We start from the raw sequence: 49,939 nt of genomic DNA, 5'->3' as shown, positions 1-49,939 counted from the left end.
AAACGCTTGGATGGACGGCTTTAAGGGATTGGTTATCAGATATGAAGTCCTATCCAGGAACTGGATGGCGATGCACTGGATGGCATTCTGCGTATTTTTCCTCAGAAGAATTAACAAAAAAATAAAAGTTTAAACAACTTCTATGTAAAACAAAACGGAAAATGGTTAATGACCGCAGGAGAAAATGTGCATATTGATAAAGGGGCACAACGGTTTGACCCTGTTAAACAAATGCCGAAGAACTGAGGTTGATTAAAAAATTCAAAATGTCGAACTGCTAAGACTGTGTATGACGTTAAGAATTCAACTTCAATTCACTATTCTGCTTTTGCGGTTAATTGAGATGACCTTTTTCGATTGCCCCAACATTATAAACACCTTAACGTTATATGCTACTTTCGAGATGACGCAAAGACAAAAATATAATGCCTACTTAACATAACCCTAATTATCATACAAAAATAAAGAGTAGACAGGAGGGCTGTAAATCATAAATTTATGGCTTTGAAAAAGCGGTAGTGTTTTAAAAAGTATGATGGAACAAAACAGCAGCGAATGATTGGGGATTTGTTAATTGTGAGATTAACCAAAGAAGTCCAATGTCCCCGCTGCCGGGGGCGTTAAGGTAGTAAAAAACGGGAAGAAAAAGACAGGGTCGCAAAATATACTTTGCCGGGTTTGTGGGCTGCAGTTTCAGGACGAATACCTTTATCAGGGTGCCGACCATAAGAATAAGGACCTGTTAAAGCGGATGTTTTTAAGGGGCAGCGGTGTGCGGGACTGCGCTGTGGCACTGGGCATTAGATATAGGCTGCGTACTAAAGAGCATCTTGACGATGGGCAAAGCTTCTGAAATTAGGCCAAAACATAATTGCTATCATCTTGTACAGATTGATGAACAATGGTCATATGTAGGGAACAAACAAAAGAAGGTCTGGCTGCTGTACGCTATTTGTGAACAAAGCGGCGAGATACTGGCTGCAAATTGGGGCAAAAGGAGCAAAAAAAGTGTAAAAGCTTTGCTGAAAAAACTTCAGGAACGGGAAATCAACTTCTACTGTACCGATCACTGGAAGGCGTTTGCCCAGGTATTGCCAAAGGAAAAACATATCTTCGGCAAAAAATACACAAAGAAAATAGAAGGTATAAACACCTGGTTCAGAACAAGGTTAAGAAGATTGGCAAGAAGGACGGTATGCTTCTCTAAAAAACTTATTTACCATTATTTAATCATGAAAACTGCTATTTATGAACGCAATATTAGGTCATCATACATTTAGAAGCACAACCAAAAAATCAACTGTTTTGGCATTATAACAAGGGACAATGATTTTGTATATCAAACAACAACCCAAACTATAAACTCAGATTTTGTCATAGAGCTGTTGGACAAGTTTTCGTTCTCCATTATAAAACACACGGTAATGGTTTTGGACAATGCCAAAGTCCACCGGTCCAAAAAAGTAAAACAGATGCAAAAAATATGGGCATAAAGAGGGCTGTTTATTTTCTTTTTGCCTCCCTACAGCCCACATTTAAACCTAATAGAAAGGCTATGGAAAGAAATAAAAGCAAGATGGTTAAGGCCTGAAGACTACCTGAATGAACAGCAATTGTTTTATTCTACAAATCTCCTACTGGCTGCAATAGGAAAAAACCTGAAAATTAACTTCTCAAAACAGCAAAATTAATTAAACATATTTTTGACAACATATTTATCAAATTTTGTACCCATACTTAACAGTAAATAAGCCCCCTTTTTCTGCAATTGAGGCTTATACAACTTATATCAATTTATTTGTTCTAAGAGACATATTTAATTGAACATAATTAAAGTATAAAACGGGGAATCAATTACAATGTGGAAAACTGCTTAAAGCTCCGATTACAAATACTCTTGCAGAGTTTTATTTTGATATTTAGATCTTCATCAATCCAATTGATAGTTTTTATCCCATTCTATAATTTTTTTCTCATATAACGCCTGATTAGCGAGGTGTACACAGATGGCAGTCCGTGCTCCCGTGTGCACATTGCTATCAGGCAATTCTTTGGTTTGAATCTTTTTATAAAAATCGTTCAGCGCATACCATGTGCCATCTTTAGTTGGTTCTGGCAATATTGGCGTACCGCCTTGTTTATCCCAGGTGATACGTGTTGCACCGGTTACCCCGTCAACAAGCCCTTTTTCTTTAAGCAACTGTTTTTCGGGATAAAACATACCCTGGTCAGTTAATAAAGAAATAGTACCCTTGGTACCTTTGATTTTAAATAAATAACCATCACGCGCATTGCCGCAGGTAGCACCAAAGTTACCTATCAAACCTTGTTTAGGGTAACGAATCATAACCTGCACGTTATCATAAGTTTCACGGCCATCCTTAAAAACATCTATTCCTCCGGTAGCAAAAAACTCATCAGGATGAGCATCAAACGCCCAGTTAATAAAGTCTACCTGATGAGATAAAAGTTCGGCCATCAGACCGCCGGAATATTCTTTGTACATCCGCCAGTTGATCTGCCTTTCTAATGATGGTTGGGGTACCGGTCTGCGCCAGTTGCCATTACGATCCCAGCGGCAATCAACCTGGCTTATCGTGCCCAGGTAACCTTTGTTTATCATCTCCTTCACCCTGTAATAAAGAGGTGAGTAACGATACTGATGTCCAACCTGCACTACTTGTTTCGGACGGCTTTTAACCAGCTTTACCAAATCGAGTGCCTGCTGTATGTTGTAGGTCATGGTTTTCTCAAGGTAGAGGTGTTTGCCGGCCATCAGTACATCTGTAGCAACAGGATAATGCATATTTAGCGGCACGGCTACTACTACAACATCAATATCCTTTTGATCCAACATTCGGCGATAGTCGGTATATTGCTTATATGCTTCGTCCTTACTTATTTTTTGCGCTTCAGTAAGGCGAAAATCCAGTACATCGCAAACAGCTGTTATTTTAAACTTATCCGGACTTTCATTTAGCACATGCATGATGCCTTTACCGCGATCGCCGCAGCCTATCACACCAATTTTAATGATATTACCGGCAATCTTGCCAAGTACCCGTGTTTGGTCAATAAGCAACCCTCCGGTTATTAGTCCAGTATTTTTTAAAAAAATGCGTCGTTCCATTTGTTATCTGTCTTTATCTGTAACCTTTAAACCCTATAGTAACCGTATCTGCTATTGTACCGCCGAGTTTGCGGTAAATTATATATGCCCCCATATCGGTTCTTTTCTGTAAAAACAGAAGTGTGCGTTTCAGCCCCATGGTAATAAAGCCGTTATCGTAACCATCGGCCGTGATTCCGTTTTGAGCCCAAACCGTCACGCTGATCATTTCATTTTGAGCCGGATATCCCGTTTTTGGGTTTATAATGTGCGATATCTGTTTACCGCCTGCTTCCAGATGCTGGCGGTAATTGCCTGATGTTGTTACTGCGCCATTGCCCGGTTTAATAATTTTACGCAATGGTGAAGGATTAATGTCGTTTCCATCTATTGCTTCAATACCAATTTTAAAGGGTTCACCATCAGGTTTACGACCCTTTATACGTAGTTCACCCCCGATTTCGGCTATGTAATTATAAATGCCATTGCGTTCCAAAAAAGCACCCAGCAGGTCGGCGGCATAACCCTGGGCAATTCCGTTCAGGTCAATTTGCACACCTGGTGCTGTTTTATGCAGGAAATTGCCTTGCAACCAAATTTTATCCGAGCCAATATTTTTTAATATAGCTTTTACCTGCGCGGCATTAGGGAAACTATCACGTTTTTTTTTACCAAAACCCCAAACATCAACTAATGGTTTTACAGTAATATCAACCAGGCCGTAAGTGGCGCGGTTAATCTCTAATGCTTTTTTAACTAGTATGCGGAACGGCTCGTCAATTACTATCCCCCTAGCAGACCGGTTAAATTTGCAGATCAACGACGAAGGCTGATACAACGATACCGAATTATCCAATCGAGCAAGTAGGTTGTCGGTTTGCTTTTGAGTGATGATACTATCGGCGGCATAATAAATAACTTGATAAGTAGTGCCTTGTGAGTAGCCTTCTATTTGGAATCTACGGAGATGTGCTTGACCAAAAGCGCAAATCGTCCCTACCATCCAAAAGTAAACCAACACACTCACAAACCGCATTTATCAGTATTTAAAGACTTTACCATTCACTATCACTTCTTGCTTTGCCTCATCGAATGTTGCTTTACCACCAGTATGCACCGCTGCGTTAGCCATTATGTTAGCTATTGAGTGGTGGTAACCCGCTTCAACCGAAGCGTTAGGTTCTTTACGGCTGCGGATACACTCCAGCCAGTTACGCATGTGGTTTGAGCTGAGCGTGTCCGCACCGGTATTGGCCGAGGCTACCACAGCTTCAGCATTAGGCAGCTTTACCTCGGGCAGCAGGTTAGCATGCAGGTGCATGGCCGATGCAGCTCTTTCGGTGAGGCCACCGTGCGGCGATACTGTGTTGGTAATCAAGTTTAGTTCACCCCCATTGGAATAGTAGATATCTACAGGGTACTCATCGCCATTATGCATACGTGAGGAAAATACAACTTGGAAGCCTTTACTCATATCATCCAGCGGGCCGTAATCAAAAACAGCGGTGGTGGTGTCCCAGTTACGACGCCCATCTTTCCATTGATAAATACCACCATTAGCCGTTACGCTGCGCGGATGCGGCAAGCCCGTAAACCAGTGCACAGTATCAATCTGGTGGCTCATCCATTGTCCCGGCATACCTGATGAGTAAGGCCAGAACAGGCGATATTCCAAGTATATTCTGGGGTTAAACGGCTCGTAAGGGCGGTTTAGTAAAAAGCGTTTCCAATCGGTATCTTCTTCCTTTAATCTGGCTACCAAATCAGGGCGACGCCAGCGGCCGGGCTGGTTCACGTTCCAGCTTAATTCAACTATAGTAATATCACCAAACTTGCCCTGCTTAATAAACTCGGCAGCGGCCTGGTAATTTTGCCCATTGCGACGCTGAGAACCTATTTGCAATATTTGTTTTGACGCTCGAACCGCCTTTAATGCGGCACGGTTGTCTTCCATCGTTTCGGCAAAAGGCTTCTCACGATACACATCTTTTTTATGGCCTACACCCTCAATAGCGTGCGAGGCATGCGCGAAATCAGGCGAACTGATAATTACCGCATCAATATCTTTCAGCGCATAAAGCTCATCATTGTTTTTGCAGGCAGTAATATCGTGTCCGATTTTGCTTTTGATATGCTCAACCCCCAAACCCCGGCGATAGCTCCATAGATCGGAGAGGGCCACCATATCAAAGTTAAGCTCCTTGTAATGATTCAGAAAGCAGGGGAAAAGGGTGTCTTTAAACCGGTCTGAAAAACCGACTACGCCTACACGCACCCTGTCATTAGCGCCAATGATATTGCCATAAATTTTGGCAGACATGCCTAACGTGCCCACATATGTACCTGCCGCGGCAATTGCGGTTTTTTTAATAAAGTCTCTTCTCGAATTTTCCATTACATCCGGTTATTTAAGTTCTTTAATTCTGATGTTTTTGTACGATACTGTATTGCCATGGTCCTGTAGCAGAATGTGCCCCTTATCCGCCTGGCCGAAGTTGTTCCATGTTTTGTATTTGCTAATGGCCACCAGGTCTTTAAATTCCTTCGATCCGCGCTGATATTCCAGCACCTTCACGCCATTTAGCCAATGCTCTACGTGGTTATTCGGATAAACTCTGATCTCGCCAGAGTTCCACTCTCCAATCGGCTTGATAACGGAAGCAGGTTTGTTTGATGGGATTAGATCGTATAGTGAGGCGAGTTTGCGGTCACCGTTCCTGCCTAATTTCGCATCGGGGTGACGTTCATCATCCAGAACCTGATACTCCAGGCCAATGCCCGACTGAACCGTTTTTTCCTGCTCCGTTACAAAATATTTAACACCACTGTTAGCACCTTCGGTCAGCTTAAATTCAAATTTCATGATAAAGGCCGAGTATTCTTTAATGGTGACAATATCTCCGCCTAAACCTTCTTCTTTCCCGTTTGATCCCTGAATAGTGAGTATGCCGCCTTTCATTTCCCAGCCAACAGCCGGGAACTGATCTTTCAAAATCCCGCGCCAGCCTTCGGCTGTTTTTCCATTCCATAACAGTTTAAAGCCGTCAGCCTTTTCCTTTTTCGTTAAGACATTGTTTTGCTGGGCTGAAACACGGACTGCGGTAAATAATAAGCATGCTAAAATGATGAGATATGACTTCATGTTTTTCATAATTAAAGTGTTTTAAATTGAATATGTAATGATTTTCCAAAGGTGTTTTTTAGGTTATGCGCAATTTTATCAGTGGTGTTACTTGTAATACTTCGATCTCCGGATCTTTGTTGATCACAAATATTAGGTATTGTATTGGTTATTTATCAGGTTGAAAATTATAATTTAAATTTTTATAGTATTCCAGGTTCTTATCGGGCTTTTCAAGCCCTTGGGGAATAGGCATATTTGAAAAGGTTGAAAATAAAGCAAAGAGGCGTTCCGCCATATCCTTGCCTCCTTTTCCTGTTCCTTCAGCCGGGCGTTCACTTTTTCAAATCGCTCTTTATCAACATATGGCCGCATCCTGCTCCATGTTTCCGGCATGGCTTTTACCGATTGTGTTCCGGCATAATAATGATAACATAACTCATCCCATAATTTCTGGATTGACTTAGTCTGGTAATTCCAATTTACGTGATGAAGCCATAGTAATAGCTTTTTAGAAAGCTTCAACCCGGCAACGGCGCTTTTAGGAGTGATATAAACGTTCCATTGCTTTCCGTTAATTTCTGATTATTAGTAACTTATTGAATCCCTTTTTAACAGGAAAGCTAAAAGTGTCGCTCAGGTTGATCTTTCTTTCCTAATAATTCACAATAGCGTTGCCAATGTTTACCTTCTGATAAGCTACTTTATCATTAACCCAGATTTTTAAACCATCACTATGCCTAACCTGCAAGGTAACATTTCCATCCTCTATAGATTCAATATTAGTTAAAGCATAAGCAATACCTGCTTTCCCAATCCCATACGTTCTTGAAAAATGGATAAACTTTATTCCATCAAAAGCTTCAAACGCCTTTTGCTGCGTCAATTGATATCTAAAAATAGTAGTACTAACAAGCTTGTTTGCAATCAGTTCAACCGTTTTAACCGGGCTACGTTTAAATTTAACCCGATACCGAGCTGATGCACGACTTACAAAAAAGAAAACAGCGACTAAAAAGCGTACTGACTGATATTGTTTACCCATAAAAGAAGCATTGTTACTTTAAAGCAGTTTGTAAAGCCGACGAGCTTTCAATTTTCAAGTCATTTACCTTATCAAATTTAAAAACAGGAATGTTGTTTTCTTTAGGCACCTTTAAACGGTAAATCTCTATGCCATTAACATCGCTGCAAATAATTGCCGGCGCTCCTCCTTTTTGATAGTAGTAAAAGAAATGTTATCAAGCTGAAGGCCGTTAATATGGCGTGCAAACAGACCATATGCTGGATTTGGTCCTAGAAGAAATGGTTCCGGATAACCTTTTTCCAGTTCAGGGAACGGTTTTAGTCCTTGCTCTTTAGTACCACCACCATTGTACTGAATAGTAATATTTTGCAGTTTAACATTTTCTATAGGATAACCAGGTGTGCCAGTAATCTGAATGCCACTTAAAGAATCAGCGCCTGTAACCGAAACATTGCTAATATAGATATTTCTTACAGTCCCCATTTTAGTGGTTCCTTTGGGTCCGCGATTTCTTTTCCCTAAAGTAACATAGATCGGATAGTGAGAAACATCTATCATCGTTAAATTAGAAACAATAATATTATCCATAATACCGCCGTCCGCCTCTTCCAAAGCCAAGCCATTGCAGTTACGAAAAGTACAATTGGAAACTACACAATTTCTGAACCCTCCATTTGACTCCGTACCAAACTTAATTCGCCCGTTAGACCAGCCTGCTTTCGCAGGTATTCTTTTTCCGTTTAACAAAGTGCCTTCGACGAAACCGGATACCTGACAATTGGTTATAATCAGGTTTTCTGTAATGAAAGGTTTGTTAAGCGCATACGAGCTTTTCGGGCAAATAGCGTCGTCATGGGGAGAATTAACTCGGCAGTTAGATACTATAGTGTTCGCACAACAGTCTATATCAATACCGTCTCTATTGGTATCAATGGTAAGATTATCCATCGTAACCAAATCACAGCCAGTTAAAAGGATAGCAAAATGTCCACCATGAAATATGGTAACATCACGGATCAGAATATTATTTGACAACTTAATAGCAATTGCTTTATCTCCTGTTCCAATAGAGCCTCCAGTTGGGTCTCCCAAATGTTCATTGTCTAAACTGGTTAAACCGCCACCATCTATTTTGCCTCTACCTGTAATAGAAACATTGGTTAGATTTTCACCCCAAATTAGGCTGTTATGAAAATAAGTATGCCCGCCATCTTGGTAAGCGGTATCAGGAAAAGGTTCTGAAGGGTCATATACGTGGCTTTCTGCCTTTGCTCCTAATATTACCGCGCCAGCATCCAGCATCAAATTGATATTACTTTTTAAATGAATACTTCCGCTCAAATAAGTTCCGGCAGGTAAATACACTGTACCGCCTCCCGCTTTGGCACAAGCATCAATTGCTTTGTTTATAGCAGTATTATCCAATTGTTGGCCGTCGCCTTTGGCACCAAATGTTTTTACATTATAAAAAGAATTAGAAGGTTCTTTCGCCTTTTGTGCAAATACAGTTATGGTGAATAGAAAAAAACAAACAAATAAAACGGCTTTGTTAAAAACAGACATTTGCATAAAAAATTTAATTACTTTAAAAAATGCTAATAAGAAGTAAATGCTGCCTTGTTTTTTATAGCATTTACTTCAATTTTACCATCCCGTGTTTTGCGGATATTTTACACCTGTGGAAGTAGCATCGATCTGACTTTGAGGAATTGGCCTAAGCACATGTTTAGCCTGTATGTTTTGGGCGGCATCAGGATTATAAAGTCTAACCCGCTCAAGCAGTTTATTAGTTCTTACCAAGTCAAACCAGCGCATCTGCTCCCCGCAAAGTTCCTTTGCGCGCTCATCCAAAATAAAATCAATAGATAAACTTGAAGCCTGAACATCCATCACTTTGGGATTAGCCGAAGGGTAAGCAGCCCGCTCCCGTACTGCATTGATGTATGGTAATGCATCAGTAACGCGGCCATCCATAAACAACGCTTCTGTAGCTATAAGGTAAGTTTCCGCTAAACGATAAACAATAATTGGTCTGATGGAAGGAAATTGGCGATCTGCACGCTTGGTATCATAATATTTAGTAAGCGACGGAAACAAACTGTTTGAATACTTGCTTGGCGGTATAACTTGGAAGCGTTTGGCTGCAACGTAGGCTGCACTAACTTCATAACCGGGCATCCAGATGGCTGTATCTCCAACCGCATATTTAGGTACACCGCTAACTTTTGGAATAGTAGCAGCATTATTGGATATCCAGACTGTTTTAAAGGTTTTATCATAACGTTTATCATTCACCCGTTCTTGAAACAGAACATCAGTAAGCCAGTGCGTAGGCATCACTCGCGTGAAAGACCGCCCGCCCGCTAAGTCCCTTTGCATTCCTGGCTGAAGATCATATTTTGGAATAAAAAAATGACATAATGCATTGTCGCCATCAACATAACCCGTAGTGCCGTTATAGGCAAGCGTTGAAGTATGTTGTACTGTCCACAATACTTCACTGCTCGCCTCATTTCCCTCAGCGTAGACACTGCCAAAGTCCTGCAATAAAGCAAGGCCGTTCGCTGGAGCTACGTTGTTAATTAAGTCTGTTGCTATAGTATAGGAATTTTTGTAATCCTCTGCTTGCTTTACTACTGATCCGGCTCTCGTAAGATATACTTTAGCCAGCAGATGCATTGCTGCTGCTTTGGTAGCTTTACCAGGTAATACACTGCTTAATTTAGGGCTAGCGGGAAGCACATTGATAGCGTCTTCAAGATCCTGGATAATAAACTTATAAACATCAGCTATGGGCGTACGTGTGGCTGATGTTGCAGGCTCTGACTGGTAGTGATCATTTAAGGTAACATCGCCATAAAGTTGGATTAGCATAAAATAATAGTTAGCCCGTAAAAATTTCGCTTCTGCTGTAGCTTGACTTTGAGCTGCTACCGATAAACCTGAAACTTTCTGAGCATAATCAATAACAGCATTACAAGAATTAATGTATGTATAGCAATAGCGCCATATTGCACTTACCGGTCCACTTGAAGAATTGAAAGAACTGTTGTATCTAAATAAATCGCCATTGCTTCCGGCATCGCTGCCTGCGGTAAACTCATCCGTTCCGCCCACAGTGAGGGTAAAAAAATTCTCCGATCCGTAAATATATCTGTTTCCGCCATAAGCAGCGTCTAATCCAGATTGTAAACCTTGAGGTGTTAAAAAAAACGCAGCTGTTAATTGTGATTTTGGCCGTTCGTCCAGTATTTTTTTACAACCAAAATGAGTCAATACCATCACAAGCAGACTCAGCTTTAATATTGTGTTTCTTTTCATAACTGATGTATTGTTAAAATGTTGCATTTAGACCGAAGTTGATCGTATAAGCTGTAGGTGTATTTAAACCAAGCGAGCCGCTATAGTTATTACTGCTGCCCGTTTCCGGATCAATACCATGATATTTGCTTGAATACTTTGAGAAGATAAATGGATTAACTGCAGATGCAAACACACGCAGTGATTTAGCTCCGATTTTGTTATATATTAATTTTGGAAAGGTATATCCTAAATTAATACTGCGGATTTTTACGAATGAACCATCAAAATAGCTCATAGTTGACCCAAAAGGCACTAAAGTTTGTGCATAATTTGGTTTAGGATAATCATTTGTTGGATTAGTAGGTGTCCAGTAATTAATGTTTATGGAGTTATACCGGCCTTGCAGCGTATTATTATTGCCATTATATAGAGAAGAAGTAATCATGCCGCCTATCCGGGCAAAAACTACGAAACTTAAATCTACTCCTTTAAACTCAAAATGGTTTGTGATACCACCCTGAATTTTTGGTTGATTAGAGCCTATTACTGATCTGTCATTAGCATCAAGCTTGCCATCGCCGTTAATGTCAGCCAATTTTATCTGGCCTATTACCGAACTGGTACCGCTTACAGTTAAACCATATTTTTGCGCCTGAGCAATATCGGCAGGTGTATTTTGCCATATACCAATTTTTGTATAATCAAAAATTGGCCTTACAGGTTGCCCTACAAACAGATCGTTGGCGATATCCTGTGTTATTCCGTTATATAATGAAGTGAGCTTACCCCGGTTTAGAAAAATATTAAAGTTTGTTGACCATCCGAAAGCACCTTTTTTTGGTGCCTGAATGTTAATTGTGTTTAGCGTAAACTCTAAACCATTGTTTTGGGTATTGCCAATGTTTACCAGAAAGGAATTAGGGATACCTGATGTTGGTGGTAGTTGCTGAGGTAATAGTAAGGAGTTTGTTTTCTGCTGATACACCTCAGCTGATCCGCTGATTCGGTCTTTAAAAAACCCGAAATCAATACCAAAATTTAGGGTTGATGTGTATTCCCAGGTTAATTTAGGGTTAGGTACACTTGTGGTATAAACAGCCGTTGTATTTGTGCTCCCATAATTATAAGGAATAGATGAAAGACCACCTAATGTTTGATAAGGATTAACGCTCGTATTGCCTACCTGTCCGTAACTTACTCTGAGCTTTAAATTGGATAAAAAGCTTACGTTATTTAAAAAACTTTCTTGAGAAATATTCCATGCAACTGATGCTGATGGAAATAAATGATACTTATTTCCTGGGGCTAATCTTGATGAACCATCAGACCTTACGGTTGCAGTCAATAAATACTTATTGTCATATCCATAATTTAGCCGTCCCATATATGACAGTATATCCCATTTCTGATAATCTCCATTTCCTGTTAAATTAGCTCCCAGCGATGGATTATAATATTGAATAAAATTGGCTGCAACGTTGCTATAGCTCAGACCGGTTAACTGTGACTGGTATTCCTGCAAACTGTATAAGCCAGTAAATCCAATATTGTGTTTTTTAAAGGTTTTATTATATAGCAAAAGATTTTCAACGGTATAGCTGTAGCTATATCCTGACTGATTGCTAGCAGTTGAGGCAGCTCCTAAATTGTTGGTTGTTGCTCCTTCATAAAAATTTCCATAAGTATCGGCATGAAGTTCAGCACCCGCATTTAACCGGTATCTTAAACCGCCCCAAATCTGTACTTCTCCATATAAGCTGTTAAAGGTATTTATTCTTTTCCTCAGTTCTACAGATGCTCCATCAGCAAGATTTGCAAGCGGATTATACACAAGATTGTCATTGCCAATATAACTTGCCAATACTCCAGTGCTGGTATAAGGACTCCCGAGCGGACTTGGTTGTAAGACCTGCCTGATTTGAGCTGCGTTTTCCCCATTACGGTAGGTAACGGTATTCAAAGAATTTAAACCGATCTTAACATATTTGCCAAGTTGCTGATCGATGGATAGCTTCATCGAATATCTGCTAAAATCCTGTCCCGGGTAAACGCCGCTTTCTTTATAATATCCCCCTGAGAATGCATAACTTGTAGATTCGCTACCTCCTGTGACCCCCAATTGGTGGTTCGTCATCAATCCACTTTTTAAAATAAGTTTTTGCCAATCTGTACTTCTCCCGCTTTGTATCCCTTCTAATTCATCAGGGGCAAAAGAGCCGTCCGTCAAAAATTTTGGATCATCGAGGCCTGTATATTTTCCTGGGTTGGCAATAATCAAAGCCCATTTACGATAGGTAGCAAATTGGTTACCATTCAGCATATCATAATAAGCAATCGGTTTTGAATAGCCAGCATAACCACTGTAAGTTACCACCGGTTTCCCATTTTTGCCGCGCTTGGTGGTAATTAACAATACACCGTTGGCGCCTCTTGAACCATATATAGCGGTGGCGGATGCGTCTTTTAATATTTCCACCGATTGTACATCATCGGTATTAATATCATTAAAGCTTCCGTTAAATGGTATACCGTCAACTATCAATAGAGGTGAGTTTGATGCGTTGACCGACCGTTGGCCACGAATCAATATGTTGGGGGTAGATCCAGGGGAGCTACTGCCTCCAGAGTTTGTAATATCAACACCTGCAGCCTGTCCCTGTAGTGCCTGGGCCAAGTTAGCTGCAGGTGTTTGAGATAAAGCTTCACGATTAACCGAAGTAATAGAACCTGTGATATCAGATTTTTTTTGAGTTCCATATCCTACAACAATCACTTCATTAAGAGCTGAGGGTTTATCAAGAAGTGTTATATCTATTTGAGTACGCTTATTAACAGCTACTTCCTGCGTGGTAAAACCAATAAAGCTGAAAGTTAAGGTGCTGTTACCGTCGGGTAGCTGAATAGAATACTTTCCATCAACATTCGTTACGATACCAGTTGTTGTTCCTTTTACCCGAATGGATACACCTGGCAGAGGTTGTCCTTTTGAATCCTTTACAGTTCCGGTTACGGTAATTGGAGGAATTGCTACTTCTGCCTTTTTTAAAGAAACCGCATTCTGATCCTTTTTCTTGATAACTACCGTATTTCCGTTAATGACGTAAGTTAAAGGCTGGTTCTGAAAACACTTTGTTAAAACATCAGGTAATAATTCATCTGCGACAGACAAATTAACGGGCTTAGCTACTTTGATCATCTCGGAATTATAAATGAAGCTAAACCCGCTTTGCTCACCAATCTTTGTTAATACTTCTTTTAGCGGTGCATTCTTAACATTTAAATTAATTCTCTGTGCATAGCTTGCTGCACTTACTTGTAAAAAGGCAGCAAACCACAAGACAACAGTTAATTTCATTACTATTAGAAGTTTAGGTAACACGCGGGAGTAAGACCCGCAAATTCTTGAAGTAAAAATTTTATACATTTGGTTGTTAGGTTAAATAATAGGTTGATGAAGACAATTGATCTTAATTTATCCTGATACCAGCTTCCCATAGCTGTTAATCATCAGGGGCATTGCGAATGCTCCTGGTGATTTTTAGGATAAGCTTTCGTATAATTATTGTATTACAGTTACCCTCCTTCCTTCTACTTTAAAATGGATGGTGCCTGTTAGTTCCAAATTTTTCAGTAACTCGTTAATGTCTTTGTATTTAGAAATTTTCCCCCCGTAATATTTATTTACTGATCCTTGATATACCACGTCAACGTCATACCACCTGGCTGCCTGTTTCATAATCGTATGTATATCGGTATTATCAAATAAAAAGTATCCATTTTTCCAGGCTATAACTTGTTCTATATCTGCTTTTTCTACTTTAATGGTAGTTTGGTTATTTAAGGAAGTTCCCTGCTCGCCTGGTTTAAGTATAGCAATAGTCTCGGCCCTAACTAACCGAACGGAACCTTCCAGTAAGGTAGTAGTAACGGCAGCGTCATCAGCATAAGCGCTTACATTAAAATGAGTTCCCAGAACTTGCACATTCGTTCCGTTTGCATTCAGAATAAAGGGCTTTTTTTTATTTTTGGCTACCTCAAAATATGCTTCCCCCGTTAATTCCACCTTCCGATAACTTCCGGTAAAAGTAACCGGGAAACGAAGGGAAGATGCTGCGTTTAACCAAACTTTTGTGCCATCTGATAAAACAACCTGATACTGGCCACCACGTGGCGTGGCAATCGTATTATCTCCGGTATCATTGATGCTTCTTTTATCGCTATTAAATTTATATTCAAGCATCCCATCTTTTGCCTGGCTGATCTGAATGCCATTTTGTGTAATAAGCTTTCCGTTTTTAGCACCTGTGAGCGTAATTGTTGAACCATTAGATAGAGTTAAAATCGCTTTATTTTCATCGGAATGAATGCTTTGATGTTCCACTCGGGCAACAAATGACGAAGACGAAACTTTATCCAATTTTCGATTGAAAAAAATCAGGCTCGCGGATAGGGCAATCAGTAAAACCACCGCTATTTTTAGAACATTAAAATTTCCCAATTTATTTTTTTCAGGTTTTAGGGCTGTATTTCTACTTTCATTTAAGCGTTGCCAAACACGCGCCTGCACTTCCTGCTTATTAACCTTTTCGTCTTCCCAGCCGGTATGGATAAAGGTTACCTCATCCTGATAATTATTCAGCAACTCAATTTCTTCAGAGGTACAAAGCCCTGACAGGTTTTTTTCTTACAGGGATAGATACTCTTCTCTGCTGATCATGAATAAAATTATAATTGGTTGTAATTGTTAAGTGTAGAAATTTGCACGGCACACACATACTCTTAAAAAATATTTTAGAAATAATTCAATTATGAATTCCAAAAGCTTTTTATAATTTTATCACACCAATTGTATGCTTATAGTTCCTGACGATGATGTTGATTTATGGAACGCCATCTGTAGAGATGACGAAGCTGCTTTTACTGCCCTTTTTAACCGGTACTGGGAATTATTGTATAATACATCTTTCCGTTGTCTCAAAGACCATGAGGTAAGTGAAGAAATTGTGCACGATATTTTTTTAAGTATCTGGAACAGGCGAAAGGATTTAAAAATAACCTCTTTTAAAAATTTTCTCCTGAAATCAGTACGCTATCAAATATATAATCGGGCAAGAGCTAACAAGTCGCCAATTACTTTTGCAGATCAAAGCGTATACGAAAATTATGTTTTCGAAGAAAATAATGGTGAAACCCGTATCAGGGAATCAGAGCTTGATCAGGAGCTCGACAAATACCTTAATCAGTTGCCTTATCGTTGTAAAGAGATATTTAAAATGAGTAGAATAAAAAACCTTTCGAATCAGGAAATAGCACTGCAATTAGGAATATCAAAAAGGAGCGTTGAAAATCAAATTACACTGGCGTTAAAGTATTTAAGAGTATATTTTAAATATATCGTTTCTACTATATTATTGTTTATGTTAACATAATAGGCAGTGTAAGCTGAACTGTGGCAGCGTTGGTGTTCAATTATTTTGTAGGTGAAGTTTGATCCTGTCTTCAAACATAATAAAAAGTTGTGATAAAGTCATGCTCCAATTGTGCAGTGGCATCGTCCATTTCTCGGAGATGTTTTGCACCACCAGATAGACGAGTTTTAGTAAAGCGTTGTCCGAGGTGAAAGCACCCTTTGTTTTGGTTACTTTTCTGACCTGCCGGTGGAACCCTTCAACGGAATTGGTGGTATAAATCACCCTTCTAATATGGGCATCGAACCTGAAAAAAGCAGACAGGTTCTCCCAGTTGTTGTACCAGGAGGCAATCGAGACGGGGTATTTCTTGCCCCATTTCCCGTCCAGTGCCATCAGGTTTTCATGGCCCTGTTCTTTAGAAATGGCCTGGTAAACGGGTTTCAGGTCGGCCATAAAAGTTTTCTTGTCCTTGTCGGCAATGTAGCGCAAACTGTTCCGGACCTGGTGCACTACACAGGCCTGCACCTCGGTTTTCGGGAAAATGGCGGCGATGGCTTCGGAAAACCCTTTCAGCCCATCTACACAGGCAATGAGCATGTCCTGCACCCCGCGGTTTTTCAGGTCGGTCAAAACGGTCGGCCAGAACTTTGCGCCTTCGCTTTCTAATAAATATATGCCCAGCAGTTCTTTTTTACCTTCCAGCGAAATACCCAGGATATTGTAAACGGCACGCGTAACAACGCTGCTTCCTTCACGTACTTTGTAGTGCATACAGTCCAGGTAAACAAAAGCGTAAACGGATTCTAAAGAACGCGCGCGCCATTCGTTCATCGCCGGAACAACTTTATCCGTGATTGCAGACAAAGTGCTGGCAGAGATGCCCATTTGGTACAGCTCTTTGATGTGTTTGCCGATGTCTCTGGTGATTAAACCAAGCCCGTAAAGGCCAATTACTTTTTCCTCCAGTTCTTCGGTAATAATGACCTGACGTTTCGGTAAAACAAGTGGCTCAAAACTGCCTGCACGGTCGCGGCCGCTTTCCAGCTCGAACTCGCCCGAAATGCTTTTTACTTTTTGCTGGCCTTGCCATTACGGCGGTTGGCTATCCCTGCCTCTTTTTCTCCCTGCAGGTGTGCTTCCAGTTCGCCTTCCAATGCCGATTCTAAAAAGTGCTTTAGCAAAGGTGCAAAGATCCCTTTTTCACCGTTCAGAGGTTTGCCCGCATACATCCCTTTGATCGCTTCCGCCTTGAAGCCCTCAAAGTCAAATCCATTTTGCTCGTTCATATCCCTGTGTCTTAAAGTTAAAAATCATTATTAATCCTTAACTGACACAGTTTAATTTACACTCTCTAGCCTCCACTTCTTTTTGCTTATCCAAAGGCAAAAGCTTAATTTTTTCTAAAATATCCATCACCTAATATTTATTGTAACAAATATAACGAAAACAGCAATTGCAAGCAATCGCGCAAGGCGAGGTTGAATTTTAATTTTGATGGCAATAAGCCGCATCATAAGCAAACCTTTTTTCCGTTAAACTTTTATATTTGTATTCCATATTCAAATCAACATGTTGCTTATCCGTTTTTTAATCATATTCATTTGCATTTTGTATTTGCTTCGGATGCTGGGCCGATTGCTGTTGCCGGCACTGTTTCGGAGCGTAGTGAACAAAGCGCAAGCCCAACAAGCCAGTTCTGCACAACAAAGCCCACGAGGCCCGAAAGAAGGCACGATCAAAGTAGATTATATTCCGCCCGATGTTTACAAAAGCGCCATTCCGAAAACCGAAGGCGAGTTTGTAAAATACGAAGAAGTCAAATAATCCTGCGGCAAAATGATCCCAAAAGAAGTATTTAACCGTCGCCATTTTGGCACGCCGGAAGTAGTTTCCCTCATCGTTATCAATTATTTGGTTACCGTAATTGATATTCAGGCTTTTGCCATGTGCACCACTATCAAATGGCATTTTTGGCTGGTGCTGGTGCTTTTGGGTGCTTATAATTTTTACCGCATCCGCAGAAACCCGGAAGAGTTCGACCGCAAAACCCTGATTGCTTACGGCATTAGCTGGATACTTCTTTTAGCAGTGTTTTTTCTGCTTCGCACCAAAGCGCAGCCTTGTTAATAAAACATGTGAATTCCTCAATTCTGATTTCTTCGACCAAAGGCGTTAATTTTTTAATTTGATCAACGCTGCCAGAAATTTATACTTCAATTTTATTAAATTTCAGTAGGTTTGGGATTCATACCATTTTTAATTTTAGATGAATAACTGGTTCAAGCAAAATGGCGTTCACTTCGCCGTCGCAGGCTTATTTTTTGCCATCTGTTTCTTTTATTTTACGCCCGCTTTTCAGGGTAAAGTACTGGTGCAAAGCGATGTAACGCAGGCACAAGGCATGCAAAAAGAAATTATGGACGTACGCGCCAAAACCGGAAAAGCGCCGCTTTGGACCAACCAGGTTTTCGGTGGGATGCCGGCTTACCAAATCTGGGCTTTTTATCCGGCCAACGTTACCACTTACGTAATTTCTGCCTTAAAGACCATTTTCCCAAACCCGATTGATACCGTTTTACTGTCGCTTTTAGGCGCTTATTTATTGTTTTGCGTGCTGCGGTTAAACCCCTGGCTTGCGGCCGCCGGTGCTATTGCGTTTACTTTTTCCTCGTATAATTTTATTTTGCTGCACGCCGGGCATTCCAATCAGGCTTTTGCCATTACGTTTTTTGCACCGATTTTGGCCGGCATCATCCTCACTTTACGTGGGAAACACTGGCTCGGTGCTATTTTGACCGCCTTCTTTTTGGCGATGGAAATCCGTTCCAACCACATCCAAATGGCGTATTACCTGCTGTTTTCGCTGTTGATTTTGGTTGGGATTGAATTCTATCATGCCATCAAAAACAAAACTACGCCTGCTTTTATCCGTTCGATGATCTGGTTAAGCGGCGCTACGCTGATTGCCGTGATGATTAACGCCTCTATCTTGTGGACAACTTACGAATACGGACAAGAATCCATCCGCGGAAAATCAAACTTAACCCAACATATTGCTGCCGGTGCAAGCACGGGTTTGGATAAAGAATATGCTTACGGCTGGAGCCAGGGCATAGGTGAATGTATCACTTTTTTAATCCCGAATGTTTACGGCGGCGGTTCGGGCGGTTTGCTAAAAGCTGATTCTAAAGTTGCACAAGCGTTGATTGACAAAGGTGTTCCGCAAGATCAGGCTACCGGTTTTGTTGCCCAACTGCCAACGTATTGGGGCGGAAAACCTTTTACCGAAGGCCCCTGGTATTTTGGCGCCGGCATTTGTTTTCTGTTTGTTTTTGGGTTGATGATTATCCGAAACCGGGTGAAATGGTGGCTGCTGGCAACGGTAATTTTGAGCATGCTGCTTTCCTTCGGCAAAAACTTTACGCTGGTTTCCGATTTGTTCTTCAATTATTTCCCGCTTTACAACAAGTTCCGTGCAGTAGAATCAATTTTGGTTTTAACGCAATTGGCTTTTCCAATCCTCGGTTTTTTGGCGATAAAAGAAGCATTGCAAGCTAAGGACAAAGTTTTCATCCTGAAAAAACTTTTCCTCGCTTTGTACATCACCGGCGGCATAACGTTGCTGGTTGCCTTGCTGCCATCTTTGTTTTTCAGCTTTAAATGTACAACTGCCGATGAATCTTTAATTGCCCAATTAACGCAAGCTTTTCAGGGCGACAGCGCTTTTGCCAATTCCATCGTCAACAATGCTTTGGTTCAGGACCGTATCGGCTTGGCGCGTGCGGATGCTTTCCGTTCCTTAGTTTTTGTGCTGATTACTTTTGGCATTTTGTGGGCATTTATCAAACAAAAAATCAACCTGCAAATCACTTCCTTGCTGATTTTGGTGGTCACGCTGGTTGATCTTTGGTCGGTAGATAAGCGTTATTTAAAAGACGACAGCTTTTTGCCGAAAGACGAAGCCATACAAGTGCGTACACCGCGCGAAGTTGACCAGTTTATTTTGCGCGATCCAGATCCTGATTTCCGTGTGCTGGATTTAACGATTGATCCTTTTTCAAATGCTTCCACTTCCTATTTCCACAAAACTTTAGGTGGTTATCATGCAGCAAAATTAAGGCGTTTCCAGGAACTGATTGATAACCAGCTTACCAAAAGCATTAACCAGGATGTTTTGGATATGCTAAATACGAAATATGTAATTACGGCCGATCAGAAATCGCAAATTGCCGGTATGAAAGCAAACGCAACGGCTTGCGGGCACGCCTGGTTTGTAAAAAAGGTGCGTTTTGCAGATAATGCCGATCAGGAAATGCAGGCCATCAGCAGTTTTGACCCAAAGGATGAAGCAATTGTTGACTTAAAATATCAATCATTCATCAACACCAAACAAAATGCGATAGACGAAAACGGAAAAATAACGCTTATCAGTTATGCACCCGAGCATTTGGTTTATCAAAGCGGCTCGACCAGCAATCAGGTAGCTGTTTTTTCGGAGATTTATTATGATAAAGGCTGGAAAATGCTGATTGACGGAAAAGAAAGCCCGTATTTCCGTGCCGATTATTTGTTGCGCGCTGCACAAATTCCGGTAGGAAACCATAAGATCGAGTTTATTTTCCACCCAAATTCTTACTACACTGGCGAAGCGATTTCTACTGCCGGTTCTATTTTGCTGGTGCTGGCAGTTATTGCTTATATTTTTGTGGAAGGACGCAAGGAAAAAACTGTTTATACTGATATTAGCAAAATCGGAACAAAACCTGGTTATAAGTAGATATGGCTAAGCAAGAATTTAAACCATTACTTGCATCTGGATTTAAAGAGATTGGTATATGGCAATTGGACAGTTTATTTTTAGAGCCTTTTGCTGCACAAAAACAAAGGAAAAGACTCGTTGATAAATTGAGGCTGTTTCTTGAAGAATTTCTTTATTTAGAAATTGATTCAGAATTATGGATTGATGGCTCATTTGCAACTTATAAGCCCGATCCCGAAGATATTGACCTTCTTTTTTTGCTAAACAGAAATGAAATCGATACTTTAGATGAAGTAAAAGCGGGCTTGTTTTCCAGATTGTTAATAAATCGCGAAATGGTAAGATCATTGTATCTATTAGACGTTTACTTTATTGATGTAGGTGAAAAATCAGAGATTGAAAAGTGGATTAATAATTTCGGCTTTGATTCAAAAAAAATTAATTCAAAAGGAATATTTAAGATCAACTTGAAAACCTATGCTAAGCTTTAAAAAATCACAACAATTGATCGCCGATTTGGAAGATACACTTCTAAAATATCAGGAAGAACTTGTAAAAAACCCAAACAGCCTTTTTGCTCAAGGTGTTGTTAAAAACACGATCGAAAAACTTGTTGAGTTAAAAAACGAATTGGCTTCTGATTCAATCAATCATTCATCTTCCTATACTTCAACCAGTAAAACCCCAAATTAAAAGCAATTACAAAATGGTTTAAAATGGTTGGCAGCAAGCCGTAATGCTTCCGCATAATGGCAAAACGCTCCACTAAACTTTGCCGGTGTTTCTTTTTCGACATTCCGCCAACCAAATACTTGGCAACGTATTGATGTACATTTACAATCTTCTGTGCTTTTTTTGCTGCCGATAAAATCCAGTCAATATCCGCGCTTAACTGATATTTTAAATCGTAAGGCTCAACCAAATTTTTACGGATAAAAACAGCCTGGTGGCTAACGCTCATGCCATATTTAAAACCTTTCCAAGTAAAATTTGCAGGGGCTTTATGTCGGCGCTGGCCGAGGCTTTGCAATTTTTCGTTGATCATTTCCGTTTCACCATAATATAGATCAGCACCAAGTTCGCTGGCAAATACTTCTTTTACCGTATCTTTTTCATAAAATTCGTCGCCCGAATTCATGAAAATAATATAATCTCCTTTTGCCAAAGCCAAACCTTTGTTCATCGCATCGTAAATGCCAGCATCTTTTTCGCTGATAAAAACAGCCAGACGATCACGATATTTCTCGATGATTTCCAAAGTTCCGTCGGTTGATTTTCCGTCAATTACCAAATATTCGATGTTAGAATAAGTTTGATTAAGAACGGAAAGCATCGTCCGCTCCACACCTTTTGCATTGTTAAACACAACCGTAATCACACTTAAAAGCGGCTTATCCATTCGGCAACAGGCTTTTGTACAATTCGATGTGTTTCTGTGCAATCACTTTTTCTGAAAACTTTTGCATCACCGTTGCCCGTGCGTTTTTTTGCAATGCTTCTTTTACCGGGTAATTTATCATCCATTCCATTCCATTACAAAAACTTTCTGAAGATCGATATTCGGCCAAAAAACCGTTGTGTTCATGCTGCACCATATCCGGAATGCCGCCGGTTTTAAAAGCAATAATCGGCGTGCCGCAAGCCAAACTTTCCATCACGGTATAAGGCAAATTATCTTCCAGCGAAGGAATTAAAAAAGCATCGGCCGCGGCATAACAGGCGGCCAGTTTTTCATCTTCGCTGATGGTTCCTAAAAATGTTGTTTTGAACGGAAAAGCGGGAACATCTTCCGTATTCCGGTTTCCGAAAACCACCAGTTCTATATTTTCTACCTCAATGCTTCTTTTATCGGCTAAAAGTTCGAGGCTTTCCAAAAGATAAGCCGCGCCTTTGTGCGAATCTTTTTTGGAAGGCATAAATCCCGTCAGGAAAATAAATTTATCTTTTGGAAGATTAAGTTTTGCCCTTGCTTCTTGTTGGTTTTGAGGTTGAAAAATGTTCGTTTCCAACGTATTCGGAACCACATTGATTTGTCTGCCTTTCATCAAACTGCTTCTCAAAACTGAACTTTTCATCCAACCGCTTGGCGCAATAATTTTGAAATTTAAGTTTTGATAAGCCGCGTTTTTTTGTTTCCAGATTTTGTGCGATTGATCGTTCGGATTTGCATCAACCAAAACCGGACAATTGCCGCATTCATTTTCAAAATGATCGCACGAATAACGCACATGGCAGCCGCCAGTAAACGCATTGCTGTCGTGGAAAGTCCAAACGATAGGTTTGTTCAGCTTTGCTAGTTCGGCCAAATGTTTTGGGTTGAGAAAACTGTGGTTAACCCAGTGTAAATGAATTACATCCGCGGCCAAAACCGTCGGATGATGGACAACAGAATAACCAAACCAGGTAAACGAAAACGGAATTTTGACCGGTTTTAAATAATGCTTGGCCAACAACCGCTCGGCAACAATGGCAGCTGCGGCATAACCACGTTTTAACAAAGTATTGGTGAAAGTTTTAACCGCAGGATTTTGGCCGAATTTATAGAAAACCACAATTTCTGAATTGACTTCGTTAGTTGCATTTAGCGCCAAATTTAAGCGCAAACAAGCACGGCCGGCACCTCCGTTTCCGTCGTAAGTATTTAAGTGAACTACTTTCAGCATCGCATCAAAATTAATAAAGAAGTCGGAAAGTCCGTAAGTCCGTAAGACCCGAAGAAATTAGAAAAGCTGAAAGCTCCAACAATCTAAAAATTAGATCCATTGTTTAGGTTCTGTCTTCCGGACTTTCGGACTTTTTTCAACTTTCAGACTTCTTTTTAATGCCCCTTTTTTCTTTACTTTGCATAAAATGGGCAACCAACTCACCGATCGGATTTTCTGGAAAAAGTATTGGGAATCGAAGAAAGACCTCGCCGTTGCCATTAAACCTGATTATACTTTTCACCAAATTTTAAAAAAACTTGTTAAAAAAAACAAGTTAAAAACAGCAATCGAGCTGGGCGGTTTTCCGGGCTATTACGCGATCTACCTCAACAAATACCTGAAACTCGAAACCACGCTTTTTGATTACTATGTTCACACCGGAATTTTAGTTGATGTGCTGGCAGCCAACAATTTAAGCGAGAAAAGCATTGGCGTAATTGAAGGCGATCTATTTAAATACAAAGCCTTAAAACAGTACGACTTGGTGCTTTCCTGTGGTTTGATTGAGCATTTTGAAGACACCAAGGACATCATCAAAAGGCATTTGGCTTTTTTAAAACCCGGCGGTACATTGTTTATTACGTTGCCAAACTTTTTGGGCGTGAATGGTTGGGTGCAGCGCAAGTTCGATCCGGAAAATTACAGCAAACACAATACAAAAAGTATGCAACTGGATTTGCTGGCGCAGGTTTGCCGCGAACTGAATTTGCAGGATGTGGAACTGAGCCATTACGGCAAATTTTCGGTTTGGCTGGAAAACAAGCAAACCAAATCTGCTTTGGCCAAAATCCTCACCAAAACTATTTGGCTGGCCGGCAAAATTTTTACGCGCATTGTTCCTGCCGAAACTAAGCTGCTTTCGCCTTACATTGTGCTTACTGCCAAAAAACCAGCCTAAACCGATACTTCTTTTACGATAGTTTTTTTGTGATGAAACGCTTCACGCGTTGCAGCAAATTTCCTTTTCGGTTTCGCAAAAAATGTTTGATCGCTTGGTAAGCTTCTTCGTTTTCTGCCAATTCTAAAGGAAAAGACTGAACGACCTGCCTTGCCACATGCACCTGGTAAATATCTTCTTTGTTGGAATGCACGCCGCTGCCATCGTGCCCAATGTTATGGATTAAAGATTTAGAAGGGTTTAAAGTCAATCCGCCAGCTAAAAAAACAGAAGCATACCAGCGGATGGCCCAGGAATTGTTTTTGCCGGATTTAAATTCCTTCATTTGCTTCCAGAAGTTCATCGTGCCATCAATGGAAAAAGCTTTAATTTGCGGCTTGCTGAACTGGCTGATCAAATCGTTGATATCCGGGTTAAAATTTTTCCAGGCCCGGCTCCAGGTTGCCCAGCCCCAACTGGTTGCGGCACGGTAAAAAAAAGTTTGCGGCAGGCTTTTCTCCGCCAGCGGATACATGTAAGCGCCAATGTGCATCACTTTTTCCTGGTTGGCATATCGCTGCAAAGCATCGTTAAAATAGCGCAAAGTGAAAGGCGAAGAAAGCAAATCATCTTCAAACACAATCACTTTGCCGTATTCTTCTACCAACTGGCTTACACCGGAAATAATCGCATTTGCCAAACCCTGGTTTCCTGCACTTTCCAAAATTTTTACCGTTTTAAAACCATCTGTTTGCTTTATCAACGCCCGTACTTCGTTTACTTTTATTTGGTCGGCTTCGGTTTTTGCGCCGTCAGAAAAAATAAACAAACGCGAATCTTCGGCCAGCAAATTTTTTTGCAGATAACTGATCGTCCGCCGCGTATGGTCAGGGCGGTTGTACACAAAAAGAGCAATTGGCGCTAAGCTTTGCATACTGTTTTTATCGTATAAAAATTAAAAAATATTTGGGGTTTTATCTGTTGCGCGGCACAAAACGGTATAAGCATTGGCAAATTTCTCTTGTGTTTTTTTGCCCATCAACCGGTTTAAAGCTTTTTTAAGCCGATACTCGGCCGTAATTTTAAAATTAGCAAAAAAACTTTGATGCTTCTTTTGATTGGTAAAATTATTAAAGCGCGTTACTTCGGGCACAATCATAGAAGTTTTATCGGCCAAAACCTCAAACCCTTCTGACCGTAACAAATACCGCAGCGAACTTGGCGTGTAAACATTCAAATGTCCGTAAGCCAAAAAATGGTTGATACGTTTATCCACGCCAAAACGATAATCGCGCGGCACTTCGATCACCTGATATTTTGAAATTCTTTTGAGTTCGCGCAGCAACGTCCTTTCGTATTCTACATGTTCCAAAACGTGCGCTAAAATAACGAGGTCAAAAGTTTCATCATCAAACGGAATGTGGTAACCATCAAAAACCTGTACTTCTTTTACCGACTTTAAATTCCGGCTTTTGATGTGTTCCACGCCGCTTTCAGAAATTTCAGTCGCATACAATTCCGGTGCAAAATCCCATTGGTCCAGATAATACAAAATGCTGCCATCGCCTGCGCCAACTTCCAGCACTTTTGCAAATTGCAGGCCTTTGCAAACGTCCATAATGTTTTGCGCCTTGTATTTGGCGCCCAACATGCGCCAGGCTTCGTCATGGTTTTGGTAAAAGTTATCGTAAGCGGTGATGATATTTCCGCGTGAAATTGTTTCGGGCATTTAGGTTTTTAATTACAATTGCATGCTTCTTTTACCGGCATAAAATTGGTGTCCATAACTTAAACAACATTTACAAATAATGTTTTTTATGCGATAAAAGAAGCATCGAAAAAATGGAATAAATTTCAACTTAAGCCAAAAATTCCTGCTTCAAATTCTTTTCAAAATTTTGGATGAAATCGGGAAATGTTTCCGGACTTTTTAAATTTAAAAGCTGTTCGCGTTTGGTTTTCAAATCCTGATAAACTAAATTTTCAACTTGTTCTTTGGAATAATCTAATGCGTTTTCCGGTTTTCCAGGCCGCACCATTCCGATGCCGTGATCACAATTAAAAACTTTGATTTCCAGGTCTTTCCGCTCCGAACGAAATTTCACAATCGCTTTCCAAACGTCGCCATTCCATTGGTTTGCCCATTCGGGATGATTGGCCTGCGCCGCTTCTTCCGAAGAATACGCACGAATGGCCGCAGCTTCGGAAAGCGGATTGCAATCATGGATCAGGATCACGCCGCCTTCATTCAAATACTGCAATGCGTTGTTGATGTCGGTTGCAACCTGTTCGTACAAATGCAAACCATCAATAAAAATCACATCAATGCCACCAATTTTTTTGATGTATTCTTTTTGTTGAATGAAAAAATCGTCGCTCGTCAACTCAAAAAATTGGTTGTTAAAGTTGGACGGATTCCGAAGATATGCCTTTATTTTTTTGGTTGTTTTGATCAGAAAATGCGGATCAATGGCCACTTTATGATCAGCTTTAATCTTAAAAAAACAAAAGCCGGTTTGCACGCCAACTTCAAAATAATTTACTTTTTTTCGCTTTGCAATCACATCAATACAAGCTTGTATCATGTGGTATCTTTTTAGTTCAGTCATTCAAATTTCCCCGGATTTGCTTTGCCCAATTTGCCTTCCAAACCATCATTTACGGCGGCTAAAAATTGCCGATATTGTTTGGTTTTGGAACTGAGCAAGCTTACAGTTTTTAAGTACATTAAATATAAAAATTTATTGATGCCGAACACCAATTTATTTTTTACAACAACGCGCGAGTAAAAATACATTCTGTTTCTTACCGCATAATATGTTCTAAAATTCCATTGGTCCAACAAACGCGAATGAAACAATTTAGGTTGATAATTTAACCCTTGCGACTGATCTACATCCATAATTTTACAACTTGGAACAAGCCAGATTGCACCTTTATTTTGCGTGATGCGGTACGAATATTCAGAATCATCCACATACAAATAGAAGGCTTCGTTTGGCAATCCAATTTCAGCAATTGTAGATTGATGCAACAACAAACCGCCGTAAGGAACATAAGGAACTTGCACCTGTTTTTTAAATGACTTTTTACTTGCAAACTTATCGCGCAATTGATAATATTGATTATTTATAATGTTAAAAATATCGAAACCCATAAAATTATTTGGCACCAAATAATAACGGTAAGGGTTTTCGCCTTGTGCAATTTTGATGTGATTGGTGCGGTCTTCCCGAAGGCAAAACAATGCTTTTTTATTATCTGCGCCTCCAATTTCATCCCAGGCATTTAAAAGATTGTTGAGCGCGTTTGTTTCCGGCACGTTGTCATCGTCCAACAACCAAATAAAATCGGCGATACTGTTTTTACCGACATAATTTATGCCTTGTTTGTAACCTCCCGCCGATCCTAAATTTTCGTTATTATTTAGAACGATGATTTTTTCAGAATTAAATTCCTTCACATTTTCTGCAACGTTATAATTTGAGGCATTGTTTACCACCACAATTTGCGCAACCTGCGTAAAAGATAAAGTTTGTGCGATGACCTGTTTTAAAAAAGCCCAACGATTTCCGTAGGTAACCGTAACCACACACACGTTATATTTTATCTTTGCCATCAAATTCCAAAAATATCATTTTAACGGCACAAAATTGAGCCGTTGAAACTAATTAAACTGCATGGGCATCATCATCCGACAAACCATTAAAGGCACCATTTTTTCTTATTTGGGTGTTTTGATTGGTTTTCTCACCGTTAACATCATTCAGCCACATGCGTTGACGATTGAAGAAGTTGGGTTGATCGGGCTGCTATCCTCTTTTTCGCTGATGTTTGCCCAGTTTTCGATTTTGGGTTTTAACGGAACGGCGCGTTATTTTCCGTATTTCCGAAGCGAAGAAAACAAGCACCACGGTTATTTATTTCTGGCTTGTGTGGTTTCTTTTATCGGCATTATTTTGTTCACCATTCTGGCTTATGTTTTTAAAAATGAGATCATTAGTGAGAAGTCGCACAAATTTCCGCTTTTCGAAAAGTATTACTGGTATTTGATCCCGCTTACTTTTTTTACGCTGTTTTTTAACGTTTTCGATCTGTACGCGCGCATGTTGTACAACATTACGTTGGGTTTGATTTTGAAAGAATTTACCAAGCGAATTTTCATCCTGGTTTCGATATTACTGATCTATTTTAAACTCGTCAGTTTTCCGGTTTTTATGGTTTTGTGGCTGCTGGCAAATGTTATTCCAACTGCTTTGATTGTGATTAGGTTGATTGAAAACAACCAGCTTCATTTAAAACCTGATTTTAAATTTTTAGGTAAAGACATCCGCAAAAAACTCATTAACATTTGCATTTTTGCGATCGTTACCGGTTCGGCACCGCTGATTATCCAAAACATTGATAGCTACATTATCTTAAAAAAATACGGCTTAGGCCAAACAGGAATTTATACCGTCGCTTTCACTTTTGCAATAATAATTTCGCTGCCTTCGCGGTCTTTATACAGCATTTCTTACACCATTGTAGCTGAATCCTGGAAAACGGGCGACCTGAAAAACATTAGAAGTGTTTATGAGAAAAGCTGTATCAACCAATTGATCAGTGCATTGTTCATCTTCGTCATTATATGGGCAAATATTGATAACATTTTCAAACTTCTTCCTCCCGCTTATGCAGGCGGAAAATACGTGATCTTTTTTGTGAGCCTGGGTTTTCTGATTGATTCTGCAACCGGGATTAACGGCGTAATTTTGGGTACGTCAAAATATTTTAAATACGATTCGTTGTTTAATTTACTGTTGGTTGGCCTTACCGTTTTGGCCAATTTATGGCTGATCCCGATTTACGGAATTACCGGCGCGGCCATTGCTTCGGCCATTACATTGCTGATTTTTAACCTTTTCAGGTTTGTGTTTATTTTGATGGTTTACCAGATGCAGCCTTTTAATTATAAAAATTTGTTGTGCATTTTATTGGGCGTTTTGGTTTATTATTTGTCGCTGTTTATCGTTCCGAAGATGGATAATTATATGTTTGATACAATAATCCGTACTTCTTTTATCACCCTAATTTATGTGCCTGCGGTTTACTATTTAAACCTTTCTGATGATATTACGATTATTGTGAAAAAGTATTTATTGAAGTTAAAAGGCTAATGAAAAACAGGTGGTAAAAGAAGCATTTGGTTTTATAATTCTTCACAAAATTTTGTCCATAAAAAAGCCTTTAGTTTTGGCTAAAGGCTTTCGATATAAAATAACTTTTGACTACTGATTTACAAACTTCTTGGCGTTGTTCCTTCTTTCGCCTTCGTTCAAAAAGATCTTACGCAAGCGGATGCTTTGCGGCGTAACTTCGATGTATTCATCAGCTTGGATGTATTCCATGGATTCTTCCAAAGAAAACTTGATGGCTGGCGCAATGCGGACGTTGGTATCACTTCCGGAAGCACGCATGTTGGTCAACTGCTTGCCTTTGGTTAGGTTGATCACCAAATCGTTATCGCGGATATGCTCGCCCAAAACCTGTCCTTCGTAAATATCAACACCCGGATCAATGTGGAAACGGCCGCGGTCCTGCAATTTATCAATCGCAAAAGCCGTGGTTTTACCGGTATCCATCGAAACCAAAACGCCATTTAAACGGCCCGGAATATGGCCTTTCCAAGGTTCGTAAGCTTTAAAACGGTGCGCCATAATGGCTTCGCCGCCGGTTGCAGTCAACACATTATTACGCAAACCGATGATGCCACGCGCTGGAATATCAAACTCCAGATGCTGCAGGTCGCCTTTGGGTTCCATGATCAGCAAATCGCCTTTGCGTTGTGTAACCAGTTCGATTACTTTACCGGCAACATCGCCCGGAACATCCACAATTAAAGTTTCAATCGGCTCGCATTTTTCACCGTCAATTTCTTTGATGATAACTTGTGGCTGGCCAACTTGCAGTTCGTAACCTTCGCGACGCATCGTTTCAATCAAAACCGACAAGTGCAAAATGCCGCGGCCGTAAACCAAGTAGGAATCAGGCGATTCTGTTTCGATTACTTTAAGTGCCAGGTTTTTCTCCATTTCTTTGTACAACCGGTCGCGCAAATGGCGGGAAGTTACAAACTTGCCTTCTTTACCAAAAAACGGAGAGTTGTTGATGGTGAAAAGCATGTTCATGGTTGGCTCGTCAATATGGATAATTTCCAATGCTTCCGGTTTGTCAAAATCAGCAATGGTATCGCCAATATCAAAACCCTCGATACCAACAACGGCACAAATATCACCAGAACTCACTTCGGTTGCTTTAAGCTTACCCAGGCCTTCAAAAGTATATAGTTCTTTTATACGTGATTTTTGGATCGTCCCGTCGCGTTTTACCAAGGATACGGGCTGATTTTCTTTCACTGTTCCGCGGGCAACACGGCCAATGGCAATCCGGCCAACGAAAGAAGAATAATCCAAAGAAGTGATCTGCATCTGCAAAGTACCTTCCTGGATTGGCGCCGGCGGAATGTTTGCCAAAATAGCGTCCATCAACGGAAAAATATCTTCTGTTGGTTTTTTCCAATCCGTGCTCATCCAGCCTTGTTTTGATGAACCGTAAATTACAGGGAAATCCAATTGATCTTCTGTTGCGCCCAGGTTATAGAACAGCTCAAAAATCTGTTCGTAAACTTCTTCCGGGCGGCAGTTTTCTTTATCCACTTTGTTTACCACCACAATCGGTTTCAAACCCAAAGCCAAAGCTTTTTGCGTTACAAAACGGGTTTGCGGCATGGCACCTTCAAAAGCATCCACTAAAAGCAGCACGCCATCGGCCATTTTCAATACACGTTCTACCTCGCCGCCGAAATCAGCGTGGCCAGGCGTATCAATGATGTTGATTTTAACATCTTTATATCTAACGGAAACGTTTTTTGCAACGATGGTGATGCCTCGTTCACGTTCCAAATCATTATTATCCAAAATCAGTTCGCCGGTTTCCTGGTTATCCCGGAAAACAGCACAACTGTGCAAAATTTTGTCAACCAACGTAGTTTTGCCGTGGTCAACGTGTGCGATAATCGCAATGTTTCTAATTTTCTGCATGTAAATGCCTTAATAAATTTGCCGCAAAGATAAGGTTAATATATAAGAATTAATAACAGATGGTAATAATAAACAAGGAATTAACAGAATTTTAATTACCAGATTACGTTGACGGTATAAGGTTTAAATTGCTGGTCAATAGAAATAATGGAGATATTTTCTGCAATGGCTTGGGCGATGAGCATACGATCGAAAGGGTCTTTGTGGTGATGGGGAATACTTAAAAGTGTATTTAAATGATCGACATTAATTTGAAGAATTTGAATATCATTATCAAAAAGTAAACTGTTAATTTCTTCAAATGATTTTTTCATTTCAATTTTATTCAAACTTGATTTAATTACGATTTCCCATAAAGAGGCAATGCTGACAAACCTTACATTTTCCAAATCTTCGATTGTGAGTTTTGCCTTTAAAGATAATCTGTTTACGCCCTCAACGAACCAAATTAGTGCATGTGTATCCAATAAAACTTTCATTACTACATGTACTCTTTCATCTCATCTAATGGCTCATCAAAATCATCAGACATTTTTCCAAAAATACCTTTTCCACTGCCAAAAACAGGACGGGGAACATTCATTGTTTTGTCGGAAAGTTTTTCAGTTCCATCTTTTTTCTGATCTTTATAAATTAAAAAATCCACAAAATCCTTCACCTCTTTCTGCAAAGCATCAGGCAGTTTTTCAAGCTTTTCAATTAATTCCGTTTTCATAGCACTAATTTACCAGTTTTTACTTTGAACTAAAAGCCCAAACCAAAAATTTAGGCATGGCAGCGGCCCAGGTTTCGGTGTTGTGTTTGCCGTTTACAATTTCTACATATTGAATATCAGTTGGCCGGTTATAGCCTTTGTTTTCCAGCGTTTTAATCAAATCAATGGTATCGTCAATGGAATCAATAATAAAATTACCGTTACGGTCCATCGTTTCGTCTTTGGTGCCAGTCTGGAACCAGAATTTTAAATCCGGCCGATGCTGTTTTTGCCGTATCATTTTATGCATGATGCGGTCCTGCTCGCTGTCGTAACCATCGTTCAAATCTTTACTTCGCCACCAAAACGAACCCGAAAAAGCGCCGACTCTATCAAACAGTTCTGGGTTGTTCCAGGCAATATCCACGGCAGATAAGCCGCCCAGAGAAAAACCGGCATATGCAACTTTGTCGAAAGAAATCGTTCCCACAAATTCCTGCAACTTCGGCACCAATTCTTGGGTGATAAAAGAAGTATAGGCTGCAGCTTTGCTTCCGCGGCCTTTAAAATCAGGAATACCGGCGGCGCCATATTCCTGCTGCCGTTCTTCGTTGGCATGGATGGCGGCAACAAGTACCGGTGAAATTTGTCCGTTGGATTGCAGTTTTTCTAAAGTAGGTTTAAGCTGAAGGTTTTCCAGCTCCTGGCCGTCGTTCAGCAGCAGCAAATTGATCTTCCCCAGATCTCCAAACCCTTCAGGAATTAAAAGTGTAACCGTTACCTCCCGTTCTAAAAAACCGGATTCAATGGTTAAAACTTCTTCTGCAACGCTCATCTCCTGCTTCAATATAGGATAATACATGTACTGTTTTTATCGGTTAAATTTTAAAATACTTTTTTCTACGTAACAAAAGCAGTACCAGCCGGTATTTTTTTTGATTTTAATGACAAAGAAACTATCTTTCCAACGCATCAAACTGATAAACAATGATTGAAAATTACCGGCGCTGGTACTCGCATAATTTGGGTTTTGAATTGGATATGATGGTTTATGGCGACCGCGGCCGACCTGTAATTTTGTTCCCAACTTCTAACGGAAGGTTTTATGAGAACAAAGATTTTGGTTTGATTGATGCCGTTTCCTGGTTTGTAGATGAAGGTTTGGTAAAAATTTATTGCCCTGATTCGCTTGACTGGCTGAGTTGGTATAACAAAGGTGTCCATCCGGCCGACCGCGCCAAAAACTACATTTGGTACGATAAGATGCTAAACGAAGAATTGGTGCCCTGGGTTACGCTGGAAACCGGCGTAAACAAAGCCGTAATGGCAGGCTGCAGTTTTGGCGGTTACCACGCTGCAAATTTTACTTTTAAACATCCCGAAAAAGTAAGCCATTTGTTTTCAATGAGCGGCGCTTTTGATATCCGCACCCAAACCGACGGCTTTTACGACGACGATATTTACTACAACAACCCGGTTGATTATTTGCCGGGAGACAATCAGCCCGATCTGTGGAACCTAAATATTATCCTCGGCACTTCCGATTGGGACATTTGTTTGGATGCCAATTATACTTTATCAAACATTTTGCACAAAAAAAATATTAACCATTGGTTAGACGTCAGGCCAAATGCGGCGCATGACTGGCCGGTTTGGAAACAAATGTTTCCGCATTATTTATCAACCTTATAAATTCATTTAATCCGATTCCCGATGAAAAAAATAGGCATTTTATTTGGCAAGGAAAATAGTTTTCCGCAAGCATTTGTTGATCGCATCAACAGTAAAAACGAAAAAGACATTACAGCCGAATTTGTAAAAGTAGACAAGGTTTTTCAGGGCGAACCTTTGGATTATGCGGTGATTGTAGACCGGATTTCGCAGGATGTCCCCTTTTATCGCTCGATGTTGAAAAACGCGGCGATCTGTGGAACGGCCGTCATCAACAACCCGTTTTGGTGGAGTGCCGATGAAAAGTTTTTTAACAACGCACTGGCTTTAAAAATCGGCGTTCCGGTTCCGAAAACAGTTTTACTGCCCTCAAAAGAGCATCCGGAAGATACGAGTGAAGAGTCTTTCCGCAACTTATCTTATCCGCTTAACTGGCCGGCTATTTTTAAATATGTGGGCTTTCCGGCCTACATGAAACCGTTTGACGGCGGCGGCTGGAAAGAAGTGTACAAAATGCACAGTTCCGAAGATTTCTTCAATAAATACAACGGCACCAAGCAATACGTAATGATGTTGCAGGAAGAAATTGTGTTCACCGAGTACTTTCGTTGTTATTGCATTGGCGGAAAATACGTCAAAATAATGCAGTACGAACCACGCAACCCTTTTCACGAACGTTATGTAATTGAAGGCGCGACAACAGACAAAAAGCTGCTAGACACCATCAAGAAATATGTAATTCTATTGAACCAGTATTTAGGTTACGATTTTAACACCGTTGAGTTTGCTGTACGCGATGGCATTCCTTACGCGATAGATTTTTGTAATCCGGCCCCGGATGCAGACATCGCCAGTGTTGGTGCCGAAAACTTTGAATGGGTAGTAGAAACTGCCGCAACTTACGCGATAGAACGGGCGAAAAAGCAAAAACCGGGTCAGGATAATTTAACCTGGGGCGAATATGTAAAATCATCAGCCATGGGCTCGCCTTTGGTTGGGATGCCGTTGGCAAAACCAGTCGCAGCAAAAACCAAAGCCGCGCCAAAAGCCAAACCAGCCGAACAGGAAAAACCGGTTGGATAAAAGGACACATAAAATAGTGGCATAAAAGAAGCATTGTAAATTCTGTTTAAAAAAGGAGGTCGCTATGAACAAGTTCACGTTGGGTGTTGAAGAAGAATTTATGGTGATTGACCCGGTTAGCCGGGAACTGATTTCTCATGATCAAAAAATAGTAGAAGGCGCGCAAAAAATCCATGAAGACCAGGTAAAAGCAGAAATGCACCAGGCCGTAGTGGAAGTAGGCACCAGCATTTGCCACAACACGGAAGAAGCACGAAAAGAGGTTTCTAAACTTCGCCTTACCGTTGCGCAATTGGCTGGCGATCTGGGTATGCGCATTGGCGCTGCCGGCACGCACCCGTTTTCGCACTGGCAGGACCAATTGATCACCGAGCATCCGCGTTACAACGAAATTGTGAACGAGCTGCAGCAGGCCGCGCGCTCTAATCTGATTTTTGGCTTGCACGTGCATGTCGGCATCCAATCCCGCGAACTGGCCATTCATATTGCCAACCAGGTCCGCTATTTTTTGCCGCATGTTTATGCACTTTCTACCAATTCGCCTTTTTGGGTTGGCCGCAATACGGGCTATAAATCTTACCGCACCAAAGTTTTTGATAAGTTTCCAAGAACGGGCATCCCGGATTATTTTAACAGCATCGAAGAGTACGACAACTACATCAAAATGCTGGTCAAAACCAATTGTATTGATAACGCTAAAAAAATTTGGTGGGATATCCGCGTGCACCCTTTCTTTGAAACCATCGAGTTCCGCATCTGCGATTGCCCGATGCTGGTAGATGAAACGATGGCTTTTACAGCACTTTTCCAGGCTTTGTGCGCCAAGTTGTACAAACTTCGGCAGCAAAACATGAAGTTTATTACTTACACACGGGCTTTGATCAACGAAAATAAATGGCGTGCAGCCCGTTACGGCATTGATGGCAAGCTGATTGACTTTGGTAAAGAAACAGAGGTTAACACGCGAGCCTTAATTTTAGAATTGCTGGATTTTGTAGATGATGTAGTGGACGAATTAGGCTGCCGAGAGGATTTGCAATACATACATAAAATTTTGGAAACAGGCACCGGTGCCGACCGCCAATTGGCAATATATCAGCAGCGAAACAGTTTTGAAGATGTGGTGGATTACATCACTGCACAAACATTGGTAGGAATTTAGGCGTAAAAGAAGCATGACAGGCACAGAAAAAACAACGATAAAAGCAGCAATCCTCGATCTGTACGACGGGCACCCAAACCAGGGGATGCGCTGCTTTCAGGATATATTGGTTAAATACCGAAACCAACATCAGCTTGATTTAACGTATCAGGTGTTTGATATCCGCGGAAAAAACGAAGTTCCCGGGATTGATTTTGATGTTTATATTTTCAGCGGCGGCCCAGGAAGCCCTTTGGAAAGCGAAGGCTCGGAATGGGAAAAAAGCTATTTTAATTTGATCGGGCAGATCCAGCAACACAACAATTCCGGTCATCCGCAGAAAAAACATGCTTTGTTTGTTTGCCATTCTTTCCAGTTAATGTGTAGGCATTACGGTTTGGGTTTGGTCAACCAAAGGCACTCTCCGTCTTTTGGGATTTTGCCGGTTCATCAAACCAAAGCAGGCGCACACGATCCTGTTTTTGCAGGTTTGCCTGATCCTTTTTATGCAGTTGATTCGCGCTCGTGGCAGGTTGTTCAACCCAACCAACAACGTTTGGAAGAAATGGGCGCAACACTTTTGGCGATAGAAAAAGAGCGGCCAAACGTAGAATATGAACGCTGCCTGATGTCCATCCGTTTCAGCGAATATTTCTTTGGAACCCAATTTCATCCGGAAGCCGACCCGGAAGGCATGCGTTTGCGCTTGTTAGAACCGGATAAAAAAGAAGAAGTGATTGCCGAACACGGCGAACGCAAATACAACGAAATGCTGGAACGATCGGACGACCCGGATATGTTGATGCTTACTCAAAACACGTTGATCCCGAACTTTTTATATCAGGCCATTTTAACTTTTCAGGAATAAAATCACGAGTATTAGAAAGACCGGTTTGTCATGCTGAACTTGTTTCAGCATCTCTCGTGAAAAGTAAAAAGCTAATCTTGTGTCATGCCGAAACAAGTTCGGCATGACAAAGCAAAACGAAATCTACGAACACTTTCAGGAATAAAATCTATCAATCATGGTCCCTTCCCTGCGGAAAGCTTTTAACGGGCAGTTTTCGAAAGAAAAGTATCAGCAATTTTTAAACTGCCTGCAGCAGGATTTAAAGAACGAAATTGCTTTCCGTGTGGCCGAAACGCCGGTTTTTATCCCGCAGGATTTTAAAGAAAAGTTGGTTGAGGCAGGCGAGGAAATCCTAAAAACACTCCTTGCCCCTAACTTTAAAGAATTAACCGATCGCGCCATTCCCGCAAAATGGAAAGTAGCCAACGAAACCAAACATCCGCATTTTATTGCTTTGGATTTTGCAGTTTGTAGAGATGAACAAGGCGAAATCGTTCCGAAACTGATCGAGTTGCAAGGCTTTCCTTCGTTGTACGGCTTTCAAAGTTTTTTGGCCGATTGTTATCAAAATTCGTTCGACTTTCCGAAAGATTTAAGCATTTACTTTTCGGGCTTAAACAAGGAATCTTATATCGAATTGTTAAAAAGAACGATCATCGGCCCGTACAAACCGGAGGAAGTGGTTTTGATGGATGTGGATGCCCTTCACCAAAAAACGTTTGTTGATTTTTTTATCACCCAAAAGCTCATCGGTATCCCGATCGTTGCTTTGAAAGATTTAAAGCAGGAAGGCAAAAAGTTATATTACATTTCCGGCGGTCAAAAAACCTACATCAAAAGAATTTACAACCGTTTGATTTTTGATGAGATTGATACCGACCCAAACATTTTTGATAAAGTGGTTGACATCCGACAGGATTTGGATGTGGAGTGGATTACGCACCCGGAATGGTTTTACCGCATCAGCAAATTTACCATGCCTTTTTTACAAGGCAAATTTATCCCGCAAACCTGGTTTGTAAACGAGCTGCCTTCTATCCCAACCGACTTGGAAAATTATGTGCTGAAACCGCTGTTTTCTTTTGCCGGGCAGGGCGTAATTATTGATGTAAAAGAAGCAGACATCAAGGCAATTACCGATCCGGAGAACTGGATACTTCAGCAAAAAGTAAAATATGAACCGGTGGTGCAGGCACCGGACGGCGGCGTTAAATGCGAGGTCAGAATTTTGTATCTTTGGCCCGAAGAAGACGTAAAACCAACGCTGGCCATCAACCTGACGCGTTTGAGCCGCGGAAAAATGATTGGCGTGCGTTATAACCAGGATTTTGATTGGGTTGGCGGCACCGTTTCGTTTTTTGGGTAGATACCTGCTGTACCAAGTTCACCAATTTTACGTTGATAAAAGAAGTATTGTTTTTCCGGTAGATATGAACTTTCAACTTGTTGTAGTCATCCTTATTTTTCTGGCCGCCGTATTTTATGTTGCCCGTTTAATTTACAACAGCGTAACAACCAAAAAAAGCTGTGGCAGCAATTGCAAATGCGGCGTTGATTTTTCTAACATTCCTGTTGAAAAATTCGGCCGTTAAACCTTTACCGCTGTTTTTTCTCTAAGCTTTACCTCGCCTGTTTAAGTTTTATATCAAAAAAATGCCGATGCTTCTTTTATGCCCATAAATTCTGTATCGAAGATTGCCGGTACAAAAACCACAAAAAAAGCAATGATTTTTAGGTGGTAAAAGAAGCATCGGCAATATCTGAACAAAATTAAAACAAGCTTTTACAATTTTTAGCTGTACCTAATTGTATTGATGTCGTCCGATAAGCAAATTTTTCAAACAGATTCTCCCGGAAGATGGAACCGGTTAAAGTGGCTGAGCCGTGCCATCATTTTATTTTTGGTAATTGGTGCGGTAGCTGCCGTGGTTGCCATTTCTTCCCAACAATACCCTTCGCTGCCCAACTTAATTGATATTCCTAAAAAGCTGAGCCAGAAGGAATTAGAGCGCGTTAAAAAATCAAAGAAATTTAAAGAAATCAAGTTGGATGTTGGCCAAATCCGCGAACTGGCGCGCGCCCGGTATTTGCACCAGCTTAAACACCCCAACAACAAAAACCGGTTGAACGTTGGCTTTTTCTGGCCCTGGGATCCGCAGTCGTTTACCTCGCTGACCGATCACATCAACAAAATGGATATGGTCATCAGCGAATCTTTTACCATCGTTGCCGGCACAGATTCTTTAAAAGGAAAGCTGGAACCGGAACTGGCCAAGCTGGTTGAAAAAAACAAAAAGCCGGTGATTGGCATCGTTGAAAACTTGGTGAACGGCAATTGGGACACCAAAACCATCGGGAATATTGTAAAGAGCAAAAAGCAGCGTGCTTCTTTTATCGGCCATATTATCGGCAATTTAAACAAGTACCATTTACAAGGCGTTGATATTCATTTTGAAGATATTGCTGACCGGAACAGTAAAAATTTCGTCCTTTTCGAGAAAGAGCTTTACCAAACGCTGCACGCCAAACATTTTTTGGTGATGCAGCAGGTTGTGCCTTCGGACGATAATTATAACCTCAAGCTGCTGCAACAGTACAACGATTTTTTGATTGTGATGGCTTTTAACGATGGCCTGACCAACAGCGATGTGGCCGACCAAAACGACGTGGAAAACATTTTAGACCAGGTTTGTGCCGAAGTCCCCAGCGGCAAAGTAATTTTAACGGTAGCCGCATTGGGTTATGATTGGCCGGAAAACAGTGCCGGTACGCCGCTTACTTACCAGGAGGCCATCAGTTTGGCGCAGGAACACCACAGCAAAATCAATTTCAATAAGCAATCGGCCAATTTAAATTTTGATTATACCGACCAGAACCAGATCAGGCACAGTGTTTATTTTACCGATGCCGCAACCGATTTTAACATCATCCGGATGGCCGATGATTGGGCAACCGGGGGCGTGGCCTTGTGGCGTTTAGGTTCTGAAGACCCGCGGATCTGGTCGTATTTCGCTAAAAACCTTTCCACAGATTCTTTGCGCAAAACAGGCATTGATACGTCCAGGTTGACCCGCGTTGGCCTGAACAACCGGATTGATTATACCGGCGACGGCGAAGTTTTGGATTTGGTTTCTACGCCTACCATCGGCCGCCTGACTTTAAATTTTGACCCAAAAACGTTTACCATCCTGGATCAAAACTATATCAAACTGCCTACCAAATATGTCATCCGCCGTTACGGTTATGCGCCCAAAAAAATCGTGCTTACTTTTGATGACGGCCCCGACCCTGTTTACACGCCGCAAATCCTGGATATTTTAAAACGCGAAAATGTCCCGGCTTCTTTTTTTGTGGTTGGCAGCATGGCCGAGCAAAGCATTCCGTTGTTGCGCCGCGAGTTTGATGCCGGTTACGAAATTGGCAACCACACGTACCTTCACCCCGATATTTCTGCCGTTAGCCTAAAACGGGTTACCTTAGAATTGAATGCCACCCGCCGATTGATTGAAGCTGTAACCGGCCGAAGCACGATTTTATTCCGTCCGCCTTTTAATGCCGATGCCGAACCGCAAACCATTGCCGAAGTAATCCCGGTTGAACAAAGCCGTAAAGAAAACTACATCAATATCGGCGAGAACATTGACCCGAACGATTGGCAGCCCGGCGTTTCTGCCGATACCATTGTTGCCCGCACCATTGCATTGCACGAAAAAGGCTCCATCATTTTGCTGCACGATGCCGGCGGCGATACCCGGCAGGAAACCGTGAAAGCATTGCCGCGCATCATCCATTATTTCAAATCGCAAGGTTACCAGTTTACCACCATTGCCGATCTGATCGGGAAATCTAAAAACGATTTGATGCCCGTTATCCATGATGATGCCACCAGTTCTTTTGTCGGGCAAATGTACCGTTTCTTTATCCTCAGTTATTTTTACGGCAAGTGGGTGCTGTTTTATGTGTTTTTGGTTGCCATATTTTTGGCTTTGGGCCGAATTATTCTGGTTGGCGTTTTGGCTCTGCGCCAGTTTAGCATCCATAAAAAAACCGATAAAAAGATTGCAGTCGAAAACCTGCCGCCGGTCAGCATCATCGTTCCGGGTTATAACGAAGAAGTAACCGTGCTGCAAACCATCAACAGTTTGCTGAAAACCGATTATCCTGTTTTCGAGATTATTTTTGTTGATGACGGATCGAAAGACCGAACACTCGAAATAGTTACCAACGCTTACAGCAACCACCCGCAGGTGAAGATTTTTACCAAACCAAACGGCGGCAAGGCAACAGCCTTAAATTATGGCATTAAAAGAAGCACGTATGATTTTGTGGTTTGTATTGATGCCGACACGCAATTGCAAACGGATGCGGTTTATCATTTGATGACATATTTTACCGATGAAGAAATTGGTGCCGTTGCCGGAACGGTAAAAGTTGGCAACGAAGTAAATTTGATTACGCGCTGGCAATCCATCGAATACATTACCGCCCAAAATATGGACCGCCGAGCTTTTGATTTGCTCAACAGCATTACCGTTGTGCCGGGCGCGATCGGGGCTTTCCGGAAAGAAGCCATCGAAGAAGCAGGTGGTTTTACTTCGGATACGTTGGCCGAAGATTGCGATTTAACAATGCGCATTTTAAAACAAGGCTACGTTATCCGGAATTGTGGCGAAGCGATTGCTTATACCGAAGCGCCGGAAACGATAGAAATGCTGGTGAAACAACGTTTCCGTTGGAGTTTTGGCGTGATGCAAAGTTTCTGGAAACACCGCAAAGCCTTGCTCAACCCAAAATACCGTTATTTCGGCATGGTTGGGATGCCTAACATTTTGATCTTTCAAATCATATTACCGCTTTTTTCGCCGCTGGCCGATTTGATGATGATTGCCAGTTTATTTGCCGGCGACCCTGGCAAAATGCTGGTTTATTACCTCGTTTTTGTTTTGGTGGATCTGTTTGTCGGCGTGCTGGCTTTCAAAATGGAAAAAGAAGATTACCGGAAACTCATTTACATCATTCCGCAGCGGTTTATGTGGCGGCAACTGATGTATTATGTACTTTTCAAATCCGTTCGCAAAGCATTAAAAGGAGAACTGCATGGCTGGGGAAACTTAAAACGCACCGGAACCGTAACCATGCAGGAAGCAAAAGTGTGATGCTTCTTTTATCGGCATAAATTTAGTGTGGTAAAAGAAGCATTTGCTTTTTTATTTTGCCACTGTTGTCATTTCCACCGCCGGGGAAAAATTTTCTTTTAACATTTCAATTTTTTGTTGTTGAAAAGGGAAGAATAGCCATCTTACCGAACAGCAGAACATACGTAAAAAACAGAAAGCAAAGCCTAATCCCAAACATAACGTTCATCATAACTCACGTTGTATTGGTTTAAAAAAGCCCGGTATTCCTCTTGGAATGTTTTTTCGCCATGGTGCTCTTTTTGCCGGGCAATATAAGCAATTACGCTATCTACCTGCCGCGGACTAACAGAAAATGCGCCGTAACCATCCTGCCAGTAAAAGTTAGCATAGGCCATTCCTTTTGTTTTAATCCATTTAGAAGAATGGGCTTTTACCTCTTCGAGCAATTTCATTAGGGCAATTTTTTTGGACAGCATACATAAAATATGTACATGGTCGGTGTAGCCGCCTACAATAAGCGGCTGGCATTCGAGGTTTTTACAGATGCCGCCCAAGTAGCCGTGCAATTCGGCTTCTACCGGTGGAAAAATGAATGGTTCGCGGTGTTTGGTACTGAATACGAGGTGGACGTAATTTTTGACGAGTGATTGCCCCATGTTATTTTTCGATCCTGTTCAAGCCCTGAAAGGGCGACATCTGTTTGCGATGGGTAACGCCCATTGCAATAATAAGTGCAGAACTATAAATATGTTTTTATTTTTTGTGTGATGGGCTGCACCCATCGCAGTCAAATCACGCCCTTTCAGGGCTGTTTATCATCTTAAATTTTTACAAAAAGCCTTAGTATCCACGTAAAAACACCTATCCAAATCCCGTAAAACATACCGTAAAAACAGTATCAGCTACGTTGATTGCCCTGGCGGCCCCCGCTAATTTAGTCCTATCATTTAAACAAAACCTATTTTAAATTTTAAAACTAAAAAGCGATGGAAAATCAACAAACTCCAAATTACAAAATGGGCTGGCTGCCAGACCTGCCCGATCAACGCGATGTATTGTACGCTGCGCCGATGGCCGTTATGCTGCAATTGCCGCCTTCGGTAGATTTGCGCAGTGCTTGCCCGCCGGTTTACGACCAAGGGCACCTCGGCAGTTGTACCGCCAATTGCCTGGCCGGTGCTTATGAGTTTGACCTGAAAAAGCAACAAAAATCGGACTACATGCCTTCGCGGCTGTTTATCTATTACAATGAGCGCGTTTTAATCAACACGGTAAATTCCGACAGCGGCGCCTACATCCGCGATGGCATCAAAACGATGAACAACCAAGGCGTTTGCCCGGAAAAAGACTGGCCGTATGACATTACCAGGTTTGCCCAAAAACCATCCGACAACTGCTACAATGAGGCCAGCAAATGCCAGATCAAAAGCTACCAAAAATTGATCAACTCGCTCGACCAGTTAAAAGGCTGCCTGGCCGAAGGTTTTCCGTTTGTGTTTGGCTTTACCGTTTACGAAAGCTTTATGACGAATGAAGTTGCCCGAACCGGTATCATGCCGATGCCACAACATGGCGAAAAATTGTGTGGCGGCCATGCTATTATGGCTGTTGGCTACGATGACAGCAAAAACGCATTTATCATTCGTAATTCCTGGAGCGCAAACTGGGGCATCAAAGGTTATTTTTACATGCCTTACGCTTACATCACCAGCAAATTGTGCAATGATTTTTGGACTGTACGCCTGGTATAACCCTTTTCAAAAACGATGGAAACTATCCATATCAACACTGGTAAAAGCAGTACGATAAACTTGCCAAGCCTGGCAATGGCTGGTTATGTATGGAATTTTGAGGTTGAAGGCAAAGAAATTATTTCGGTTTCGGAAGACCGCTCAACCTCGTTAAGCGAAAATTTAAAGGCTGGCGAAAGCATGGCCGAGAAATTTATAGTCCAAGCGTTGCAACCTGGCACTGCAAAAATAGTTTTCAGCCAAAAAAGAAGCTGGGAGCAAAACAATACCGCTTTGAGCATCCATATTTTTACGGTGATCGTTTCTTGAAGAAGTCGGGGGAAGACCGGAAGTCAGAAAAGTCCGAAAGTTGGGAAAGACCGAAAGACAGTACATAGTAGTTTAAGCATTCCGCTCACTATCGGTCTTTCCCGACTTTCAGTCTTTCGGACTTCCCCGACTTCTTTTCCAACAATACTTCTTTTACCCTATAAAAATTAGGGATACCTTTGCTGCCATCGTGATATCGGCTGTAGCTTCTCCCTCAATTTCAAAAAAAATATTGCGCGCCACGGTTGGCGTAATGTTTTTTTTGGCTGGCTTAACTTTTGCCAGTTGGGCATCGCGCATTGCCGGTATCCAACAAAAATTAGGTTTGTCAGACACACAATTGGGCGGGATTTTATTTACGCTGCCGGTTGGTTTGATGCTTTCACTGCCATTTTCCGGATGGGTCATTACCCGCATCGGCAGCCGGAAACTGCTGCTTGGCGCTTTACCTTTGTATGCTGCGGCGTTGGCCGGTTTAGGGTTTTCGCAAACTACTTTCCAATTGGTTGCCGTGCTTTTTTGCTTTGGTTTTACCAGTAATGCCGTCAATATTTCGGTTAATACACAAGCGGTTGCTACCGAAAAGCTGTATGCCAAACCCATTATGGCTTCCTTCCATGGTTTGTGGAGTTTGGCCGGGTTTGCAGGAGCAGCCGTTGGAACTTTAATGATTGGACAGGGGATTGATCCTTCCATCCATTTCAGCCTAATTTTTTCGGTTGTATTGGCCGGTGTTTTTTTGGGTGCGCGTTACCTGCAAGACGATGCCGGAACGGTACAAAGCGGGCCGGTTTTTGTAATGCCCGATGCTTCGCTGATGAAGTTGGGCGCGGTTGCTTTTTGCTCGATGATTTGCGAAGGCGCGATGTTTGACTGGAGCGTGGTGTATTTTAAAAAAGTGATCCATGCCGAAAATGCCTGGATGGCGGCCGGTTATACTGCTTTTATGGCCACGATGGCTGGCGGCCGTTTTGTGGCAGATTGGTTTGCCGGAAGGTTTGGCTTGAAACGGACTTTGCAATTAAGCGGCACTTTAACCGCATCAGGGTTGATGGTTGCCGTCCTGTTTCCGCAGTTGATCCCGGCTATTTGCGGGTTTTTGTTGGTAGGCGCAGGTGTTTCTTCTGTTGTTCCGTTGGTTTACAGTGCGGCCGGGAAATCGAGTACGATGTCGCCTGGCGTTGCTTTGGCCGCAGTTTCTACCATTGGTTTTGTTGGGTTTCTGGTTGGCCCGCCGATGATCGGTTTTATCGCCGGTGCATTTAGTTTGCGTGCTTCTTTTACATTGATTGCCGCCATGGGCGTTTGTGTGGTGCTTGTGTCTTCTAAAGCAAAGCTCTGATAATCAGTAGAAACCTGCTTCAACAATTTTTAGGTGATAAAAGAAGTATTGGGCATGTCGTTCTGAACTCATTCCAGGATCCCTCATGGACAAAACAAAAAGCCAAGTATGTGGGATGCCGAAACAAGTTCGGCATGACAAAAACATAAACACAATGAATTTTAGGTGATAAAAGAAGCATTGGTTTTTTGCAGAGAAGAACTGCTCGATCACATGCTTTTTTTACCTCCTTTCCCGATACTGTTTTTACCGGCATAAAAACAGTATGCTACTTACGCGCAGGTTTACTACTCATTACAAAAGTTAGCTTGCCGCCGCCGATGATTTCCTGGTGCGTGATGTAGTTTCGGTCCAAACGTTTTCCGTTCAGCAATGCTTCTTTTACATATACATTTTTATCGCCCTGATTTTTGACTTCGATGACAAAAGTTTTAGCGTTTGCCAATTGGATCGTAGCGCCATCCACAGCCGGGCTTCCCAACGAATACTGATCAGAACCGGGCGCAACCGGATAAAAACCAATCGAACTGAAAATGTACCAGGCGCTCATTTGCCCGGTATCGTCGTTTCCGCCCAAACCATCCGGCGTAGGTTTGTACATTTTGGGCAAAATCATGCGGATGCGTTCCTGCGTTTTCCAGGGCTGGTCGGTCCAGTTGTACAAGTAAGCCACATGGTGCGAAGGCTCGTTGCCATGTACATAATTGCCGATGATGCCGTCACGCGTAATATCTTCCGTTTCTGCAAAATATTTATCGGGCAAATTCATGGTAAACAAAGAATCCAGACGGGAAACAAAACGTTTGTTGCCGCCCATCAATGCAATCAATGCTTTTGGATCTTGGGGAACGAAGAAAGTATAGTTCCAGGAATTGCCTTCAATAAAACCCTGGTTATTGGTGGACAGAGCATCAAAGTTTTTGCGGAAAGTGCCGTTCTCCAGTTTCGGCCGCATAAAACCGACGGAAGCATCGTACACGTTTTTATAATTTTCAGACCGTTTGATAAACTCGTTGTAAATATCCGTTTGGTTTAGCTTTTTGGCCATTTGCGCAATTGCCCAATCGTCATACGCATACTCCAACGTAGAAGAAACCGAAACGCCACTTTTATCGTCGGGGATAAAACCTCTGTCCATGTATTCGCCAATGCCTTCATAGTTCCGTTTTCGCGCCGTTGCCACACAAGCTTCCAACGCTTCTTGGGTGTTAAAAGAAGCATTGCCTTTGATCACGGCATCGGCAATTACGGCAACAGCGTGGTAGCCCGACATACACCAGTTTTCGTTGCCGGAATTTGACCAAACGGGCAACATGTGTTCCGGGCTTTGCTCGTAATGCGCCAGCATGGATTTGATCATGTCATCATTCCGTTTCGGCTCGATGATGTTGAAAAGCGGGTGCAGCGCGCGGTAAGTGTCCCACAAAGAAAACGTGGTGTAATTGGTAAAGCCATCGGCCTGGTGCACGTTTTGGTCTAAACCTTTGTACTTGCCGTCCACGTCCATATAAATCGTTGGGTTGATCATAGCGTGGTACATGGCCGTATAAAAGTTTTGTTTTTCGGCGGTGCTTTTGCTTTGGATGGTAATTTTTTCCAGTTCTTTTTCCCAAACTTGCTGGCCTGCTTCTTTTACCGCATTAAAATCCCAACCCGGAATTTCGGTTTGCATATTGTTCAACGCGCCTTCCATGCTCACCGGCGACAAAGCAAATTTGATTTTGATTTGCTCGCCTGCTTCCGTTTTAAAATCAAAATACGCCCGAAGCTTTTGTGCAGCAATTTCCGGGAAGTTTTTGCTTTGGTTAAACTTTCCCCAAAAACCCCTGTAAACCTCTTTTTTAGAATAGTTATGGTTACCATAAGCGATAAAAGGTTTAGAAAACTTCATGGCAAAATACAGCACCCGGTTTTTGGCCCAGCCGTTGGTTTGCCGGTAACCGGTAACCAACGTATCGTTTACCACATGCAAATAAGTCCACACGTTTTTGTCTTCGTAATTATAAATCCCGGCCATCAAATCCAAAATGATATGCGCCTGATCGGATTTCGGGAAAGTGTATTGATGGAAACCAACGCGCGTGCTGGTGGTCATTTCGGCTATAATGTTGTAATCGTCCAGCTTCACTTTGTAATAATTTGCTGCCGATACTTCGTTTGCATGGGAAAAATTGGATCGGTAACCGCTGCGGGGACTGTTTGCCGTGCCGGGATTTAATTTAAGCTGGCCAACCGTTGGCATCACCAAAAAATCGCCCAGATCAGAATGCCCCGTTCCACTGAAATGCGTATGGCTGAAACCAGTTATTGTTTTGTCATCATATTGATAACCAGCGCAATATTTATAAACATCGGGATTATATTTACCGTTCTGCTCGTAGCTTACCGTGTCTGTTTCCGGGCTTAACTGCACCATCCCAAACGGTACCGTTGCGCCGGGATACGTATGGCCCATCCGCTGTGTACCGATGATTGGTTTGACATATTGAACCAAATTGGGCACTGATTTTTGCTGGCTAAAAGAAGCATTGGCAGAAGTGCCAAGCAGTACAATTACGGCTGCTTTTAACAAAAGCCTGATACTGTTTTTATAGGGATAATTTTTGATACGGAACAAAACGCTTAGCATTACAGAAAAAATTTACGCTAAAACTAAGTATATATTTTGCTTATCAGCAGTTTTCTGCGGATAATAATTTTACCGGCAAACAGAAAACTTATATGAACCATTTGAGTTTGCTGATTAAGTAACAGAACCAGCCTTAATAAGCTAAAAAACTAACCCTAAAAACAGTATGATCACTTTAAATGATGCTAGAAAAATTATAGCTGCTGCCGAAGCAAAGGCACAGGAAATTGGCCAGCCGATGAACATTGCCGTAGCCGATGCCGGCGGAAACCTGATTGCACATGTCCGTATGGACGGCGCGTGGCTGGGCAGTATTGATATCTCGATCAAGAAAGCTTTTACTTCGCGTGCATTTGATATCAGCACCAAAGATTTGGCCGCGAACTCGCAATCCGGACAGCAGTTTTTTGGGATCCATGCTTCCAACGATGGCAAAGTGATGATTTTTGCAGGCGGCATTCCGCTTAAAAAAGATGGCCAGGTAGTTGGCGCGATTGGCGTAAGCGGCGGTTCTGGCGAGCAGGACCACAGCGTTGCAGAAGCTGGCGCAGCCGCATTTTAAAGCGAAACCCTAATATTGAAAAAAGCGGCCCCGAATGAACCGGGGCCACTTTTTGTTTTGAAATTAATACCAATACTGTTTTTACCACCTTAAATATGGGTTTTTATTTTTGATTAAATTTCTATTCCTTCAACAAAACAAACCCCTGCTTAAGATTTTGGCAACAGAAATAATAATTTGTTGTATCTTTGATAATAAATTAAACTTTGTTAAATTTTGAACGTAGAAGAAACAGCGTTTAAGGATTTAAACAAAACAATTATGAAAGATGAACTCATAGACCGGATGAACAGGGAAACAAACCTGCAAAGGCTTATTATGGCGGTTTCTGCTTTTACTTTTGCTGGCCTTATCTTTTTAGCTGTGTTACTCATTTTGAATTCCAGGCACCCGCACCTGATCAATCTAACACAGGTAAATTTATCAAAAGCTTTTTCCGAAATTTCGGTTAAATTTAAAGTAGGCTTATCCATGTAATTTACATGATTTTTGAAGAAATAGGCGGTCAATATGTAATTCTTATTGAAAATATAAATAAATCAAAAATTAACGAATTGGTTGAGAAAGGCAATTGCGACCAATCATTAAGTGCAGTAACAAAAGTAGGTAAGCCTAAATAATTACTACCTATCTCCATCTATTTTTTCAATTTCTTCTTTTTTGGTATTAGCTTTTAATTCATCTTTTAATCCTGATAAATTTAAGACTGGTAAGTTGACGGCACGCAATCCAGACAATGCTGTTATAGAAGATATGTAAGCCCTTATGTATGGAAAGATTAACGCTGGTGCATTAACATAAAAGTAATTTGACAATGTATCAACAGACTTCTCCTCGTCAAATTCAAAATATCCTATTGCAACCAGCTTTATATTAAAGCTACCTGATTTATCAACAACATAAACACCTAACTTCAATTCAAAAAGCTTATTAGCCTCATCAATTATAGCAGATGGATCAATCGTAAAATCAACATCACCTTGTTCTACTGGCTCTCTTTTTATGTTGAACTCTATAACTACGAATCTCTTAAATCTAAAAGATGATTTTTTTATCTCTTCCATAATTACGCAGCGAGAGCATAATTATTCTCACCCTTTTCAATTAATTGGTTCTCTACATTGATAAATATACTGTCTTCTGCAAAAAACTCTACTAATTAAGAATCATATCTTCTAAAAAAATTACCCTTTAATCGAAATAGAACATTTTCTTCTTCTATCTCAATAAAACTTCCTTCAGAAAAAAAACATATACTTTCATAGGGAAAATTTGATAAAAATTCCTTAGTAATATCGTATTGAATATTACTTAATTCTCTCGGGTTATTCAAGTAGAATTTAGGTAACACTTCAATATTATGGGAATTGTCAAA

44 protein-coding genes and 2 pseudogenes are annotated in these 49,939 nt (G+C 41.3%); 21 read left to right on the top strand and 25 right to left on the bottom strand.

Annotation, left to right across the window (positions count from 1 at the left end; translation table 11 throughout):
* Positions 1–770 precede the first annotated feature (770 nt).
* A complete protein-coding gene (locus V5804_RS07280) occupies positions 771–1,280 on the top strand; it encodes an IS1 family transposase (protein WP_369590719.1) in 510 nt (169 codons plus the stop codon).
* Between the two features lie 12 nt (positions 1,281–1,292).
* Positions 1,293–1,691: pseudogene (locus tag V5804_RS07275) on the top strand (transposase); the annotation flags it as partial.
* Positions 1,692–1,930: 239 nt separating this feature from the next.
* Here the strand turns inward: V5804_RS07275 and V5804_RS07270 are convergent.
* The 10 genes from V5804_RS07270 to V5804_RS07225 all read right to left on the bottom strand — a co-directional run bounded on the left by V5804_RS07270 (position 1,931) and on the right by V5804_RS07225 (position 15,202).
* The gene (locus tag V5804_RS07270; protein ID WP_369590718.1) at positions 1,931–3,130 is read right to left on the bottom strand and encodes a Gfo/Idh/MocA family protein; all 1,200 of its coding nucleotides are present in this window, start codon (positions 3,128–3,130) and stop codon (positions 1,931–1,933) included.
* Positions 3,131–3,143: 13 nt separating this feature from the next.
* Positions 3,144–4,145, bottom strand: coding sequence for an FAD:protein FMN transferase (locus V5804_RS07265; protein ID WP_369590717.1), 1,002 nt, complete (start codon positions 4,143–4,145; stop codon positions 3,144–3,146).
* Positions 4,146–4,148: 3 nt separating this feature from the next.
* A complete protein-coding gene (locus V5804_RS07260; RefSeq protein WP_369590716.1) occupies positions 4,149–5,504 on the bottom strand; it encodes a Gfo/Idh/MocA family protein in 1,356 nt (451 codons plus the stop codon).
* A 9-nt stretch (positions 5,505–5,513) separates the two neighbouring features.
* Positions 5,514–6,251, bottom strand: coding sequence for a DUF1080 domain-containing protein (locus V5804_RS07255; protein WP_369590715.1), 738 nt, complete (start codon positions 6,249–6,251; stop codon positions 5,514–5,516).
* 174 nt (positions 6,252–6,425) lie between these two features.
* Entirely contained in the window at positions 6,426–6,755 is a 330-nt protein-coding gene (locus V5804_RS07250) for a hypothetical protein (protein ID WP_369590714.1), read from the bottom strand.
* A 130-nt stretch (positions 6,756–6,885) separates the two neighbouring features.
* Positions 6,886–7,275, bottom strand: a complete 390-nt coding sequence (locus V5804_RS07245; protein ID WP_369590713.1) for a hypothetical protein — start codon at positions 7,273–7,275, stop codon at positions 6,886–6,888.
* Positions 7,276–7,401: 126 nt separating this feature from the next.
* On the bottom strand, positions 7,402–8,820 hold the full coding sequence (locus V5804_RS07240) for a glycoside hydrolase family 28 protein (RefSeq protein WP_369590712.1): 1,419 nt from the start codon (positions 8,818–8,820) through the stop codon (positions 7,402–7,404).
* A gap of 81 nt (positions 8,821–8,901) precedes the next feature.
* The gene (locus V5804_RS07235; RefSeq protein WP_369590711.1) at positions 8,902–10,578 is read right to left on the bottom strand and encodes a RagB/SusD family nutrient uptake outer membrane protein; all 1,677 of its coding nucleotides are present in this window, start codon (positions 10,576–10,578) and stop codon (positions 8,902–8,904) included.
* Between the two features lie 13 nt (positions 10,579–10,591).
* Positions 10,592–13,915, bottom strand: coding sequence for a TonB-dependent receptor (locus tag V5804_RS07230; protein ID WP_369590710.1), 3,324 nt, complete (start codon positions 13,913–13,915; stop codon positions 10,592–10,594).
* 204 nt (positions 13,916–14,119) lie between these two features.
* Positions 14,120–15,202 (bottom strand): FecR family protein, encoded by a 1,083-nt coding sequence (locus V5804_RS07225; RefSeq protein WP_369590709.1) that lies wholly within the window; start codon positions 15,200–15,202, stop codon positions 14,120–14,122.
* A 208-nt stretch (positions 15,203–15,410) separates the two neighbouring features.
* On the opposite strand from V5804_RS07225, the gene V5804_RS07220 reads away from it, so the two are divergent.
* A complete protein-coding gene (locus V5804_RS07220; RefSeq protein WP_369590708.1) occupies positions 15,411–15,989 on the top strand; it encodes an RNA polymerase sigma factor in 579 nt (192 codons plus the stop codon).
* Between the two features lie 36 nt (positions 15,990–16,025).
* On the opposite strand, the pseudogene V5804_RS07215 reads toward V5804_RS07220, so the two are convergent.
* Positions 16,026–17,257, bottom strand: a pseudogene (locus tag V5804_RS07215) (IS256 family transposase).
* A 283-nt stretch (positions 17,258–17,540) separates the two neighbouring features.
* Here V5804_RS07215 and V5804_RS07210 point away from each other — a divergent pair.
* From V5804_RS07210 to V5804_RS07195, 4 genes are all read left to right on the top strand, one after another.
* A complete protein-coding gene (locus tag V5804_RS07210) occupies positions 17,541–17,795 on the top strand; it encodes a DUF4834 domain-containing protein (protein ID WP_369590707.1) in 255 nt (84 codons plus the stop codon).
* Positions 17,796–17,807: 12 nt separating this feature from the next.
* Positions 17,808–18,098 (top strand): hypothetical protein, encoded by a 291-nt coding sequence (locus V5804_RS07205; protein WP_369590706.1) that lies wholly within the window; start codon positions 17,808–17,810, stop codon positions 18,096–18,098.
* A gap of 139 nt (positions 18,099–18,237) precedes the next feature.
* Complete coding sequence (locus tag V5804_RS07200) at positions 18,238–20,748, top strand: YfhO family protein (RefSeq protein WP_369590705.1); 2,511 nt, start codon at positions 18,238–18,240, stop codon at positions 20,746–20,748.
* Between the two features lie 2 nt (positions 20,749–20,750).
* Positions 20,751–21,221, top strand: a complete 471-nt coding sequence (locus tag V5804_RS07195; protein WP_369590704.1) for a hypothetical protein — start codon at positions 20,751–20,753, stop codon at positions 21,219–21,221.
* Between the two features lie 155 nt (positions 21,222–21,376).
* Here the strand turns inward: V5804_RS07195 and V5804_RS07190 are convergent, their stop codons facing one another.
* Together V5804_RS07190 and V5804_RS07185 are read right to left on the bottom strand one after the other, a co-directional pair.
* Positions 21,377–22,129, bottom strand: coding sequence for a glycosyltransferase family 2 protein (locus V5804_RS07190; RefSeq protein ID WP_369590703.1), 753 nt, complete (start codon positions 22,127–22,129; stop codon positions 21,377–21,379).
* Positions 22,122–23,393, bottom strand: a complete 1,272-nt coding sequence (locus V5804_RS07185; RefSeq protein WP_369590702.1) for a glycosyltransferase — start codon at positions 23,391–23,393, stop codon at positions 22,122–22,124. The genes V5804_RS07190 and V5804_RS07185 overlap by 8 nt, the downstream gene beginning before the upstream one ends.
* A gap of 187 nt (positions 23,394–23,580) precedes the next feature.
* Between V5804_RS07185 and V5804_RS07180 the strand changes: the two genes are divergently transcribed.
* Positions 23,581–24,333, top strand: coding sequence for a class I SAM-dependent methyltransferase (locus V5804_RS07180; protein WP_369590701.1), 753 nt, complete (start codon positions 23,581–23,583; stop codon positions 24,331–24,333).
* Between the two features lie 13 nt (positions 24,334–24,346).
* On the opposite strand, the gene V5804_RS07175 is transcribed toward V5804_RS07180, so the two are convergent.
* The 4 genes from V5804_RS07175 to V5804_RS07160 form a co-directional block, all read right to left on the bottom strand.
* Positions 24,347–25,246, bottom strand: a complete 900-nt coding sequence (locus V5804_RS07175) for a sugar transferase (protein WP_369590700.1) — start codon at positions 25,244–25,246, stop codon at positions 24,347–24,349.
* 21 nt (positions 25,247–25,267) lie between these two features.
* Complete coding sequence (locus V5804_RS07170) at positions 25,268–26,041, bottom strand: class I SAM-dependent methyltransferase (RefSeq protein WP_369590699.1); 774 nt, start codon at positions 26,039–26,041, stop codon at positions 25,268–25,270.
* A gap of 130 nt (positions 26,042–26,171) precedes the next feature.
* Positions 26,172–26,921, bottom strand: a complete 750-nt coding sequence (locus tag V5804_RS07165) for a class I SAM-dependent methyltransferase (RefSeq protein WP_369590698.1) — start codon at positions 26,919–26,921, stop codon at positions 26,172–26,174.
* Positions 26,918–27,931, bottom strand: a complete 1,014-nt coding sequence (locus V5804_RS07160) for a glycosyltransferase (protein WP_369590697.1) — start codon at positions 27,929–27,931, stop codon at positions 26,918–26,920. The genes V5804_RS07165 and V5804_RS07160 overlap by 4 nt, the downstream gene beginning before the upstream one ends.
* Before the next feature lie 61 nt (positions 27,932–27,992).
* On the opposite strand from V5804_RS07160, the gene V5804_RS07155 reads away from it, so the two are divergent.
* Positions 27,993–29,471, top strand: coding sequence for a lipopolysaccharide biosynthesis protein (locus V5804_RS07155; protein ID WP_369590696.1), 1,479 nt, complete (start codon positions 27,993–27,995; stop codon positions 29,469–29,471).
* Positions 29,472–29,582: 111 nt separating this feature from the next.
* Here the strand turns inward: V5804_RS07155 and typA are convergent, their stop codons facing one another.
* The 4 genes from typA to V5804_RS07135 all read right to left on the bottom strand — a co-directional run bounded on the left by typA (position 29,583) and on the right by V5804_RS07135 (position 32,950).
* Positions 29,583–31,394, bottom strand: a complete 1,812-nt coding sequence (gene typA / locus V5804_RS07150; RefSeq protein WP_369590695.1) for a translational GTPase TypA — start codon at positions 31,392–31,394, stop codon at positions 29,583–29,585.
* A 95-nt stretch (positions 31,395–31,489) separates the two neighbouring features.
* Positions 31,490–31,873 carry a type II toxin-antitoxin system VapC family toxin gene (locus V5804_RS07145; RefSeq protein WP_369590694.1) on the bottom strand — a complete coding sequence of 128 codons (384 nt, stop codon included), beginning with the start codon at positions 31,871–31,873 and terminating at the stop codon, positions 31,490–31,492.
* 2 nt (positions 31,874–31,875) lie between these two features.
* Complete coding sequence (locus V5804_RS07140; protein WP_369590693.1) at positions 31,876–32,109, bottom strand: DUF2281 domain-containing protein; 234 nt, start codon at positions 32,107–32,109, stop codon at positions 31,876–31,878.
* A gap of 19 nt (positions 32,110–32,128) precedes the next feature.
* The gene (locus V5804_RS07135) at positions 32,129–32,950 is read right to left on the bottom strand and encodes an alpha/beta hydrolase (RefSeq protein ID WP_369590692.1); all 822 of its coding nucleotides are present in this window, start codon (positions 32,948–32,950) and stop codon (positions 32,129–32,131) included.
* 125 nt (positions 32,951–33,075) lie between these two features.
* On the opposite strand from V5804_RS07135, the gene V5804_RS07130 reads away from it, so the two are divergent.
* The 6 genes from V5804_RS07130 to V5804_RS07105 all read left to right on the top strand — a co-directional run bounded on the left by V5804_RS07130 (position 33,076) and on the right by V5804_RS07105 (position 41,989).
* Complete coding sequence (locus tag V5804_RS07130; RefSeq protein ID WP_369590691.1) at positions 33,076–33,780, top strand: esterase family protein; 705 nt, start codon at positions 33,076–33,078, stop codon at positions 33,778–33,780.
* Positions 33,781–33,801: 21 nt separating this feature from the next.
* On the top strand, positions 33,802–34,842 hold the full coding sequence (locus tag V5804_RS07125) for a RimK family alpha-L-glutamate ligase (protein WP_369590690.1): 1,041 nt from the start codon (positions 33,802–33,804) through the stop codon (positions 34,840–34,842).
* A gap of 64 nt (positions 34,843–34,906) precedes the next feature.
* Positions 34,907–36,004 (top strand): carboxylate-amine ligase, encoded by a 1,098-nt coding sequence (locus V5804_RS07120; protein WP_369590689.1) that lies wholly within the window; start codon positions 34,907–34,909, stop codon positions 36,002–36,004.
* 13 nt (positions 36,005–36,017) lie between these two features.
* Positions 36,018–36,851 carry a type 1 glutamine amidotransferase gene (locus V5804_RS07115; protein WP_369590688.1) on the top strand — a complete coding sequence of 278 codons (834 nt, stop codon included), beginning with the start codon at positions 36,018–36,020 and terminating at the stop codon, positions 36,849–36,851.
* Positions 36,852–37,008: 157 nt separating this feature from the next.
* On the top strand, positions 37,009–38,199 hold the full coding sequence (locus tag V5804_RS07110; RefSeq protein ID WP_369590687.1) for a hypothetical protein: 1,191 nt from the start codon (positions 37,009–37,011) through the stop codon (positions 38,197–38,199).
* A gap of 448 nt (positions 38,200–38,647) precedes the next feature.
* Positions 38,648–41,989, top strand: coding sequence for a glycosyltransferase (locus V5804_RS07105; protein ID WP_369590686.1), 3,342 nt, complete (start codon positions 38,648–38,650; stop codon positions 41,987–41,989).
* Between the two features lie 185 nt (positions 41,990–42,174).
* Here the strand turns inward: V5804_RS07105 and tnpA are convergent, their stop codons facing one another.
* A complete protein-coding gene (gene tnpA / locus V5804_RS07100; RefSeq protein WP_369590685.1) occupies positions 42,175–42,627 on the bottom strand; it encodes an IS200/IS605 family transposase in 453 nt (150 codons plus the stop codon).
* Between the two features lie 330 nt (positions 42,628–42,957).
* On the opposite strand from tnpA, the gene V5804_RS07095 reads away from it, so the two are divergent.
* From V5804_RS07095 to V5804_RS07085, 3 genes are all read left to right on the top strand, one after another.
* Complete coding sequence (locus tag V5804_RS07095; protein WP_369590684.1) at positions 42,958–43,722, top strand: C1 family peptidase; 765 nt, start codon at positions 42,958–42,960, stop codon at positions 43,720–43,722.
* A gap of 15 nt (positions 43,723–43,737) precedes the next feature.
* Entirely contained in the window at positions 43,738–44,031 is a 294-nt protein-coding gene (locus tag V5804_RS07090) for a protease inhibitor I42 family protein (RefSeq protein WP_369590683.1), read from the top strand.
* Positions 44,032–44,263: 232 nt separating this feature from the next.
* Complete coding sequence (locus tag V5804_RS07085; RefSeq protein WP_369590682.1) at positions 44,264–45,373, top strand: MFS transporter; 1,110 nt, start codon at positions 44,264–44,266, stop codon at positions 45,371–45,373.
* Positions 45,374–45,641: 268 nt separating this feature from the next.
* On the opposite strand, the gene V5804_RS07080 is transcribed toward V5804_RS07085, so the two are convergent.
* Positions 45,642–48,002 carry a GH92 family glycosyl hydrolase gene (locus V5804_RS07080; RefSeq protein WP_369590681.1) on the bottom strand — a complete coding sequence of 787 codons (2,361 nt, stop codon included), beginning with the start codon at positions 48,000–48,002 and terminating at the stop codon, positions 45,642–45,644.
* 166 nt (positions 48,003–48,168) lie between these two features.
* Between V5804_RS07080 and V5804_RS07075 the strand changes: the two genes are divergently transcribed.
* From V5804_RS07075 to V5804_RS07065, 3 genes are all read left to right on the top strand, one after another.
* Entirely contained in the window at positions 48,169–48,564 is a 396-nt protein-coding gene (locus V5804_RS07075; RefSeq protein ID WP_369590680.1) for a heme-binding protein, read from the top strand.
* Between the two features lie 261 nt (positions 48,565–48,825).
* Complete coding sequence (locus V5804_RS07070; protein WP_369590679.1) at positions 48,826–49,041, top strand: hypothetical protein; 216 nt, start codon at positions 48,826–48,828, stop codon at positions 49,039–49,041.
* Between the two features lie 5 nt (positions 49,042–49,046).
* Complete coding sequence (locus tag V5804_RS07065) at positions 49,047–49,184, top strand: hypothetical protein (protein ID WP_369590678.1); 138 nt, start codon at positions 49,047–49,049, stop codon at positions 49,182–49,184.
* Between the two features lie 3 nt (positions 49,185–49,187).
* Here the strand turns inward: V5804_RS07065 and V5804_RS07060 are convergent, their stop codons facing one another.
* Together V5804_RS07060 and V5804_RS07055 are read right to left on the bottom strand one after the other, a co-directional pair.
* Positions 49,188–49,628, bottom strand: coding sequence for a protein-export chaperone SecB (locus V5804_RS07060; protein WP_369590677.1), 441 nt, complete (start codon positions 49,626–49,628; stop codon positions 49,188–49,190).
* Positions 49,629–49,723: 95 nt separating this feature from the next.
* The coding region (locus V5804_RS07055) for a hypothetical protein (protein ID WP_369590676.1) at positions 49,724–49,939 on the bottom strand (216 nt) is incomplete at its 5' end.

This window comes from Mucilaginibacter sp., from assembly GCF_041088075.1.
Taxonomy (GTDB): Bacteria; Bacteroidota; Bacteroidia; order Sphingobacteriales; family Sphingobacteriaceae; genus Mucilaginibacter_A.
This window is presented reverse-complemented; position numbering and strand designations above follow the sequence as displayed.

What these genes read in the sequence shown, in the direction of transcription:
- V5804_RS07060 (WP_369590677.1), bottom strand. Translation starts at nt 49,628, where the DNA reads ATGGAAGAGATAAAAAAATCATCTTTTAGATTTAAGAGATTCGTAGTT.
- V5804_RS07255 (WP_369590715.1), bottom strand. Translation starts at nt 6,251, where the DNA reads ATGAAGTCATATCTCATCATTTTAGCATGCTTATTATTTACCGCAGTC.
- V5804_RS07165 (WP_369590698.1), bottom strand. Translation starts at nt 26,921, where the DNA reads ATGACTGAACTAAAAAGATACCACATGATACAAGCTTGTATTGATGTG.
- V5804_RS07260 (WP_369590716.1), bottom strand. Translation starts at nt 5,504, where the DNA reads ATGGAAAATTCGAGAAGAGACTTTATTAAAAAAACCGCAATTGCCGCG.
- V5804_RS07195 (WP_369590704.1), top strand. Translation starts at nt 20,751, where the DNA reads ATGGCTAAGCAAGAATTTAAACCATTACTTGCATCTGGATTTAAAGAG.
- V5804_RS07090 (WP_369590683.1), top strand. Translation starts at nt 43,738, where the DNA reads ATGGAAACTATCCATATCAACACTGGTAAAAGCAGTACGATAAACTTG.
- V5804_RS07110 (WP_369590687.1), top strand. Translation starts at nt 37,009, where the DNA reads ATGGTCCCTTCCCTGCGGAAAGCTTTTAACGGGCAGTTTTCGAAAGAA.
- V5804_RS07095 (WP_369590684.1), top strand. Translation starts at nt 42,958, where the DNA reads ATGGAAAATCAACAAACTCCAAATTACAAAATGGGCTGGCTGCCAGAC.
- typA (WP_369590695.1), bottom strand. Translation starts at nt 31,394, where the DNA reads ATGCAGAAAATTAGAAACATTGCGATTATCGCACACGTTGACCACGGC.
- V5804_RS07200 (WP_369590705.1), top strand. Translation starts at nt 18,238, where the DNA reads ATGAATAACTGGTTCAAGCAAAATGGCGTTCACTTCGCCGTCGCAGGC.
- V5804_RS07220 (WP_369590708.1), top strand. Translation starts at nt 15,411, where the DNA reads ATGCTTATAGTTCCTGACGATGATGTTGATTTATGGAACGCCATCTGT.
- V5804_RS07180 (WP_369590701.1), top strand. Translation starts at nt 23,581, where the DNA reads ATGGGCAACCAACTCACCGATCGGATTTTCTGGAAAAAGTATTGGGAA.
- V5804_RS07105 (WP_369590686.1), top strand. Translation starts at nt 38,648, where the DNA reads ATGTCGTCCGATAAGCAAATTTTTCAAACAGATTCTCCCGGAAGATGG.
- V5804_RS07245 (WP_369590713.1), bottom strand. Translation starts at nt 7,275, where the DNA reads ATGGGTAAACAATATCAGTCAGTACGCTTTTTAGTCGCTGTTTTCTTT.
- V5804_RS07135 (WP_369590692.1), bottom strand. Translation starts at nt 32,950, where the DNA reads ATGTATTATCCTATATTGAAGCAGGAGATGAGCGTTGCAGAAGAAGTT.
- V5804_RS07140 (WP_369590693.1), bottom strand. Translation starts at nt 32,109, where the DNA reads ATGAAAACGGAATTAATTGAAAAGCTTGAAAAACTGCCTGATGCTTTG.
- V5804_RS07205 (WP_369590706.1), top strand. Translation starts at nt 17,808, where the DNA reads ATGATCCCAAAAGAAGTATTTAACCGTCGCCATTTTGGCACGCCGGAA.
- V5804_RS07265 (WP_369590717.1), bottom strand. Translation starts at nt 4,145, where the DNA reads ATGCGGTTTGTGAGTGTGTTGGTTTACTTTTGGATGGTAGGGACGATT.
- V5804_RS07160 (WP_369590697.1), bottom strand. Translation starts at nt 27,931, where the DNA reads ATGGCAAAGATAAAATATAACGTGTGTGTGGTTACGGTTACCTACGGA.
- V5804_RS07080 (WP_369590681.1), bottom strand. Translation starts at nt 48,002, where the DNA reads ATGCTAAGCGTTTTGTTCCGTATCAAAAATTATCCCTATAAAAACAGT.
- V5804_RS07230 (WP_369590710.1), bottom strand. Translation starts at nt 13,915, where the DNA reads ATGAAATTAACTGTTGTCTTGTGGTTTGCTGCCTTTTTACAAGTAAGT.
- V5804_RS07270 (WP_369590718.1), bottom strand. Translation starts at nt 3,130, where the DNA reads ATGGAACGACGCATTTTTTTAAAAAATACTGGACTAATAACCGGAGGG.
- V5804_RS07065 (WP_369590678.1), top strand. Translation starts at nt 49,047, where the DNA reads ATGATTTTTGAAGAAATAGGCGGTCAATATGTAATTCTTATTGAAAAT.
- V5804_RS07070 (WP_369590679.1), top strand. Translation starts at nt 48,826, where the DNA reads ATGAAAGATGAACTCATAGACCGGATGAACAGGGAAACAAACCTGCAA.
- V5804_RS07175 (WP_369590700.1), bottom strand. Translation starts at nt 25,246, where the DNA reads ATGCAAAGCTTAGCGCCAATTGCTCTTTTTGTGTACAACCGCCCTGAC.
- V5804_RS07170 (WP_369590699.1), bottom strand. Translation starts at nt 26,041, where the DNA reads ATGCCCGAAACAATTTCACGCGGAAATATCATCACCGCTTACGATAAC.
- V5804_RS07115 (WP_369590688.1), top strand. Translation starts at nt 36,018, where the DNA reads ATGACAGGCACAGAAAAAACAACGATAAAAGCAGCAATCCTCGATCTG.
- V5804_RS07235 (WP_369590711.1), bottom strand. Translation starts at nt 10,578, where the DNA reads ATGAAAAGAAACACAATATTAAAGCTGAGTCTGCTTGTGATGGTATTG.
- V5804_RS07120 (WP_369590689.1), top strand. Translation starts at nt 34,907, where the DNA reads ATGAACAAGTTCACGTTGGGTGTTGAAGAAGAATTTATGGTGATTGAC.
- V5804_RS07145 (WP_369590694.1), bottom strand. Translation starts at nt 31,873, where the DNA reads ATGAAAGTTTTATTGGATACACATGCACTAATTTGGTTCGTTGAGGGC.
- V5804_RS07210 (WP_369590707.1), top strand. Translation starts at nt 17,541, where the DNA reads ATGTTGCTTATCCGTTTTTTAATCATATTCATTTGCATTTTGTATTTG.
- V5804_RS07130 (WP_369590691.1), top strand. Translation starts at nt 33,076, where the DNA reads ATGATTGAAAATTACCGGCGCTGGTACTCGCATAATTTGGGTTTTGAA.
- V5804_RS07185 (WP_369590702.1), bottom strand. Translation starts at nt 23,393, where the DNA reads ATGCTGAAAGTAGTTCACTTAAATACTTACGACGGAAACGGAGGTGCC.
- V5804_RS07125 (WP_369590690.1), top strand. Translation starts at nt 33,802, where the DNA reads ATGAAAAAAATAGGCATTTTATTTGGCAAGGAAAATAGTTTTCCGCAA.
- tnpA (WP_369590685.1), bottom strand. Translation starts at nt 42,627, where the DNA reads ATGGGGCAATCACTCGTCAAAAATTACGTCCACCTCGTATTCAGTACC.
- V5804_RS07190 (WP_369590703.1), bottom strand. Translation starts at nt 22,129, where the DNA reads ATGGATAAGCCGCTTTTAAGTGTGATTACGGTTGTGTTTAACAATGCA.
- V5804_RS07075 (WP_369590680.1), top strand. Translation starts at nt 48,169, where the DNA reads ATGATCACTTTAAATGATGCTAGAAAAATTATAGCTGCTGCCGAAGCA.
- V5804_RS07240 (WP_369590712.1), bottom strand. Translation starts at nt 8,820, where the DNA reads ATGTCTGTTTTTAACAAAGCCGTTTTATTTGTTTGTTTTTTTCTATTC.
- V5804_RS07155 (WP_369590696.1), top strand. Translation starts at nt 27,993, where the DNA reads ATGGGCATCATCATCCGACAAACCATTAAAGGCACCATTTTTTCTTAT.